The following is a 56243-nucleotide window of genomic DNA, read 5'->3' as shown; positions in this document are numbered from 1 at the left end:
TCACCTTCAACGGCATGTCCAAGGCGTACCGGGTGGCCGGCTACCGGGTCGGCTGGATGTCCGTCTCCGGGCCCCGGGCGCATGCCGAGTCCTACATCGAGGGCCTCACGATCCTCGCGAACATGCGGCTGTGCGCGAACATGCCCGGTCAGCACGGGGTCGTCGCCGCGCTCAGCGGACGCCAGACGATCAACGACCTCGTGCTGCCGGGCGGGCGGCTGAAGGAGCAGGTGGACCTCGCGTACGACCTGCTCACCCAGATCCCGGGCGTGAGCTGCGTCCGCCCCAAGGGCGCGCTGTACCTCTTCCCGCGCCTCGACCCCCAGGTCTTCAAGATCAAGGACGACCGGCAGATGGTCCTCGACCTGCTGCGGCAGGAGAAGATCATGGTCGTCCAGGGCACCGGCTTCAACTGGCCGGAGCCGGACCACTTCCGGGTGGTGACCCTGCCGACGGTCGGCGACCTGCGGGACGCGATCACCCGGATCGGCCGGTTCCTGGACGGGTACGGCCAGCCGTAGGCAGCCGCCGGACCACCGTCCGTGACCCGGGTCAACTTTAGACGAAATCTAAGCTAGGATGGCTTCCTGTCAGAGCACAGGAGGCCATCTCCCATGTACGAGCCGATCCGCACCAAGTCGGTCCACAGCACGATGGCCGGCCCCTCTACCGACTTCCCCCACCGGACGCGCGAGGAGGAGCTGGACATCCAGCTCGCAGGACACCTCGCCGCGCTGCTCGCCGTCACCGACGAGCTGCGCGCACTCGCGCCGTCCACCGACCTCGACGCCGCCGCGACCCGGCTGGCCGAGCAGGTGGCCCGGCTGCGGGGCGGGCGTACGCCGGTCCGCGCGTCGCCGACGGCGGCCCAGGATCCGGCCGCGCTCCACGAGCGCGCGCATGCCGTCGCCGGCCGCGCCCTGCTGGTCGCGGCGTCCCGCGCGGACACCGCGGCGGCGATCCTCGCGGCGGAACGCATGGACGCCCACGCGGCGGCCACAGAACTCACCACGGCCGGCTGACCCACCCCCGAACGGCCCCGGTCCGCGCGCTCCCGCAGCGACGCGCGGACCGGGTTGCCATATCTCAGTACGCTGAGGTCATGGGCATGGATTACGTGAAGATGCGCGCAATCGCCGAGGAGCTCGGGGCCTACGCGGAGCAGCTCGAAGGGGCCTGGAGCGTCGAGATCGGACCGTCCGGCCCGATACTGGCCATGATGTGTCCGTCGAAATCATGAGGGCACGGTCAGCCGTATCCGCAATCAGCTGAACACCCAGCTCCAGGTCACCCACCCCGGCTACATGTGCGAGAACGGCCCGGAGATCGAGCACCCCGCCCTCGGTCGCATGCGCCGCCCGACGCCGTCGTCATCCCCGAGGACGTGCTCGACGAGGAGGGTCCGGCCGTCGACGCCTCACAGGTGCTCGCGGTCATCGAGATCGTGTCACCGTCCAGCCCGGACAACGACTACGTCGAAGAGATCAGCGAATACCCGGCCATGGGCATCGCCCACTACATGATCGTCGACCCCCGCAAGGGCACGATCGAGGTCCACTCCGAGCCGTGCGGGAACCGCCACCAGCGCATGGACCCGTACATCTACGGCGACCTGGTGCCCTTCGGCCCCTGGCACGTGGAGACCTCCACCTTCCGCCGTTACGGCAAGGCCGGGAACGACCCCCTCTGACGGCGCCCGGCGGACTTCGGCGCTCCGGTTTCGTTCCGGGGCACCCCCTTCACCCCTCGTTCACCCGTTCCACCCAGGACTGAGGGATTCCGGGAGCACTCTCCCCCTCGTGAGACGTATCGCGGGAATCGTCCTCGCGGTGCTGCTGATCGGTGGCGTGGTGGCTGCCGTCGTCGCAGGCCGGCATGGGGATGACAAGGGCACGGCAACGAAGACCGTGCGCGGTGTGATCGGTTCGGAGAAGTCGGACTTCTTCGCCGATCCCGATGTGGTGAAGGCCCTCGCCGCCAAGGGCTACACCGTGAAGACGGAGGCGTCCGGATCCTGGGCCATGGAGGATCTGGACCTGAAGGGCTACGACTTCGCCTTCCCGTCCAGCTCGGCGCCCGCCGACACGCTGGCCGCGAAGTACCACGCCCGCCAGCCCCTCCCCCGCCCCTTCTACTCGCCCCTCGTCGTGGTCGCCCACCGCAGCGCGGCCGAGGTGCTGGCCGCCAACGGGCTCGCCGTGCTCGACGGCAAGGGCAAGGGGACCCTGAAGATGGCCGCGTACCTGGACGCCGCCCGGCACGACCGGACCTGGCAGCAGCTCAAGGGGGCGAAGGCCCACGGGGAGCTGACCGGGACGCTGTACATCACCAGTACGGACCCGGAGACCTCCAACTCCGGCGCGCTGTACCTCGCCGCCGCCTCCTATGCAGCCAACGGGGGGAGGGTGGTGGCGAGCGACGCCGACGTCGCGAGGACCGCGCCGCTGCTGCACAAGCTGGTCAGCGTGCAGGGGGCGCAACAGCCCAGCAGTGACTCGGTGTTCAGGGACTTCATCAGCGGCGCCGGCAACCCGCTGGTGTGCCTGTACGAGTCGCAGGTGGTGTCGCTGCTCGCGGAGCGGCACGGCGCCGACGACCTCGTCGTCCTCTACCCGGACACCACGGTCAACAGCGACCACACCATCGTGCCGCTCGACGACGCCGGCCGGCAGCTCGGCGAACTCCTCAGCACCGACCCGACGCTGCGCAGGCTCGCCGTCAAGCACGGCTTCCGGCCCCAGGGCGACTCCGCCGAGTTCGTCAAGGACACCGCAGACCGCGCCGCCTACCTCAACCAGACACTGACCGGCGTCCGGCAGGCGCCCGTGCCCACCTCCGCGGTGCTGCACGAGATGGCCCGCCGGGCGCGCGGCTGACGGGGGGACCCTGTGAGCAACTTCGACAAGATGAGGCCGAGCGGCGGCGAGCACCCGCCCACGCTGAGCGGTGAGGACGTCTTCACGCTGACCCCGCCCGAGGCGGTCGCGCCCGTGCCGCGGGAGAAGGCCGGCGGGCTGGTGCCCGTCGACGACGGCGTCCGTACGGACATGGCGTGCAAGGCCTCCGACTACGTCCGGGACCTCGCCGCCCTGGACGCCCGCTCACCGGAGTTCGCGAGCAAGGTCGGCGAGATCACCGGCCTCGGCGCCGGCGAGATGCGCTCCGCCGCCTCGCAGTCCAACCGCATGCTGGAGCGTGCCGTCCGCAGCCTGCCCGACAAGGGCGGTGACGCCCAGGCCAAGGTGGCCGGCTCACTGGTCGAACTCCGCCGGGTCGTCGAGGACCTGGACCCGCGCGACCTGCCCGCGAGCAAGGGCCGCAAGTTCCTCTCCCGGCTGCCCGGCGGCAACAAGCTCCGCGATCACGTCGCCAAGTACGCCTCCGCGCAGGGGACGCTGAACAAGATCGTGGGGTCGCTGCGCGGCGGCCAGGACGAACTGCGGCGGGACAACGCGGCGTTGCAGACGGAGCGGGTGCGGCTCTGGGAGACCATGGGCAAGCTCCAGGAGTACGTGGTCCTCACCCAGGCCCTGGACACCGCCGTCGAGCAGCACGTCGCCCGGATCCCGGACCCCCAGGAGGCCGACGCGGTAAGGGCGGACGTGCTCTTCCCGGTCCGGCAGAAGCACCAGGACCTGCTCACCCAGCTCGCGGTGTCCGCGCAGGGCTACCTCGCGATGGACGTCGTACGGCGCAACAACGACGAGCTGATCAAGGGCGTCGAGCGCGCCGCCACCACCACCGTCTCCGCGCTGCGGATCTCGGTGATGCTGGCCTCCGCGCTCGACAACCAGAAGAAGGTGATCGAGCAGGTCAACGCGTTGCGCGGGACGACCGAGGAGCTGATCCGGGGCAACGCCGAGATGCTCGCGACCCAGAGCGGGGAGATCCAGCGCATCGCCGCCGACCCGGCCGTGGGCGCCGAGACGCTGCGCGCCGCGTTCCAGCAGATCTACCGGACCCTCGACGCCATCGACACCTACAAGGTGCAGGCGACCGAGGCGATGGCGACCACCGTGCAGTCCCTCACGGACGAACTCCACCAGGCGAGCGCCTACCTGGAGCGCAGCCGGTCGAAGAGCGCGCTGGAGGGCGGCCTCGCATGAGCAGACGCCCGCTCCTCGCCCTCCTCGCGACGGCGGCCGTCGTCCTGGCCGGCTGCACCTCCGAGGACCACGGCGACGACTCCACGGCCCCGAAGCCCGGCACTCTGCGGGTCCTCGCCTCCTCCGAACTCAGCGACATGACCGCCGTCTTCGACCGCGTCCGCAAGGACACCGGGGTCACCGTCCGTCCCACCTACATGGGCACCCTGGACGCCATCGACCTGCTGGCCAGGGGGAAGACGGACGGCAGGTACGACGCGCTCTGGCTGTCCTCCGACGACTACCTGCGGCTGCGCCCGGAGGCGGCGAAGAAGGTCGTCTCCGAGACGTCGATCATGTCCAGCCCGGTCGCGATCGGCGTGAAGACGGCCACCGTGCGGTCGCTGGGCTGGAAACCGGCCGACGTCACCTGGTCCCAGGTCGAGCAGGCCGTGGAAGCCGGCAGGCTGACGTACGGCATGACGGACCCCGCCCGCTCCAACTCCGGCTTCGCCACGCTGGTCTCGGTGGCCTCCGCGCTCTCGGGCGCCCAGTCGGCGCTCACGGACGACGACGTCACCAAGGCGACTCCCCGGCTGAAGAGGTTCTTCCAGGGCCAGACCCTGACCTCGGGCTCCTCCGGCTGGCTGGCCTCGGCCTACCGGCGGCGCGGCAACGTGGACGCCCTGCTCAACTACGAGTCCGTGCTCCAGGGCATCTCCGGTCTCACCGTGATCCGCCCGAAGGACGGCGTGGTCACCGCCGACTACCCGTTCTCCTCCCTGGCCTCGACCTCCTCCGCCACCCGCGAGGACGTCCGCAGGGTGACCGAGGACCTGCGCACCACGGCCGTACAGAAGCTCATCACGGACACCACCCACCGCCGCCCGGTCGTGGCCTCCGTCGCCCCGGCCGCCGGCCTGGGCACCGGCCGCCGCCGCGAACTCCCCTTCCCCGGCACCAAGTCGGTGGCCGACGGACTCATCTCGGCGTACGAGAACGACCTGCGCCGGCCCTCCCGCACGGTCTACGTCCTGGACACCTCGGGCTCGATGGAGGGCGACCGCCTCTCCCGCCTGAAGGCGGCCCTGACCGGCCTGACCGGCGACTTCCGCAACCGCGAGGAGGTCACCCTGATGCCGTTCGGCTCGGACGTGAAGAGCGTCAGCACCCACGTGGTCGACGACAAGGCCGACCTCGCCGCGATCCGCAAGGACACCGACGCCCTGCACGCCGACGGCAACACGGCGATCTACACCTCCCTGGAGAAGGCGTACGCGCAGCTGAACCCCTCCCAGGAGACCTTCACGTCGATCGTGCTGATGACCGACGGCGAGAACACCACGGGCGCCAAGGCCGGTGATTTCGACGACTTCTACAACAAGCTCTCCGCCGACCGGCAGCAGATCCCCGTCTTCCCCATCCTCTTCGGCGACTCCTCCCGTGCCGAACTCCAGCACATCGCCGCTCTGACCGGCGGCCGTCTCTTCGACGGCCGGCAGGGCTCCCTGGACGGCGCCTTCGAGGAGATCCGTGGCTACCAATAAGGCCCTCGCCTACCTGGAGTCCCGCAAGAACCTCACCGGTTCGGCGGGCGGTCTGCTCGGCCTGGTCCTGACGTTCACGGGCGTGGCCGGCCCGTACTGGCCGGTGGTGGTGGCGGGCCTGTACGGCGCGGGCGCGCTGATCGCCCCGCCGGAGCGCCCCGCGCTGCCGGACTTCCCGACGCCCTCCGCCCAGCTGGAGGAGGTACGGGCCGACTTCCGCAAACTGGAGACCTACCTGGCGGAGGTCGGCCTGCCGGCCACGACGGAGACCCGTCTCGCCGAACTGACCGGCCTGCTGACGGCGTTGCTGGACCCCGGCTGGGCCGCCGAACTCCTGGCCCAGGACCCGGAGGGCGTCCACGTCCTCTCGCGAACGGTCCGGCAGGACATCCCGGAGGCGGTCGACAGCTTCGTACGCACACGGTGGTGGACGCGTCTGACACCCGGGCAGGAGCCGCCGGAACGGCATCTGGAGCGCCAGCTCGGCCTTCTCAAGGAGGAGGCCGTGCAGTTGGCGGCCGGGCTGCGGGACACGGAGGCCAGGCGCCAGGAGACGCACACCCGGTACCTGGAGGACCGGAGCAACTGAGCGCCCCCTTCGGGGTGCTGGGGGAGGAACTGCGCGACCACCACGACGGCGCAGCAGATGAACGACGACCCATCCCGGCCCCCGCGGTGCGCGGGGGCCGGAGCGGGTGCTCAGGGACAGCTGATGCGGCCGTCGCCCGGGTCGGTGGTGCAGGTGTCGAAGCCGAGCCCGCCGTTGGCCGTGTCGTTGCCTGACACACCGTCGGTGGTGATCACCCGGTCGTTGCCGGCGGACCCGTTCACCGTGTCGTTGCCCGGGCCGCCGTACAGCGTGTCGTTGCCGGCGCCGCCGTCGATGGTGTCGTTGCCGTAGTCGCCGTAGACGGTGTCGGTGCCGCCGTTCCCGTTGAGGGTGTCGTTGCCGCCCAGGCCGCAGATCACGTCGTTGCCGATCGTGCCGTTGAGGGTGTCGGCCCCGCTGGTGCCGATGATCGTGCAGCCCCGGGAGTTGTTGACGGTGCCGGTCGCCGTGGCGGTGTTGTTGCCCGTGGCGGGGTCGGTCTGGGTGGCCGCGGCCCTGGCGGTGTTCGTGAGCGTGCCGGTTGCGCGGGGTTCGGCGACGACCGTGACCGTGGCGCTCGCGCCCGGGGCCAGGGTGCCGAGGGCGCAGGTGGCGCCGGTCGCGGTGGTGGTGCAGCTGCCCTGGGAGGGCGTGGCGGAGTTCAGCGTCGCGCCCGCTCCGGAGAGGGAGTCGGTCAGTGTGACGCCGGTGGCGGACGCGGTGGAGGCGGTCGCGTTGGCCGCGCGGACGGTGTAGGTGGCCCACCCGCACAGGCGAAGGCCTGCCGTCCCCGCGTCCGTCGGGGCGGACGGAGGCGGACGACGGCAGGCCCAGGAGCCGCACACGCCGTTGTGCGCGGCCTCGCCGGTTCACACCGCGGCCGGTCGTGACGATCGCTGGTCAGGGCACACCCGTACCGGCCGCGGAGTCTTCAACTCGGGGACTCAGCCGAGCCGCTCCACCAGCGCCCGGTACTCGGCCCACAGCTCCTTCGGCGTGTGCTCGCCGAAGGTGTTCAGGTGGTCGGGGACGAGCGCCGCCTCCTCCCGCCAGACCTCCTTGTCGACGGTCAGCAGGAAGTCGAGGTCACTGTCGTCGAGGTCGAGCCCGTTGGTGTCGAGGGCGTCCCGGGTCGGCAGCACGCCGATCGGCGTCTCCACGCCGTCCGCCTTGCCGTCCAGCCGCTCCACGATCCACTTCAGGACGCGGGAGTTCTCGCCGAAGCCGGGCCAGACGAACTTGCCCTCGTCGTTCTTGCGGAACCAGTTGACGTAGTAGATCTTCGGCAGCTTGGACTGGTCCTTGTCCTTGGCCACATCAATCCAGTGGGCCATGTAGTCGCCCATGTTGTAGCCGCAGAACGGCAGCATCGCGAACGGGTCGCGGCGCAGCTCGCCGACCTTGCCCTCGGCGGCGGCGGTCTTCTCGGAGGCCACGTTGGCACCGAGGAAGACGCCGTGGTTCCAGTCGAAGGACTCGGTCACCAGCGGTACGGCGGTGGCGCGGCGGCCGCCGAAGAGGATCGCCGAGATCGGCACGCCCTTGGGGTCCTCCCACTCCGGCGCGATGATCGGGCACTGGGCGGCGGGGACGGTGAAGCGGGCGTTGGGGTGGGCGGCCGGGGTCTCGGAGCCCGGCGTCCAGTCGTTGCCCTTCCAGTCAGTGAGGTGGGCCGGGAGTTCCTCCGTCATGCCCTCCCACCAGATGTCGTCGTCGTCCGTCAGCGCGACGTTGGTGAAGACCGCGTTGCCCCACAGCGTCTTCATCGCGTTGGCGTTGGTGTGCTCACCGGTGCCGGGCGCGACGCCGAAGAAGCCGGCCTCGGGGTTGATCGCGTAGAGGCGGCCGTCCTCGCCGAACCGCATCCAGGCGATGTCGTCGCCGATCGTCTCGACGGTCCAGCCGGAGACGGTGGGCTCCAGCATGGCGAGGTTCGTCTTGCCGCAGGCGCTCGGGAAGGCTGCGGCGACGTACTTCGACTCGCCCTGCGGGGGCGTGAGCTTGAGGATCAGCATGTGCTCGGCGAGCCAGCCCTCGTCGCGCGCCATGACGGAGGCGATGCGCAGGGCGTAGCACTTCTTGCCGAGCAGGGCGTTGCCGCCGTAGCCGGAACCGTAGGACCAGATCTCGCGCGACTCGGGGAAGTGCGAGATGTACTTGGTCTGGTTGCACGGCCAGGGGACGTCGGCCTCGCCCTCCGCGAGCGGGGCGCCGAGGGTGTGGACGGCCTTGACGAAGAAGCCGTCTTCGCCCAGCTCGTCGAGGACGGCCTGGCCCATGCGCGTCATCGTGCGCATGGAGACGGCGACGTACGCCGAGTCCGTGATCTCCACGCCGAGGGCGGACAGCGGCGAGCCGAGGGGACCCATGCAGAACGGGACGACGTACATCGTCCGGCCCTTCATCGAGCCGCGGAACAGGCCCTTCTCGCCCGAGAAGATCTCCCGCATCTCGGCGGGTGCCTTCCAGTGGTTGGTCGGGCCGGCGTCCTGCTCCCGCTCGGAGCAGATGAACGTGCGGTCCTCGACCCGGGCGACGTCGGTCGGGTCGGAGGCCGCGTAGTAGGAGTGGGGGCGCTTGATCGGGTCGAGCTTCTTGAAGGTGCCCTTCGCCACGAGCTCCTCGCACAGTCGCTCGTACTCGGCCTCGGATCCGTCACACCAGACCACGCTGTCCGGCTGCGTCAGTTCGGCGATCTCGTTGACCCACGAGACCAGTTCCTGATGTTTGGTGGGGATGACGGTGGGAGCCGCGATGTCGCGCGCCACGATTGCTCCTAAATGAGGGATTTTTGATCTTGTGGCCCTGTTTCAGGCCTTGTTGCCCCGTGGGGGCTGCGACCCGGATGCTTCGTAGCCGCTCATCCGGTGTCGACCGCACTCATTTGATCCTCCGACTCGATCACCCATCTGTCCAGAGGGAGTCACAGATGAGCGACGTGAGGAAGGCCACGGTTTCTGCGCCCACCTGCGTTTCTTTGCGTCCATATTGAGTTCGCCTCAAGGTCTTTTTGCCCACCCCTGTGGGCGCGATCGAGGCGCCGTGAGACGATGGCCACTCCGGCGCGACCATCGAGCGAGACTGATCCGTAACTTACGGTTCCGTAGGTACGATGCCCCTCATGACTGCGTCCGTCCCCGACGCGCCCACGGAACCGCCGGCCGCCGGCCGCGGTTCCGCCGCGCTCTCCTCCCTGTCGCAACAGGTCAAGCCCAAGCTGCGCGGCTGGCTGCACCTGGGCATGTTCCCGGCCGTACTCATCGCGGGCCTCGTCCTCACCGCTCTCGCCGACTCGCCGCGCGGCCGGATCGCCTGCGGGATCTACGTCCTGACGGCGTGCCTGCTGTTCGGCGTCAGCGCGCTCTACCACCGGGGCGACTGGAGCCCGCGCATGGACGGCATCCTGCGCAGACTCGATCACGCCAACATCTTCCTGATCATCGCGGGCACCTACACGCCCCTGACCATGCTGCTGCTGCCCGGAGCGAAGGGGCAGTGGCTGCTGTGGGGCATCTGGGGCGCGGCGGCCGCGGGCATCGTCTTCCGGGTCTTCTGGGTCGGCGCGCCGCGCTGGCTGTACACACCCTGCTACATAGCGATGGGCTGGGCGGCGGTCTTCTTCCTGCCCGACTTCATGCGCACCGGCGGTATCGCGGTCCTGGTCCTGGTGGTCGTCGGCGGCCTGCTGTACAGCGCGGGCGGCGTGATCTACGGCATCAAGCGCCCGAACCCGTCACCTCGGTACTTCGGCTTCCACGAGGTGTTCCACTCGCTCACGCTGGCCGCGTTCGTCGTGCACTACGTCGGCATCTCCCTGGTGGCCTACCAGCACGCGTAGCCCCCACCGCCGCTCCTCCGAGTGGCCACGGCTCCCCGGCCGTGGCCACTTTTTTCATGCCCTCTTCCACATTACGACACCGACTCGCCATTGACAGCTACCAGATTTTGAGAGCTACTCTCATTTCATGGCTACTGTCACTCATGTCGATGAGACACATCAGAACCCCCGCCGCTGGTGGGCCCTCGGTGCCCTGGTCGCGAGCATGCTGGTGCTCGGCTTCGACACGACGATCCTCAACGTTGCCCTCCCGACGATGGCCGGTGAGCTCGGCGCCACCACCAGCCAGCAGCAGTGGATGGCGGACGCGTACGTCATCGTCTTCGCGTCGCTGATGCTCCCCGCCGGACTCCTCGGCGACCGCTTCGGCCGCCGCCGGATGCTCGTCGTGGGCCTGCTGATCTTCCTGGCCGGCTCGGTGATGGGCTCGCTGGCCGGCGACGTGAACTGGGTGATCGCCGCCCGCGCCGCCATGGGCATCGGCGCGGCGCTGGTGATGCCGCTCGCGATGTCGGTGCTGCCCTCGCTGTTCGGGCCCGCCGAGCGCACCCGGGCCGTCGGCATCGTCTCGGCCGCCTCGGCGCTCGGCCTGCCGCTCGGCCCGATCATCGGCGGCTTCCTGCTCAACCACTTCTGGTGGGGCTCGGTCTTCCTGATCAACGTGCCGATGGCCGCCATCGGCGTCGCCGCCTGCGTCTTCCTGCTCCCCGAGACCAGCGACCCCGCCTCCCCCAAGGTCGACACCCTCTCCACCGCGCTCACCGCGATCGGCCTCGGCGCCCTGGTCTACGCGATCATCGAGGCCCCCGACCGCGGCTGGGGCGACCCGCTGGTGCTGGCCCTGTTCGCGGTCGCCGCCGTCCTCGTCACCGCCCTGGTGCTGCGCGAACGCCGGGCCCACCGCCCGATGCTCGACATGGGGCTCCTGACCCACCGCGGCTTCCTGCTCAACACCCTCGCCGCGACGCTCGTGATGTTCGTGCTGTCCGGCCTGCTGTTCGTACTCCCGCAGTACCTCCAGGCGGTCCTCGGCCACGACGCCTTCGGCACCGGCCTGCGGCTGCTGCCCATGATGGGCGGCCTGATCATCGCGGCCCGCGCCGCCCAGCCGGTCGTCGCCCGCTTCGGCGCCCGCGCCGTGGTCGCCGCGGGCCTGGTCGTGCTCGCCTTCGCGGCCCTGCTCGGCAGCCGTACCTCGGTGAGCGACGGCTACGGCTTCACCGCGCTGTGGCTGTCCATCGCCGGCCTCGGCTTCGGCTTCTCGGTGGTCCCCTCCATGGACGGCGCCCTCGGCGCCCTGCCCGCGGACCGGGCGGGCAGCGGCTCCGGGCTGCTGATGACGACGCGCCAGGTCGGCGGCGCGATCGGCATCGCCCTGCTCGGCAGCCTGCTGGCCGGTACCTTCCGCGACCGCCTCGACGTCAGCGGGCTGCCCGCCCCGCTCGGCCACACCGCCGGCGAGTCGGTGGTCGCCGCCCACCTGGTCGCCGGGAAGACGGGCTCCGCCCACCTCGCCGCCTCCGCGAACGCCTCGTACGTCCACGGCATGGGCCTGGTCCTGCTGGTGTGCGGCATCGCCGCGCTCGCCACCGCCCTGCTGGCCGCCGCGTTCCTGCCGAACACCCCCCTCGCCCGCCGAACCGAAGGGAACGAGTCCCCTGACGTGGCTCCGGCCACCGCAGATGCCGGACAATGACCGGCATGACGGCACCGCACACCTCCCCCCAGCCCGGCCTGCGGGAACGCAAGAAGATCAAGACCCGCGAGGCGATCCGCACCGCCACGTACGCGCTGGTCGAGGTGCAGGGCTGGGACGCCACGACGATCGAGCAGATCGCGGAGCGGGCCGAGGTGTCGCCGTCGACGGTCTTCCGGTACTTCCCGACCAAGGAGGACATCGTCCTCACGGACGAGTACGACCTGGTCATCCTGGAGGAGCTCCGGGCGCGGCCCGCGGACGAGCCGTGGCCGGTGTCCCTCCGCCACGTGATGCACCGGGCGATCCGGCTGGGCGTCAAGGACGATCCGGTGGTCTCCCGGCTGCGTACCCGGCTGATGGTCGAGGTCCCCTCGGTGCGCTCCCGGATGATGGAGAGCATGTCGTCCACCGGGCGCCTGCTCTGCCAGGCCATCGGGGAGCGCACCGGCCGTGACCCCGACAGCCTGGAGGTCCGGGTCTACGCGATGTCCTTCGTCGGCGGGCTGATGGAGGTCTCGATGTACTGGGCGGAGAACCAGCACGAGGGCGACTTCGAGGCCCTCGTCGACCGCGCCCTGGACGTCATCGAGCACGGCCTGTCCCCGGAAAACCACTGAGGTCACAGCCGTCCCCCGTGCCATCCTGACCAGGTGAACGCTTCCCAGATCCAGGTCGAAGTCGCCCCCGAGCTGGCCCTGTTCGTCCCGCACGCCCGCCGCGTCGGCGTCCACCCCCTGACCGTCGACGGCGTCTCGACCCTCGGTCACGTCATCGAGTCCCTGGGCGTCCCCCTGACCGAGGTGGGCGCCCTGGTGGTGGACGGCCGCGAGGTCCCCGTGGCCCACGTCCCCGCGCACGGCGAGCGGGTCACCGTACGCCCGGTCACCCGCCCCCAGCACGTCCCCGGCGCCCCGCTCCGCTTCCTCCTCGACGTCCACCTCGGCACCCTCGCCCGCCGCCTGCGCCTCCTCGGCGTGGACACCGCGTACGAGTCGACGGACATCGGCGACCCGGCCCTCGCCGCCCGCTCGGCGGCCGAGAAGCGCGTGCTGCTGAGCCGCGACCGGGGCCTGCTGCGCCGCCGCGAACTCTGGGCGGGCGGCTACGTCTACAGCACCGGCCCCGACGACCAGCTCCACGACGTCCTCGACCGGTTCGCCCCCGACCTGCGCCCCTGGACCCGCTGCACCGCCTGCAACGGCCTGCTCAGGGAGGCGACGAAGGACGAGGTGGCGGACCAGCTGAAGGGCGGGACGCAGAAGTCGTACGACGTCTTCGCGCAGTGCGCGGAGTGCGGCCGCGCGTACTGGAAGGGCGCGCACCACCAGCAGCTGGAGGCCATCGTGGCACGCGCCCTCGCCGAGTTCGCCTGAGCCCGTACCTGAACCGGCCGGGCCCCGCGGTCAGTTGCGGCCCAGCGCCCGGTACTCCCAGCCGGCCGCGCGCCACTGGGCGGGGTCGAGGGCGTGCCGGCCGTCCACGACCCGGCGGCGGTTGACCACCGCGCCCATGGCATCCGGGTCGATCTCCCGGAACTGCGTCCACTCGGTGAGCAGGACCACGACGTCGGCGCCGGTGGCGGCCTGCAGCGCGTCGGTCCCGTACGCCAGCTCGGGGTGGACGCGGCGGGCGTTGTCCATCGCCACCGGGTCGTAGACCGTCACCCGGGCGCCGGCCCGGTGCAGGGAGGCGGCGACGTCCAGCGCCGGGGCGTCCCGGATGTCGTCGGAGTTGGGCTTGAAGGCCGCCCCGAGCGCGGCCACCTTCGTCCCGGCGAGATCGCCGCCGACCAGCTCGCGGACCAGGTCGACGGTGCGGGCCCGGCGGCGCTGGTTGATCGCGTCCACCTCGCGCAGGAAGGCGACCGCCTGCGCGACGTCCAGTTCCTCGGCACGGTGGATGAACGCCCGGATGTCCTTGGGCAGGCAGCCGCCGCCGAACCCGAGACCCGGCTTCAGGAACCGGCCGCCGATCCGGTCGTCGTAGGCCAGCGCCTCCGCCAGCCGGTGCACGTCGGCACCGGTGGCCTCGCAGACCTCCGCCATGGCGTTGATGTACGAGATCTTCGTGGCCAGGAAGGAGTTGGCGGCGACCTTGACCAGTTCGGCGGTCGGCAGGTCGGCGACCACCACCGGGGTGCCCTGGGCGATGACGGGCGCGAACGCGGCGCGCAGCTGCTGCTCCGCCCACGCGGACTCGGTGCCGAACACCAGCCGGTCGGGGTGCAGGGTGTCCTCCACGGCGAAGCCCTCCCGCAGGAACTCCGGGTTCCAGGCCAGCTCCACGGCGTCCCCGGCCGGGGCGGTGGTGCGGACCAGCTCCGCGAGGCGGGCCGCGGTGCCCACCGGTACCGTCGACTTCCCGACCACCAGGGCGCGGCGGTTCAGGTGCCGGGCCAGCTCGGTCACCGCACCCTCCACATAGGTCAGGTCCGCGGCGTAGGAGCCGGGCTGCTGCGGGGTGCCCACGCAGACGAAGTGGATCTCGCCGAACTCCGCGGCCTCGGCGAGGCTGGTCGTGAAGTGCAGCCGGCCGGATTCCTGGGCCTTGACCAGGAGTTCGGGCAGTCCTGGCTCGAAGAACGGCACCTCCCCGGCTCTCAGCAGCTCGATCTTGCCGGGGTCCACGTCGACGCCGAGCACCTCGTAGCCGAGCGCCGCCATGCACACGGCGTGCGTGGCGCCCAGGTAGCCGGTGCCGATGACCGTGAGACGGGGGGCGTCGGAGCCGACGGTGCCGTGGATGGCGGCGGGAAGAGTTTCCATGATGCCTCCGAGGGGGTTTCCGGGCCGAAAGCGCGCATGCCGAGGACGCGCGTGGGTGAAGTGGGTGAAGGAGAGGGAACCGCGGCCGTACGGGGCCCGGGTGCGGGCCGGGCCCCGTCACGTCACGTCAGGAGGAGCAGGCGACGTTGGCGAGGCCCTTCGCCGCGTCGGTGACCTTGTTGTCGCAGGTGACCTTGTTGTTCTCGACGGGCGCGAAGTGGAAGCCGTAGCCGGGGCCGTCCACCTGCGCGGTGTTGTCCTGGAACACGTTTCCGGTGCCCCAGCCGTCGAGGATCCGGTGGGTCTGGAAGCCGTCCTCACGCGAGTGGCTGCCGGCGTTGTCCTTGATCAGCCAGTCGTTGCCCTTGACGTCGACCCAGGAGTCGTTGTGGCCCCCGCTGAGGGCGGCGCCGTCGAAGGTGTTGCCGATGAGGGAGCCCCCGGTGGTGCCCTCCTTGATGTCGACGGACTCCGCGGTGGTGTCGCTGACGTGGTTGCCGCGGATCACGTTGTCGTCGCTCTTGTCGGGCTTGCAGTCGGTGATGCTGCACCAGTTGGACTCGGCGGACCCGACGTAGATGCCCTCGCCGAACTGCTCCTTGCGCTTGCCCGTGGCGCGGACGGTGTTGTCCTCGACCACGTTGCCGGAGCTGAAGTCGCGCAGGTGGATGCCCTCGTCGCCGATGTTCTCGACGGTCAGGCCCTGGATGACGCTGCCCTGGACCTTGTCGGCCATGACCCCCTTCTGGCCGTTGCGCACGGTGAAGCCGATCAGCCGCCAGTGGCTGGCGCCGTCGAGGTGGAAGGCGTAGCCGCCGTCGACGTCGCCGGCGTCGATCACCGCGCCGGGGCCGCCGCACAGGAAGATCGGCCGCTCCGCCGTACCGGGGGTGGTGGCGGTGAAGCGGTCCGAGTAGACCCCGTCCGCCATCTTGATGACGTCACCGGGCTGCGCCTGGTCCAGCGCGTCCTTCAGGGACTTGGCGTCGCTGACGGTGACGGTGGCGGCCGGGCACTTCACCGGTCCTGAGGCCACGGCCGCGGCCGAGCCGGTCGCGGTGGGGGTGGCCGGTCCGTCGGTGGCCGCCGTGTCGCCCGGCGCCGGACCGGAGGCCGTGGCACCGGGGTCGCCGGTGTCGTCCCCGTCGTCCGTGGGTTCGGCGACCGGGATGGTGGGACCGGCGCTGGGGCCGGCCCCGTACACGACGGGCCGGTCACCGCCTGCCGAGACGCCCGCCACGATCAGCGCCACCACCGCGATCACCAGGGCGGCCGAGGCCACCCACAGCGGCGGCCCGCCGGCCAGCCAGATCCGGCGCGCCCGCTCCACGGCGGACTCGCCCGCCGCGGAGCCGCCGCCGACGGCCGTGGAACCGCCGCCGTCGCCCGCCCCGCGGCCGCCCGGACCGCTGTCGCCCGGACCGCCGTCACCGGGCGCGGGTGTTCCTGGGATGTCGTCGCTCATTCGCTCATCACCGGCTCCCGCGGGCGGCCTGCCACGGCGATCTCGTCCGGCGGCGGGGAGGGCAGCGGTGCCTTGTCGGAGTACGGGTGCACGATGCCCGCGCCGCGCCCGCTCGCGCGCCGCCTGCGCCGGCCCATGGCGGCCGAGAACAGGATGAGGAGCAGGATGCCCGTCCACAGCAGCGTCATCGGGCTCGCGTAGTGCTTGACCTTGACCCAGAAGGAACTGGTGTCGTACCAGGCGAAGGTCTGGTTCTCCTTGATGTCGGCACCGCCGTGGGAGCGGCTGGAGTCCACCGCGCTGGGGCCGACCCCGCCGATCACGTTGTAGGAGACCGTGGTGCCGTCCACCCCGCCGACCAGGCTGACCCCGTGGTTGGTGGCGTCCTGGACGGTGTTGCCGCGTATCTCGGCGGCCGAGTCGCGGACGTACACGCCGGTCTGCGGCCCGTCGATGATGTTGCCGGTGACCGTGGCGCCGGTGACCCCGTCGCGTACCGAGATGCCCTGCCGGTTCTGGCCGGTCAGGCGGTTGCCGGTGATGGACACCTTGTCCGCCGCCAGGCGGGCCACGATGCCCATGTCCCCGCCCTCGATGCGGTTGTTCTGCACGCCGACGTCGAAACCGCCCAGCACCTCGACGCCGTAGCGGCCGTTGTCCTTGGCCACGCTGTTGGCGACCGAGTTGGAGCCGTAGCTGTCGACGGCCTGCCCGGAGGCGGAGGGGCCGTCGGCGAGGGGCTTGCCGCTGAGCGTGTAGCCGTTGCCGCCGTTGCCCTCGGCGGTGCAGCCGCTGACCCGCACCTGCTGGGTGGCCCGGGAGAGGATGAAGCCGTCGCCGCCGTTGTCCTTGGCGACCGTGCGCTGCACGAGCGAGCTGGAGACGAACCGGTGCATGACCACCCCGTCCTCCAGGCTGTTCTCCACGGTCGTGTCGCTGATCTCGATCCCCGTCGCGCTGGAGATGAAGATGCCGAAGGCGTTGCCGGTGATGGTCGAGTGGGTGATCGACCCGGAGACGTAGGAGAGACCGCCGGTCGAGAACCGGGCGTCGGGAGTGGTCAGTTCGCCCGAGGGCATGGCCGTGACGTCACCGCTGGTGGAGTCCTGCTTGTCCTGGTCGCCCTGCTGGTCGGCCCGTTCGCGCGCGGTCTTTCCGTGCACCTGGCCGGTGTCCTCCAGCGAGCCGGTGTTCGGCCGGTCGGTGCCGGTGAGGCTGAGCCCTCCGGTGCGGCCGCTCCAGAACCCGAGGTTCGCGAGTTTGGCGTGCGTCATCTCGAACTGGCCGCCGATGGTGCGGATGTAGGCACGGCCGTCCCGGACGTCGCTGTCGGCCTTGTTGGCCTGCGGGTCCCAGCTGGTGACGGTCAGCGGCGCCTGGGCGGTGCCCTGGAGGGTCAGTTCGCCGCCGAAGGAGACGATGGAGACGAAGCCGGTGCGGTTGCTGGCCATCCGCAGGGTGAGGCCGCCGGGGTTGGACAGCTTCAGCTTGGCGCCGACGTTCAGGTAGATGTTCTCGGTCAGCAGATACGAGCCGTCCTTGCGCCGCACGAAGGTCTGCGGAGCGAGTTTCAGCAGGTCGGCGATGGTGTAGGCATTGCTGCGCTCGGTGAGGACCAGGGTGTACCCGTTGTCGGTGTCCAGCCGGTACGGCACGGTCCACTTGGTGCTCTGCAGGGGGGCCACCGAGGTGAACGCCCGTACCTGGTTGAGGCGGTGGTCCTCGTCGGCGACCAGCGCGGCCTGGGTCTCGGCGTCCTCGGCGGCCAGTTGCTGCTTCTTGTCGGCGTCCCCGTCGGCGTGGGCCGTGGCCGAGGCGCCCAGCAGCAGCGTCGTCGCCACCGCGAAGGCGCCCAGCAGGGCCGCCGTCCTGGCGCCGGTCCGGCGCAGCCGGCTGCCGGGGCCGGGTCTTCTCTTCGTCATGGGAAGCGTCATGAGGGGGGTGGCCATGGCGTCAGATCACCTCGGGCTGGAGGGCGGAGTGGCTCTGGCCGCCGCCGGCGGATCCGGAGAGCGTGGCCGCGCTCTGGCCCTCGCCCCCGATGCTGGTGCTGGTGCGCGTGAGCCAGCCCTGCTTGTTCATGGTGACGAACGCGTAGAGCTTGATCGGCAGCGAGATCATGATGACCACGAGGGCCGTCACCGGCAGCAGGAATATCTCCTGCGGGTGCCTGCGCAGGTGCGAGTAGCCGCGGACGGCCCGGCCCAGCAGCAGCCAGATCAGGGTGAGGACGACACCGCGCGGGCTGAAGTCCAGCCGGCTCAGCAGCAGATAGCCGAGGGCCATGCCCATGGTCACCGGGGTCAGCAGGATCTGCAGCACCGTGATCTTGGTGACCAGCGGGACCCGCCACAGCCAGCCCTTGTACAGCGCGGTCAGGTAGCACCGGTAGGAGTTGCGGCTCCACCGGACGCGCTGCTTCACGAAGGCCCGGAAGGACGACGGGAACATGGAGACCGCCCGCGCGGAGGACTGGTGCACGGTCTTGTAGCCGGAGGCGAGCACCAGCCAGGTGAGCCGGCCGTCGTCGCCCGCCACACAGCGGCGGCCGAGGAAGAACTCGTTCTCCAGGTTCTCCAGCACCGGCAGGACCGCCTCGCGGCGGTAGGCGGCGGTACGGCCGGACAGACAGGCCACGGCACCGGCCCGGCCCATGGCCGGAACGTAGTCGTAGTAGCGGAGGTTGACCAGCCAGTCGGCGATACGGCGCCAGACGCTGGTGGTGCGCTGGTAGACGTTCTGCTGGGTGCCCACCCCGCCGACCGTGGGGTCCTCGAACGGCATCTGCACGGCGTCCAGCAGCCCCGGCTCCCAGCGGGTGTCGGAGTCCACCAGGACGAGGACCTCACTCGTGGCGGCCCGTATGCCGACCCCCAGGGCGGAACGTTTCCCTCTGTGCTCGAAGGCGAGCACCCGGACCCGGGGGTCCTCGACCAGCGACAGCCGGTGCAGTACCTCGTGGTCCTCGACGTCAGGGACGATGATGATCTCGGCCGGATCCTGGGCGAGCCAGGTCTCCAGGCACTCCAGCAGGATCTCCGGGTCCTCCCGGTAGGCCGGGACCACCACGGAGACGCTGGTACGGAAGTTGTTGACGACTGGCTTGGCGAACCGGGAGAGCACCGCTCGGTACAACCACAGGGCCCAGACGAACAGTCCGGCCAGCCCCAGCGGCATCAGCTCTCGCCATGAAGTTTCCCCCACAGCCTCGACGATCCACGACCAGACCTGGTCGAAGAACTCGGACAAAGTTGCGCTCTCCCCCCACATGACATGACTGCCACGGTCCGAAATGCGACAGAACCGGGCACTGTTCCGGCGATGCTAGGGGCTCATGGGTGAACAGCGATCACACAAAGCACAAACTTCACTTACAAAATCCTCACACCCATCCCGCCCCAACCGTGACGGCAGGTCACACCTGTCACGGTCCGGGGTGGATCCTATGGGGCTGATGTGAAGAGCGTGAACTCGGCTGATAAATGGCAGGTTTCGGGCCAACGAGGGGAAGGCGCGCCCCATTCGAAGATGCGCCCAGGCTGGAGCGCCCCGTAGGGGCGCTGGGGGTACCCCCAGCCGAAGGCTGGGGGAGGAACTACGCGACCAGCCCCCACCGACCCGCACCCGACCTTCAGCCCCCGAGCGCCGCCTTCAGCCGTTCAGAGTCGGTGGTCGGCGCGTCACACGTGAAGTTGCGGCACACGTACGCGGCCGCCTCCCCACCGACGAGCGGCCGCCCCGCGAGCAGCGGGAACTCGTCGCTCTCCGGAGTCCCCACGGCCACGACGGCACCGGGTGCGGTGCCCAGAAGTGCCGTACGGTGCAAGGCGGTTGTCCGGTCGTCCGTCGCCTCCGGTCCGACGACCGCGACCTCGCGCGGCCCGTCCAGCAGGGCCTCGGCGACGGCGAGCCCCCACCCGACGAAGCGCGGCACGCGCGGTCCGAGCGTCCCGACGATCCCCAACGCCCTTTCCGCCGCGGTCCGATGAGGTTCGGCACCGGTGTGGGCCGCGTACCCGAGCAGGGCACCGGCCGCTGCCGTCCAGCCGGAGGGCGTGGCGTTGTCGGTCGGGTCCTGCGGCCGGCGGATCAGCTGTTCGGCGTCGGCGGCGGTGTCGTAGAGGGCGCCGGTCTCCGGGCTCTCCTGGTCGGTGAAGCGGGCCAGGACATGGTCGAGGAGGAGTCCCGCGAACTCCAGCCAGACGCCCTCTCCGGTCACGGACGCGAGCGCGAGGAAGCCCTCGGCGACATCGCCGTAGTCCTCCAGCACGCCCGCGTTGGCGCCGACCCTGCCGTCTCGGCTGGTGCGGGCGAGCCGCGCGCGGTCGTCGAGGTGGAGCCGTACGAGGAGATCGGCGGCGCCGACGGCGGCCTCGACCAGGTCGGGGCGGTCGAAGTAGGCGCCGGTCTCGGCGAGTGCGGCGACCGCGAGGCCGTTCCACGCGGCGACGACCTTGTCGTCCCGGCCCGGGGCCGGGCGTCCGGCCCGTGCGGCCAGCAGGCGCCGCTTGACGGACTCGATCCGCTCGGCGTCGAACACGCCCTCCTGCTGCGGGAGTTGCAGCACGGACTGCCCCTCCTCGAAGGTGCCCTCCGCGGTGACCCCGAAGTACCGGGCGGCCAGGTCCGCGTCGTCCTCGCCCAGGACCTCGCGGAGCTGGGCGGGCGTCCACACGTAGTACGCTCCCTCGACGTGCCGCCCGCTCCCGTCGTCGCTGTCGGCATCGAGCGCGGAGGCGAACCCGCCCTCGGCGGTGCGCAGTTCACGGACCATGAAGTCGGCGGTCTCCAGGGCGACCCGGCGGGCCTGCTCGGACCCGGTGGCCCGCCACAGGTGGGCGTACACCCGGCAGAGCAGGGCGTTGTCGTACAGCATCTTCTCGAAGTGCGGCACGACCCAGTCGCGGTCGACGGAGTAACGGGCGAAGCCGCCGCCGAGCTGGTCGTAGAGGCCGCCCCGGGCCATCCGCTCACAGGTGTCCACGGCCATCTGCAGCGCGCCCTCGGAACCGGTGCGGGCGTGGTGCCGGAGCAGGAACTCGATCACCATGGACGGCGGGAACTTGGGGGCGCCGCCGAATCCGCCGCGCTGCGGGTCGTACTCACGGGTGAGCCCGAGCAGCGCCTGGGCGAGTTCCTGCTCACCGGGCGGCCGGCCGCCCTGGTGCCCGAGCTCCCGCTGGGCGAGGTCCCGGACGATCTTCCCGGCCACCTCGGCGACCTCGTCCCGCCGGTCGGCCCAGGCGGCCCGGACCCCCTCCAGCACCTGCCGGAAGGAGGGCATGCCGTGCCGGGGGGCGGGCGGGAAGTAGGTGCCGAAGTAGAAGGGCTCGGCGTCGGGGGTGAGAAAGACGGTCATGGGCCAGCCGCCCTGCCCGGTGGCGGCCTGCACGGCCTCCATGTAGACGGCGTCGACGTCCGGCCGCTCCTCGCGGTCGACCTTGATGCTGACGAAGTGCTCGTTGAGGTAGTCGGCGGTGGCCTGGTCCTCGAAGGACTCGTGGGCCATGACGTGGCACCAGTGGCAGGAGCTGTACCCGACGCTCAGCAGGACGGGTCTGTTCGCGGCCCGCGCGGCCTCGAAGGCTTCGGCCGACCAGGGCCACCAGTCGACGGGGTTGTCGGCGTGCTGCAGGAGGTAGGGGGACGTCTCATGGGCCAGTCGGTTCACTTTCCCACTCTCCCACGGGGTCGGGAGCCGCGTAGAAGCGCAGGTTCACCCGGCGCGCCCCCTCGGGAGCGGTCTCGCCCGGGTGGCCGTACCGGTCGAGGAGTTCCTGATAGCCGCGGACGAAGGCGTGGAGTTCGTCCTTGGTCATCCAGGTGCCGGCGCGCCGGACCTGAGCCCAGCCGTCCGGTCCCCGGTACTCCCGGTGGGCGCGGCGGAAGAGGCGGGTGTCCAGCTCGATCTTCAGCAGGGCGAGTTGCTCGGCCGCCGCGTACTCCTCCGGGGCCATCGTCTCCGGGTCGGGTGTGGTGTGGTTGAAGGGCAGACTCCGCCACCAGCGTTCCCTGCCGCCCGACTTCTCCGGGATCTCCTCGATGAGCTTCTGCTCGGCGAGTTTGCGCAGGTGGTAGCTGGTGGTGCCGGAACTCTCGCCGAGTTCGCGGGCGAGCACAGTGGAGTTCGCCTCGCCGTGCCGGCCGAGGTAGTCGAGGATCCGGCGGCGCAGGGGGTTGCCGAGGGACTTGTAGAGGGCGGTGCGCTCCAGGCTGGTCAGCTCGGCGGGCGTCCCGCTGGGGGCGGCGGGCTTCTCGGCGGGGGCGGCGGGCTCGGATGCTCCGGCCCTGTGGGGCGTGCCGTCGGTCATGCGGTCACCGTAACCCTGAGAACCCTGAGACATCCCTGAGCCTCCCCGACTCTTCCCCCATGTCTGCCGAATTTCCTTTGCAGAATTTTCTCTGCAGTCTAGCGTGAAGCCATGGCCCGGCAATGCCGGAGGACCCGAGCGATTCACAGGTTCCACAGCCACGCATCCGGAACAAGGCGAGGGGGATCAGGTGTTGGAAGGGTTGACGGTGGTGCAGACCCGAGAGGCGAAGCGGATGAGGCGGCTGAAGCGGTGGGCACTGATCCTGCTCGGATCGTCCTCCGTGCTGCTCGTGCCGTGGATGGTGGTGCTGGCGCTGACGCTGCCCACCAAGACCGAGGTGCACAACTGGGCGGTGGCCTGGATCGGGCTGGACGTCCTGATGGCGGCGGGGTGCGCGGCGACGGCGGTTCTGGGTCTGCGGGGCGACGCCCGGGCCCGGCTCACGGCATCGGCGACGGCATCGGTCGCGGTGCTGGACGCCTGGTTCGACATAACGACGTCGGCGGTGGGCACCGAGTTGCTCGTGGCGCTGGCGAGCGCGGTGGCGGAGGCAGGCCTGGCGGCGGCCTGCGTGTACCTGGCCCTCTCCAAGGGATGGGGCCGGCTGGCCGCCCAGCCCGGGCCGGCCGCCCGGTAGTTCGGCGATCCGGACGCCGCTATGTCCGCTCGACGGCCACGGCGGTGCCGTAGACGACGCAGGCGTCCGAGAAGCCCGTGGCAGGGCTCACCATGATACGGACCCCGATGACCGCGTCCGCGCCTTCGATCATGGCGTTGTGCGCAAGCGCGTTCAGGGCGTCCTCCACCCCGCTCTTCCTCATCCAGATGAACCAGGCACGGACGATGCGATACCCGGCCAGCGGAAAGGTGTCTGTCGTGTAGAGCTGGATCCGCCGCCCGGGTCTGGGCGCCTTCTGTGCCATACGTCACCGTCCTCGATCCAGTTGCCGGATTCGGTCGTGAGGCAGTTGGGGAGCTCGTCGAAGCTTCGGCCGGGCCGCGTTCTCCGCGGTCGGCGCCCGCCGACTTCCGCGACGGGTATTCCCTCGCTCCATGAGGGTTATGTCGCCGGCCGGCAGAGCTGTGGCCCTGCTGCTGTCCGCGTGCCGACGCGAAGACCTCCGTATCAGGGGGCCACCACGGAACCCTCACCGGCCGTCTGATCGTCGCCCCCTCGCCATCGCGCCTCTTCGCAAGGACACTTGTGGACAAAGGAGTTGCCGCTGGAGGGGGACGGGACATGCGGGACGCCCATCGGGCGGAAGCCGATCGGCTGCTGGTGCGGGCCGTGGAGGAGGAGGTCCGCCGTTCGGGCGGGCGCGTCGACGGGCAGGTGCTGCTGTCCCGGGCGCGCGGCGGGCTGGCGGAGATGGAGCGGACGGCCGCCGAGGAGTACGCGGCGTACACCCACGCCCTCGACGAGACGGAGGCCATCCGGCCGAGCTTCGGCCGGCGCTACGCCAAGGAGGGCTCGGGAACCCCCCTGCTGGTCGCGGCCGTCGCGGCGGTCGCGGCCACCGTCGCCGACCTCTCCCTGGGCACCGGGGCGGCCACGGCGCTCGGCGCGGGCGTGGCCGTCGGGGTGGTCGGGGCGGCCGCCACGGTCGTCAAGGTCGCCGGCTCCCATCTGCCCGCCGCTCATCACCACGCCGGCGCGGCCGGTCAGCCCGGCGGCCCCGAGCAGCTGCGGCTGCAGTGGCTGACCGCGCTGGAGGTGCGGGGCATCCGGCCGTTCCTCGACCAGCAGCGGGTGCTCAGCGCCTCCACGGGACCGAAGAAGCAGGGCCCGGGGCTGCGCGGCGCGGACAAGAGCGCGGCGGCCCGCAGGCGTACGGTGCTGCAGCAGTCGTTCGGCCAGCTCCCCGACGCCGACGGCCCGTTCGCCGGCCGGCAGCAGGAGCTGGCGCGGATCCGGCAGTGGGCGCAGGCGGCCCGGGCGGCCACGGAGACCCGGCCGACCGTCGTGGTCCTGCACGGGGAGCCCGGCTCCGGCCGTACCGCCCTCGCGGTCCGGGCCACCCACGAGCTGAAGGACCTCTTCCGGGGCGCGGTCGTCGTGGACCTGCGCGGCGCCAGCCGGGAGGAGCCGCCGCTGCCCACCCGGGACGCCCTGCTGCATCTGCTCAACCGGCTGGGCGCACCGCGCGAGCAGCTGCTGTTCCGTGAGCGTTCCTCCGCCGACCAGCAGGTCAAGCGGCTGAGCGAGCTGTACCACCAGCACCTCACGGGGCTCCCGGTGACGATCGTGCTGGACGACGCCTCGGATCCGGAGCAGGTGCGCACGCTGGTGCCGGAGCGTTCCGACAGCCTGGTCCTGGTCACCGCCCGGGACCAGCTCGACCTGCCCGCCGACCTGCCGGCCTGGGTGCATCAGCTGCCGGTGACGGCGCTGGACGCGGCCGGCGCGGAGGAGCTGCTGGACGCGGCGGCCGAGGACGCCTCGGGGCCGTACGACGCGCAGTCCGCGGACCGGATCCGGGAGTTGTGCGGCGGGCTGCCGCTGGCGCTGCGGGTGGCGGGTTCGTCGCTGGGCTCGCGTTCACCGCTCCAACTGGCCACGGACCTGGGCGCGTACGGTCCGGTCGGCCCGGTGGAGCGGGTGCTGTGGCTGCGGTACACCGACCAGTCGGAGACCGGGCGGCGGCTGCTGAGGAGGCTGGCGCTGGCGGGCCGGGCCTCGATGGGCGCGGCGGCCGCGGCCGCCCTCCTGGGCGCCGACGAGGCCGAGGCCACCCGCCACCTGGTCGCGCTCACCCGGGCCGGCCTGATCGACCACGTCCGCGGCAGCCGCTACCGCCTGCACGACCTGGTCCGTTCCTTCGCCCAGGCCCGTCTCCTCGACGAGGAGACCCCGGCCGACCGCACGGCGGCACAGGAGCGGCTGATCGTGAACTACGCCGAGCTGGCCGACTCGGTGCTGCGGCTGGTCGACGGCAACATGTCGACCCGCTCGGACCGGTTCAGCCCGCACGGCTTCACCTCGCTCGACGAGGCGCTGCGCTGGCTGGACGACGAGTCGAGCTTCATCACGGCGGCGCTGCGGCACGCCGAGGGCGTCGACCAGGCGGCCGTGCAGAACCTGCTGGGCGCGCTGTGCGACTACTGCCTGCTGCGCGGCGACCTCTACCGGCTCGGTGAGATCAGCGAGCTGGCGCAGTCCGTGGACCAGGGTCTGCTGGTCCGGTCGGTGCAGTGGCGTACCGGTATCGCGGCCCGTCAGCTGGGCGAACTGGACAAGGCCCGCACCACCCTGACCTCCGTCGTCGACCTCTATCTGGAGGCGCATCACGACGCCGGTGCGGCCCGCGCGCTGTGCTCGCTCGGGATCACCCTGCACCACCAGGGCAACCTCGCCGAGGCGGCAGCCAAACTCCAGGAGGCCCTCGACCTGCAGGCGGCGCCCGAGCTGGCGACCGACCGGGCGTGGACGATGCACGCGCTGGCGGCCGTGCAACGCGACCGGGCGAGACTGCCGGAGTCCCTCGACCTGCTCACCCGCTCGCTGGTCCTGCACCGGGAGGGCGGCTCGGTGCACGGCGAGGCCTGGGCGCACTTCCAGCTCGGCCAGCTGGCGCTGCGCATGGGCGACGTACCGCGGGCGGAGCGGGAGCTCCGGGCCGCGCTGGACCGTTACGGCCGTACCCGGGACGCCCGTGGCGAGGCCTGGGCGCTGACCCAGCTGGCGCGGGCCCGGCTGGTGGCCGGCGACGCGTCCCCGGCGGCCGACGGACTGCGGGCGGCGGCGGCCCGGCACCGGGAGAACGAGGACGCGCGCGGCGAGGCCTGGACGGCGTACTACCTGGGCCTGGCCCTGGAGGAGACCGGCGCCCTGGACCGGGCGGTCCGCGAGCTGGAGCGCTCACGGACGATGTTCTCCCGGATGCGGGACGTCTACGGCCTGGCCTGCGCCCGCCACCACTCGGCCCGGGTCACCCGCGACCAGCGTGCGGCCCAGACCGGCTCGCTGCGCAACTCGGGCTTCGCCCGCCAGCTCCTGGTCGACGCCCGCGCCGACTTCCAGCGCATCGGCGTGGTCCACGGCGAGGCCTGGAGCTGCCTGGAGCTGGCCGTCGTCGACGCCGGCAACACCCGCACCCAGCAGGCGCTCGCCCTGTGCGACGAGGCGGTCGCCCTGTTCACGTCGTACGGCGACCGGCGCGGTGAGGACTGGGCCCGCTTCCTGCGCTGCACCCTGCTTCCGTACGCCGCGCCCGGCGGGGTGGAGGTGGGCACCGCCGTCGCCCAGGAGGAGCTGGCCCAGCTCGCCCGCGGCGGGCACCCGCTGCGCGACGAGAAGCTGGCCGAGTACGTGACGGCGTACGGCCTGCTCCTGGAGCGCGGGGTACAGCTGGAGTCGGGCTGGCAGGCCTGGCGTCTGGGCATGGTGCCCAGCCGGCACGCCCGCGAGGTGATGGGCGTGCCGGTGCCGGCCGGGACGTGACGCCGGTCAGCCCTTGGGGTCGGCCGCAGGCGCCTTGGAGTCCGCCCCGCTCTGGGCGGGCTCCTTGAAGTCGACCTTCTGCATGTGCTTGTTCATGGACTTCATCAGGCCCCAGACCGCCAGGGCCATCACCGCGAAGACGATGAAGCCGAGAACTCCGGGGGTGACCTTGTTCTCGTCGACCTCCTTGGCGAGGGGGACGAGGTGCGTCAGTGCCAGGCTTGCGCTCATGTCAGGCATTGTCGCGGATGCCCGCAAAGAGGTCGTCCTCGGGGAGGGAGGTATCGACGAGCGACTTCGCCAGCTCGTACTCCTCGGTCGGCCAGACCTCCTTCTGGAGGTCCATCGGCACCTTGAACCAGCCGCCGTCCGGGTCGATCTGCGTGGCGTGCGCGATCAGCGCCTTGTCGCGGATCTCGAAGAAGTCCGCGCACGGGATGTGCGTGGTCAGGGTGCGCTCGGTGCGCTCGAACTCGTTCCACCGCTTCAGCCAGTCCCCGTACGGCGACTCCAGGCCGCGCTCCAGCATGGCGTTGTGCAGCGCCTCGGTGCGCGGGCGGTTGAAGCCCTGGTTGTAGTAGAGCTTCTGCGGCTGGAAGACCGGTCCGAACTCGGCCTCGGGGTACTTCTCGGCGTCGGCCGCGCCCTCGAAGGCCACCATCGTGATCTTGTGGGTCATGATGTGGTCGGGGTGCGGGTAGCCGCCGTTCTCGTCGTAGGTGGTGATCGCCTGCGGGCGGAACGCGCGGATGCTGCGCACCAGCTCGCCGGCCGCCTTGTCGACGTCCTCCAGGGCGAAGCAGCCCTCGGGCAGCGGGGGCAGCGGGTCGCCCTCGGGCAGACCCGAGTCGACGAAGCCGAGCCACTCCTGCTTGACGCCGAGGATCTCGCGGGCCTCGTCCATCTCCTTCTTGCGTACCTCGTGGATGTGCTCCTCGATGTACTTGTCGCCCTGCAGCTTGGGATTGAGGATGGAGCCGCGCTCCCCGCCCGTGCAGGTCACGACCAGCACGTCCACCCCCTCGGACACGTACTTCGCCATGGTGGCCGCGCCCTTGCTCGACTCGTCGTCGGGGTGGGCGTGGACGGCCATCAGTCGCAGCTGGTCAGTCAAGACTCAATCCTTGGTAAGTCGGCGCCCCGGTAGCTCGGGGGCAATCGGCGGCTTCTATAGTGACCGAATCGGAGGGCGAATAATTCCGGGGTCCGGAGGACGATCATGAGTACCGCGAGCACGCGGCTGCCCGAGGGCCGGTACGGCACTTCCTCGGACGAGCGCGCCGACCGCAAGCTCAGGGTCGCCGGTGCGCTGCTGGGCGCCCTGCTGCTGGTCCTGGTCGGTTACTGGGCCTACCACTATGTCGTACAGAACAAGATCAGCGCCCAGGTCGTCACCTTCGACGCCTCGGACCACGCGGTCCAGGTGCATCTGGAGGTCCACAAGGACTCCGGCTCCTCCGGTTACTGCACGCTGCGCTCCCAGGCGGCGGACGGCTCCGAGGTGGGCCGGGCGGACTTCCACTTCACCGGGTCCGCGACCGAGATCGACCGGGTGGTCACGCTCCGTACGACGGCCCGGGGCACCACGGCGGAGCTGCTCGGCTGCCACGCCGACTGACATCAGCCGGAATACATAGGCGCTGACCTGCGCTGACGTAATTCTGATGGCTTATGTCCTCCCCCTTCCGCCGTTGAATTGTTAGGCTCGTGGTTTCGCCCTTCCATGAAGGAACATGCTTCCGGGTAGGGCGATGCTTTGTATTCCCAGTACCGACGAGGAGCACCTGTGACCCAGACCAGCGAGAACGTCACCTGGCTGACCCAGGAGGCGTACAACCAGCTCAGGGCCGAGCTGGAGTACCTGTCTGGTCCTGCGCGCACGGAGATCGCCGCCAAGATCGCGGCCGCGCGCGAGGAGGGCGACCTGCGCGAGAACGGCGGGTACCACGCGGCCAAGGAGGAGCAGGGCAAGCAGGAGCTCCGTGTGCGCCAGCTGACCCAGCTTCTCGAGAACGCCAAGGTCGGCGAGGCCCCGGCGTCCACGGACGGCGCCGTCGCTCCCGGCATGGTGGTGACCATCGCCTTCGACGGCGACGAGGACGACACCATGACCTTCCTCCTCGCCTCCCGCGAGTACGCCAGCGCCGACGTCGAGACCTACTCCCCCCAGTCCCCCCTGGGCACCGGTGTGATCGGCCACAAGGTGGGCGAGGACGCGGAGTACGAGCTGCCGAACGGCAAGAAGGCCTCGGTGAAGATCCTGAAGGCCGAGCCCTACTCGGGCTGACCGGCCGGACACCTGCCCCCGGCGTCCGCGGGACGCCGGGGGTCTTACGCGCCGTGCGCCGTGGCGATCCTCCTCGGCTGCGTGTTCCTCAGCACGTGCTGGTACTTGGACCTCCGGTGGATGCTGCGTGCGGTGTGCCTCTTCGGGGTGCTGATCCTGCAGATCCTGGAGCTGGACCAGCAGGCACTGCACCAGCACGGGCGTACCGAACACGTCAGGGTCCGGCAGATTCAGTGGTCCGCCGGCGACGGCATGGATCCGGGCGTCCACCGCTACACGGTCACCGTCATCGACGGCCCGCCGCTGGCTCCGTTCGAGGAGAACGGGCTCATGGGCTGGAAGTGGGTGGTGGGCGGCACTTACACGGTGACCGTCGATCCGCAGGGCGATGCCCCGCTCAGGCGGGGGGACGAGCCCGGGCCTCCGGTGATCCAGCGGTTCCTGCAGATTCCGCTCGGCCTCGGCCTGGCCTTCGCCCTGTGGCGGCCCGCAGGCCTGCTCGTGCGCCGACGAGGCGCCCCGTCAGCCGGCCCCGCCCAGCCACAGGGGCTGTGATCGAGCGGCGCCCTGGCGCCGACGACCGCCGACTCGGCGCGGACGCGACGAAGCCCCCACCTCTCCGTGGGGGCTTCGTCGTGCCTGTCCGCAAGAGGCGAGATCAACCGGCCGCCCGGCGGTACTTGCGGACCGCCAGCGCGCGGAAGACGGCGATGATCACGACCGACCAGATCAGCGAGGCCCAGACCGGGTGTTGCATGGGCCAGGCGTCGGACGCGTTGAAGCCCGGCGGAAGGTTGCCGAACAGCTCGCGGCACGCCTGCACGGTGGCGCTGAACGGGTTCCACTCGGCGATGTGACGCAGGAACGTCGGCAGGTGGTTCGCATCCACGAACGCGTTCGAGATGAAGGTCAGCGGAAACAACCAGATCAGGCCGCCCGAGGTTGCCGCTTCGGGCGTGCGCACGGACAGTCCGATGAGCGCGCCGATCCACGAGAACGCGTACCCGAGCAGCAGAAGCAGGCCGAAGCCGGCGAGCACCTTGCCGATGTTCTCGTGCGTGCGCCAGCCGACTATCAGGGCGACGACCGCCAGGACGACGAGGGTGAGCGCCGTCTGCACCAGGTCGGCGAGGGTGCGTCCGGTCAGGACCGCGCCGCGGGCCATCGGCAGGGAGCGGAAGCGGTCGATGAGGCCCTTGTGCATGTCGTCGGCGATACCCGCGCCGGCGCCCGCTGTGGCGAAGGTGACGGTCTGGGCGAAGATGCCGGCCATCAGGAACTCACGGTAGGCCTGGGTCGAGGTGGACGAGCCGACCGTGATCGAGCCGCCGAACACGTAGGTGAACAGCACCACGAACATGATCGGCTGGATCAGCCCGAAGATGAGCATCTCGGGAATCCGCCCCATGCGAATCAAGTTCCTGCGGGCTACGACCATGGAGTCGTTCACGGCGCTCACTTCACGGCCTCCTTGCGGGTGTTCTTCTTGCCCTGCTCGCCGTTGCCCTCGGGCTTCTCCTCGGCCACGTGTCCGGTCAGGGACAGGAAGACGTCGTCGAGGGTGGGGCGGCGCAGGGCGATGTCGTCGATCTCGATGCCGCGGGAGTCCAGCTCGCGGATGACCTCGGCGAGCAGTTTGGCGCCGCCGGTGACGGGGACGGTGAGCTTGCGGGTGTGCTCCTCGACGGTGGTGTCGCCCTTGCCGAACCCCGCCAGCACCTCCGCGGCGGTCCGGATGTGCTCGCGCTCGTGCACCACGACCTCGACGCGCTCGCCGCCGGTGCGGGCCTTGAGCTCGTCGGAGGTGCCCTGGGCGATGACCTTGCCGTGGTCGACGACCGCGATGTCATGGGCGAGGTGGTCGGCCTCTTCCAGGTACTGGGTGGTGAGCAGCAGGGTCGTGCCGCCGGAGACCAGTTGCTTGATGACCTCCCACAACTGCTGGCGGTTGCGCGGGTCGAGGCCGGTGGTCGGCTCGTCCATGAACATCACCGGCGGGGAGACGACGAGGGCGGCGGCGAGGTCGAGGCGGCGGCGCATGCCGCCGGAGTAGGTCTTGGTGGGGCGGTCGGCGGCCTCGGTGAGGTGGAACTGCTCCAGCAGCTCGACGGCGCGGGCCTTGGCCTGCCTGGCCCGCATCTGGTAGAGCTGGCCGACCATCTGGAGGTTCTCCCGGCCGGTGAGGTACTCGTCGACCGCCGCGAACTGTCCGGACAGGCCGATGGAGCGGCGTACGGCGTCCGGCTGCTTGAGTACGTCCATGCCCGCGACGACGGCCTTGCCGCTGTCGGGGCGGAGCAGGGTCGTCAGGCAGCGGACGGCCGTCGTCTTGCCCGCGCCGTTCGGCCCGAGCAGTCCGAGGACCGTGCCTTCGGGGACATCGAGGTCGACGCCGTCCAAAGCCCTTACGTCGCCGAAGGTCTTGACCAGACCTTCGGCATAGATGGCGCCTGGCATGTGGGTCTCCACGTCGTCGGGGATGGTGCGCAAAAGGCTAGGTATGCGGCCCTCGGTCCGCCTATGGTTTTCCACCGGCGCGACGGCGGGCGGGGGCAGCGGTGGCCACGCGACACACCATAACGCGATGTATCGCGTTCGTCGACGGATTTTCCCGAACGAGTGAATGAACAGGCACTGACCTGGACTTTTCCCGCTGGGAACGGCCGACGCCCTCAGTCGATGACCGTGTAACCGGCCTCGCGCAGGGACTGGCCGACCTCGGTGCAGTGGGCCGGCCCCTTGGTCTCCAGGTGGAGTTCGACCTCCGCCTCCGCGAGCCCGAGGCGGGGGTCGGTGCGGACGTGACTCACGTCGAGGACGTTCGCGTCGACCGCCGACAGCACCCCGAGCAGGGTGGCGAGCGCGCCCGGCCGGTCGGTCAGCCGCAGCCGTACGGCCAGGTAGCGGCCCTGCGCGGCCATGCCGTGCCGCAGCACCCGCTGCAGCAGCACCGGGTCGACGTTGCCGCCGGACAGCACGGCGACGACCGGTCCGGCGAAGGCTTCCGGCTCGCCCAGCAGCGCCGCGACCGGGCTGGCCCCGGCCGGTTCCACGACCATCTTGGCCCGCTCCAGGCAGAGCAGCAGCGCGGCGGACAGCTGGTCCTCGGTGACCGTGCGGACCTCGTCGACCAGCTCCTCGACGAGCGCGAACGGCACGTCACCGGGCCGTCCGACCCTGATGCCGTCGGCCATCGTCGCCGGGTTCGCCACCGTGACCGGGTGCCCGGCCGCCAGCGAGGGCGGATACGCGGCCGCGCCCGCCGCCTGGACGCCGACGATCCGCACGTCCGGCCTGACCGCCTTCACCGCGACCGCGATCCCGGCCGCGAGCCCGCCGCCGCCGATCCCGACGACGATCGTGCCGACCTCGGGGCACTGGTCCAGGATCTCCAGCCCCACCGTGCCCTGGCCGGCGATGATGTCCGGGTGGTCGAAGGGGTGGATGAACACCGCGCCGGTCTCGGCCGCGTACTCCTGGGCGGCGGCCAGCGTCTCGTCGACCACCTGGCCGTGCAGCCGCACCTCCGCACCGTACTCCCGGGTGGCGCTGATCTTGGGCAGCGGGGCGCCGTCGGGCATGAACACCGTCGAGTGCACGCCGAGCAGCGACGAGGCCAGCGCCACGCCCTGCGCGTGGTTCCCGGCGCTCGCGGCGACCACCCCGGCGGCGCGCTCCTCGGGCAGCAGCCCTGCGATCCGGACGTAGGCGCCGCGCAGCTTGAACGAACCGGTCCGCTGGAGGTTCTCGCACTTGAGGTGCACCGGCGAGCCGACCAGCTGGGACAGGTGCCTGCTGCCCTCCATCGCGGTCACCCGCGCCACGCCCGTGAGCATCTTCTGGGCGCCGCGCACGTCGTCGAGGGTGACGGGGCGCAAGGAGTCAGCCGTGCTGTAGCTCATGACTCAAGTCTCGCAGTTCACAGGCCGAAGGCGCGGGTGTGACCAACCTCCGAGACCGGTTTGCGCAGCGCCGGTACGGCTCGCCCCCTGTCCGCGTACTCTGTCCCCCACCACAGCACTCTTCATGAAGTGAGCCCCCCGCCATGCCCACAACACCTGAAATGTCGATGGACATGACGACCGTCGGTGACAGCGGTCTTCTCGACACGCTGCAGCACGAGGTGGCGGTGTTCGCCCGACGTGCCGAACAGACCCGGCTCGGCGGCGTCGGTCAGGTGCGCAACTCCATGGACCGCGCCGCGTACCTGCTGCTCAACCGCCTCGACAAGGAAGGCCCCATGGGGGTCAAGGCGCTCGCCGCGAGCATGGGCATCGACTCGTCCACGGTCACCCGGCAGGTGGCTCCGCTGGTCGACACCGGGCTCGTCAAGCGCACCTCGCACCCCGAGGACGGCCGGGCCGTGGTGCTCCAGCTGTCCCCGCGTGGGCTGTCGCGGCTGGAGGAAGTGCGTTCGTCGCGGCGCCAGTTGATGGCGGAGCTGACGCAGGACTGGGAGCCAGCGGAGCGCGAGACGTTCTGCGCCCTGCTCACCCGCTTCAACAGCGCGCTGTCCGCGCGGATGGCTGTGCCGCCGGGCTCGGACACCCCGCCGGCCTCCTGACCGCCGGCCGGCCTTCCGACCGCCGGCCTTCCGACCGCCGGCCTTCCGAGCGGTCGGCATCCCGGCCACCGGCCGGGCACGGACACCGCCTGGGCTTCCCGCAGGCATCCGCCGTATCCGTCACGCGCGCGTGACGCGCGGCTCTTGACCGTGGGCCCGACCCTGGCCTCATATGAGACCGGGCCCCGGCGTACCCGTGTCCGGGCCCCCACAGTCGGGGAGGGACGGTGCGTGATCGGCAGGCGCTGCAGGACGCCCGCCGGGCCCGGGAGTTCGAGGCGTTCGTCGCGGGCGCGGCAGGACGGCTGCTGCATGCCGCCACCCTGCTGACCGCCGAGGCGCCGGACGCCAACCCCCGCGCGCGGCGCCTGCTGACCTTCGCGCTCGCGCACACGTACGCGTGCTGGGACCGGCTGCGCGGCGAGGACCCGTACGACCGGGCCCGCCAGTACCTCGCCCTGCGCTTCGCGAATTCCGCCTGGCACCAGTACGGCGGCCCGCTCAGCCGCACCCGCCCGCACCCCGGCAGCGCCCTGGCCGGGCTCACGCCCCGGGAGCGCCTGATCCTGGTGCTGCGGCTGTACGAGGGGGTCGCCGAGGAGCAGACGGCGGCGCTGCTCGGCCTGCCCACGGAGCGCGTGCACGCCCTCTGCGAGCGGGCGACGGCCACCCTGCTGCATCCGCCGCGCAAGGCGGCGCCCGCGGTGCTGGGGGCAAAGGTGGCACCGTCGTGAACCGTGTCGAACGCGAGGCCGCGGCCCGGCGGGCCATGGAACGGACACCGCCCCCGGTGCCGCCCGACCTCTACGGCGAGGTGCTGCGCCGGGGCGGCCGGATACTGCGGCGCCGGCGCAGGGCCCGCCGCCTGCTGTGGCTGCTGCTGTGCGCGGCGGCCGTGGCGTTCACGGTCTGGGCGGCGACGGTGCATCCGTGGGTGGAGCCGCCGTCCACGACGACTCCACCCATCGTCGGCTGGTGAAACGATCAGCCGAGGGCCTGCTGGAGGTCTTCCAGCAGGTCGTCGACGTTCTCGATGCCCACGGACAGCCGCACCAGGTCGGCGGGCACCTCAAGGGCGGAGCCGGCCGCCGAGGCGTGGGTCATGCGTCCCGGGTGCTCGATCAGGGACTCGACGCCGCCCAGGGACTCGCCGAGCGTGAACACCTTCGCGCGGTTGCAGACCTCGACGGCCGCCTCCTCCCCGCCCGTGACCTGGAAGGACACCATGCCGCCGAACGCCTTCATCTGCTTGGCGGCGGTCTCGTGCCCCGGGTGCTCGGGCAGGCCCGGGTACAGGACCCGCGTCACGCGCGCGTGCCGGCTCAGCATGTCGGCGATCTTCGTGGCGTTCTCGCTGTGCCGGTCCATGCGCACCGCGAGCGTCTTGGTGCCGCGCAGCACCAGCCACGAGTCGAACGGCCCGGCGACCGCGCCCATCGCGTTCTGGTGGTAGGCCAGCTCCTCGCCGAGCGCCTGGTCCGACACGATCAGCGCGCCGCCGACCACGTCCGAGTGACCGCCCATGTACTTCGTCAGCGAGTGCACGACGACGTCCGCGCCGAGCGAGAGCGGCTGCTGGAGGTAGGGCGTGGCGAAGGTGTTGTCGACGACGAGCCGGGCGCCCGCGTCGTGGGCGACCTGGGCGACGGCGGCGATGTCGGTGATGCCGAGCAGCGGGTTGGAGGGGGTCTCCACCCAGACCGCCTTGGTCTTCGGGGTGATCGCGGCCCGCACGGCGGACGGGTCGCTGGTGTCGGCGACGGACCACTCCACGCCCCACCGGGAGACGACCTTCGCGAACAGCCGGAACGTGCCCCCGTAGGCGTCGTTCGGGATGACCACGTGGTCGCCGGGGCTGAGCAGCGTGCGCAGCAGGGCGTCCTCGGCCGCCAGCCCGGACGCGAACGCGAGCCCGCGCCGCCCGCCTTCCAGGGCTGCGAGGTTCTCCTCCAGGGCGGTCCTGGTCGGGTTGGCGCTACGGCTGTACTCGTAGCCGCCGCGCAGGCCGCCGACGCCGTCCTGCTTGTAGGTCGAGACCTGGTAGATCGGCGGTACGACCGCACCGGTGAGGGGGTCCGCCGTGTTGCCCGCGTGGATGGCGAGCGTCTCGAAGTGCTGACTGATGTGGTGCCTGTCGCTCATGGTTGACGAGCCTAGTGCTCCGACGGACCCCGCGCGTTGTCCACAAGCCGGACCGTCGGTTGTCCACAGGTCAGGGCACCGGTTGGCCAATTGTCGGCGCCGTCTGGTTCGCTTGACGCATGGCGATTCTCTGGGCCCTGATGGCGCTGCTCCTGCTGAGCTTCGCGCTGCTCCCCGTCCTGCAGCGGCGGCGCGGCATGATCGAGCAGGTCCACCCGAGCCACCCGGACGCCGCCGACCCGGCGGACTACGGCTTCGTGCGCGAGGAGGAGCTGGACATCCGCATGCCCGGCCCCGACCAGGACCTGCTGGACGTCCTGGACGTCGTGCAGCGCACCCAGGACTACCGGGCGGCCTCGCAGCTGCTCGCGGGCACGGAGATCGCGGGCGAGCCGCGCTGGCAGCGCGTGCAGGCCTTCGCCGGTGCGGCGGCGCTGGAGCTCAAGGAGCGGCCGGGCGGGGTCAGCGAGACGCCGGGCGGCCAGTGGCTCCGTGTCTGGCGGGCCGAGCAGCCCAAGGACGCCGGCGGCGCGGCCGTCCACGCGGAGTTCCTGGTGCAGCAGGCCTGGCGGACGTCGACGCCCGGCACCGACGACTTCCGGATCATCATGGAGGAGGCCAGGGACGCCTGTGGGCAGGCGGCACTGCTCTCCCCCGGCGACCCGGTGCCGTACATCATCGAGCTGTCGGTGGCACGCGGGCTGAACTACCCGCAGCCGGAGTTCGAGCAGCTGTGGCTGAAGATCCTGGACCGCGCTCCGACGCACATGGGGGCGCACCTGGCGGCGCTGCACTACTGGTGCGAGAAGTGGCACGGCTCGCGCGAGCTGGCGTACTCCTTCGCCGAGGCCGCCGCCGCCCGCGCCCCGCAGGGCTCGCTGCTGGCCGCGATGCCGCTGTTCGCGGTCTTCGAGCACCTGCCCGAGGTGAACCTGGTGGCGAGCTTCTACCAGAGCGAGGTCGTCACCAAGGCCATGCACGGCGCCCTGCACGCGGTGCACTCGGCCCGCCAGGACGACCCGATGCTCGCGCACGTCCGTCACCTGCTGGTCTTCTTCCTGGTCCGCTCGGAGCGGTGGGCGGAGGCCATGGGCGAGCTGATACGCGTCGACGGGCATGTCGGGGCCCTGCCCTGGACGCTGTCGGCGAACCCGGCCGGCGAGTTCGCGCTCTTCCGCGCACTGGCGGTGGCGGGCTACGAGGCGAACGGCGGCAGCCCGGCGACGCTGCACAGCTGAGGGCGCCGACAAGAGAAACGGTCGTCTGCCGGGCGCGGGCCGGTGGGGGTCGCTCGCGCCCACGCGGCGGCAGCCGCACGTCGGACGCGGCCCCGCGCCCCCTTGGGGCGCGGAACCTCAGGGCGCCTGAATTGCCGTCCTGACCTGCGGTACGGCATACTCCGGCGTCCCCCCACTCCGCACCACCCGTGCGAAGCACCGTCGCATCGCCTGCATACTCCCGTTCGTTTTCCGTTGGTCGTAGTCGGCCCCGTTCCCCGGGGTCCTGTGGGGGGATCTGCCCGATGGGCGCAACTCTGCGGGCGCTGCGCGCCCTTGTTCTGCTCTGCGGTTTCTACCTGCTGAGCCTCGTCCTCCTGGCGGTGGCGGCCGTGGTCGACGTGGCAGCGGTGAAGTGGGCGCCCGACGCCTTCGCCGGGAAGATCGTGATCGTCTCCCTGCTGCTGGCGGTCCCGGTCGTCCGAGGCATGTTCATGCTCCGCACCCCCAAGGGCGAGGGCCCGCCCGGCCTCCCGGTCACGGAGGCCGACGAGCCCCGGCTGTGGGCCCTGGTGCGGGAGCTCGCGGCGGCCACGGGCACCCGCGCTCCGGACGCCGTCGTACTCACCGGCGACGTCAACGCGGCGGTCAGCGAGGAGCCTCGGCTGCTCGGCCTGCGCCCCGGACCCCGCCGCCTCTACCTGGGCGTGCCGCTGCTCACCGGGCTGACCGAGGCCCGGCTGAGAGCCGTACTCGCCCACGAGTACGGCCACTTCACCGGCGGAGACACCCGGCTGTCGGCGCTCGCCGTGCGCGGCCGGGTACAGATCGCGCGGACCGTCGAGCACTTCCACGCGCGCGCCGACGGCAAGGAGGCCGCCGAACGCGCCCGGCAGGAGAAGGCCGCCGCGAGGCGCACCGCGAAGGGCAGACAGGCCAAGAAGATCGACACCGCCGGCTCCGGTTTCACGTACCGGCTGATGGCGGCGGTCTACACGGCGTACGCGAAGCTCTACATGCGGGCCACACTGTCGACGGCCCGCGCGCAGGAGTACGCCGCCGACCTGGCCGCCGCCCGGATCGCCGGCCGGGACGCGACGGCGTCGGCGCTCCGTGAGATCCCGGTCCTGTCCGCCGCCCACGGCTTCTACCTCGACGCGTACGCGACGCTCGGCCTGCCGGCCCGGCAACTGCCGCCGCGCGGGCAGTTCTTCGGCGGCTTCGGCCGGATGCTGACGGCCCGCGGGACGGAACTGGCGGGGCTGCGGGCGAAGCTGCCGACGGAGCCCGTATCGCCGTACGACTCGCATCCGCCCATCGCCGACCGGGTGCGGCGGATCGACGAACTGCCCGCGGACGGCCGCGGCGCGGACGACGGCGGCCCGGCCCTCGCCCTGCTCGCGGACCCGGCCCGCACCCTGGCCGCGCTGGAGGACGCGGTGCTGACCGACGAGGTACGGCAGTTCGAGCGGGCCGGGGAGTGGGAGCAGTTGCTGAGCTCGTCGATGGCCGCGGGACTGGCCTCGCTCGACACCCCGCTGCACCGCGCGCTCGCCTCCCACACCGAGGACCGGCCGACACTGCCCGCGCTGCTCCGGCTGATCGACGACGGCCAACTGTGGCAGCTGGCACAGCGGCTGCCGCTGTCCGAGCAGGTGGCGACAGCGCAGGACACGGCGTTCCGGGAGACCGTGCGGCCGGTGCTGCGCGACGCGCTCCAGAGCATGGTGCTGGCCGAGTTCAGCGCGCGGTCGCTGCTGCACTGGGAGTTCTCCTGGTCGCGCCCGGCCGTGGTACGGCTGCCCGGTTCCGCGTCCGACCTCGACGGCGAGGCGGGCACGGAAGCCACGCTGCACGCCGCGGTCGCCGCCGCGCTGGCCGACCACCCCGACACCGGCCCGCTGCGGGCGCTGCTGCCACCGACCCCACAGCCGGCCTGACCCGGCCGCGGGCGGCCCGGAATCCAGACGGCACCCACCACGTTGTCCCTGTCACCGACACAAGCCCCCGCCCCGCCCCGCCCCGCTCCGCCCGCCAGGGAGACCCCATGTTCTTCGGCCGCACACCCCAGCTGCCCACCCCCGAACAGGCGCTCAAGGGCCGGCCCGCGCCTGTGTTCGACGTCCCCGACCGCCACACCGTGCTGGGCAACCCCCTCCTCGGCCCCTACCCCGAGGGCCTGGAGGTCGCCGACTTCGGCCTCGGCTGCTTCTGGGGCGCCGAACGGAAGTTCTGGCAGCTCCCGGCGGGCGTGTGGACGACGCTCGTCGGCTACCAGGGCGGCCACACCGAGAACCCCGTCTACGAAGAGGTCTGCTCGGGCCTCACCGGCCACACCGAGGTCGTACGCGTGGTCCACGACCCGAAGCTGATCTCGTACGACCGCCTCCTGAAGACCTTCTGGGAGTCCCACAACCCCACGCAGGGCTTCCGCCAGGGCAACGACGTCGGCACCCAGTACCGCTCGGCGATCTACCCCCACACCCCCGAACAGACCGCGGCCGCCGAAGCAAGCCGCAAGACCTACCAGCAGGTCCTCACCAACTCCGGCTACGGCACCATCACCACGGAAATCCTCCCCGCCGCCGACCGCCCCTTCTACCCGGCCGAGACTTACCACCAGCAATATCTCGACAAGAACCCGGCGGGCTACTGCGGGCTGGGCGGGACGGGGGTCAAGCTAAGTGACCCACTCGGAACGAACTGGGGCGCCTCGTGCCCCACGGGCATTGCCCCTGTCCCGGAGGCCACTGCGGAGTAGTCCGCGCATGCTGCCCCTGATCGACCCCGGGCGGTGGACAGGCTGTTCGAAGGATCAAGTACGGAACAGCGCCACAAGCGACAGCCACGCCGTGGGTGAGGTGGGGGGCGGGGACACGGATCCCGTTCCAGTCCCGAGCTGGGTGCCGGGGACCTTCCATACCCACCCCCCATGGCCGCGAGTCCCTCACGATCTCCGTCCGGCCCCACGCACCGCACGGTACGCGGGGCCACTGACAACGTCTCCGTAAGCACTTGAGGGCCTGAGGACGCCGGTGGATTGCACGGGTTGCAGACCTCGATCGTCATGGCCTTGCGGCCGGCTCGTCGACGCCGCCAGGATCGGCTGCATGGTCAAGGGCGTGATGTTCGACTTCTCCGGGACCCTCTTCCGGATCGAGGTGCTCCAGCTCCTTTGACGTGAGCTGCCTGGTCATACCGGTGGAGCCAGATGAACCGGGTACGTCGGTGGAGCGCCATGTGGCTGGCGTCGGCGGCGTCAGCCATCCGTCCATGTGAGAACGAGAAGATCCGGGTTGAACGGGCGCCTTCCTCGGTCGGCTCGGATCCGGGGACCGCCTGAGGCGTCGCCGATCAGGACAGCGCGGAGGTCCCGGACCGGCGGCCCGGGGCAGGTACCACCGCTCGCGTCGGACGGTCGTCAGCTCGGGCTCTGCGCCCGGCGGCGGCGCACGATGACGAGCATGCCCGCACCCGTGACCACCGCCGCGGCGGCCACGCCCGTGATCGGCAGCGCCGGGGACCCGGTCTCCGCCAGGTGGCCGCCGTTCGCCGTGGCCCCGTCGTTGCCGGTCGACGACGACCCGCCGGCAGATCCGCCCGACCCACCGACCGATCCGCCCAAGCCACTGACCGACGCTCCCCTTCAAAGCGGCCCCCGTCACCTGGAAGTCGGCCGTGTTGACGGAGGTGACGGGCACATGGACGAATCGCGCGGGCCCCTCGCCCCCGGCCTGCCTTCCTCTCGCTATGTGTCCCGTTCGATACAGGCTGGGGAGGTGCCGTGCCCGACAAAATCAGTGGCCGCCCGAGCCGGCCGACCCCACGCTGTACGGCATGGAAGAACCGCAACGCGGGATCCGTGCGGCCTATACGGACTCCACGGTCACCGTCTACCAGGCGTACTCGCCGGTAATCGGGCTGCCCGCCGTTCGCGAGGGCCGTTTTCCCGCCCTGTGGAAGCGCGACAGGATGACGTGGATCAAGCCGTCGTTCCTGTGGATGATGTACCGCTGTGGCTGGGGCGCCAAGGAGGGGCAGGAGGTTGTGCTGGCCGTCGAGATCAGCCGTGACGGTTTCGACTGGGCGCTGCGCAACGCGTGTCTGTCGAGCTACGCCCGCGGCGTGCATGCCGACCGGGCCGCCTGGCAGCGTCAGTTGAAGCGGGCGCCCGCTCGCGTGCAGTGGGACCCCGAGCGGGATCTGCACCTTCAGCCCCTGCCGTACCGGTCTCTGCAGCTCGGCCTTTCCGGTGAGGCTGCACGACGCTACGCGGACGAGTGGACGGTCGCCGTCCGGGACGTCACACCGCTCGCCCACGAGATCCAGGCCCTCGTCCGCAGCGGTGCCCTGGACTCGGCCAACCGACTGCTGCCCCAGGAACACGCCTATCCCGTTGAGGACGCATTCCTTGCCCATCTACGGGGATGACGGCCTGATCCGGCTGTCCGCACTGTGGCAGCGCCAGTTCCCCGAGGGGCCTCCCGTCGCCCACGAACTGCGCGCTGCGTACAGCGACCGTTGGGTGCGCTTCCACAGTCTCCCAGGCTCGAAGCGCTACCCGGAGACCGAGGATGAGTACGCGATCGTCCTCCACCGGTACAACACGGTCCTGGACGAACTCTTCGCAGGCACCGACGTCTACGTCATCACGGTGGCCTGGTCCTGGGAACCGGACGGACCGGAACTCCCGCCGGAGCGGCACGAGGTGCACCCCGAAGGCATCCGTTGGACGACGCTCGCGTACGACGACGATCCCGACCCCGAACTCCACAGCTACACGCACCTCTACGCCGACCGCCGCCCCTGGCGGCCGGGCACGGTCGACGACATCCTCCGCGAAGTGGCAGACGACGTACTCAGCGGAGTGATCATCACCGACAGCGGACTCACCCGCATCCACCATCCGTACGACGGCGGCGCTGACGTCATCGCGGCGGGCCCCGAAGAACGAGACCGCCTACGCGACGCCCACCGTGCCTGGCTGCCCCGCAACCCGGCTGGTCTCTGAGGCACCGGCGGGACGCGCGACGTCGTGCCGTACGACCGGCGTCCGGCGTCCTGCCGGTGAGCGGGCGGAGGCGGCTGCCCCCGCCCGCCAGGTGATCAGGGAGCGTCGATGAGGCCGTACTTCGGCACGGTCACCGTGCGGGCGCCCGGCGTGCCGCCGAGGACGACCTTGCGGTACGTGACGTTGTTGGCCGTGCTCTGCTCCTTGAGCCGGTTGTCGGGGTTGGCGATGACCTGGATGTAGTAGGTGCCGTTCGGCAGGTCCGAGACGTCGAAGGACTGACCGGGCCGGTACTGGCTGTAGGTGTCGCCGTTGCCGACGTCGAGCACCTCGCGCACCGAGACGGCGGTTTCCTCACCGCAGGCGGTGGCGAGGTCGGTGTTGTACGGGTGCCAGTTGGCGTTCTTCACCGTGTAGTCGATGGCGTCGGTGTTGGCCAGGCAGAACGCCTCCTTGCCGCTGCGGACGATCTCCTTCTTGTCCGCGCCGAGCAGCCGGTAGCTGGCGAAGTCGCTGAAGTGCCAGTGCTGGTGGCCCTCCCTCGGGTCCCACTCCATGGTGCCGGTGGGCGTGTACCCGACCTGCTTGCCCTTGGCGTCGTAGAAGTACTGGTACGCGTCCATCTTCTCCGCGCCGGGCTTGCGGAACCCGTCCACGACCAGCGGCGAGGGGCCACCGTTCCAGACGGTGGCGCTGAAGGCCAGGTAGTCCTTGCCGGCGACTGCACCCTCTCCGCCCTCGCCCCCGTCGGTGATCGCGATGCCGTACGCGGGGAGGGCACGCAGGTCGGGCTTGGGCATGTCGGCGACGACGGCCGCCTTGCCGACCGGGCGGTTGGCGGCCGCCTTCAGGCTCTTCGACGCGCTCTTCTGCCCCCGCTTGGCGCCGGCCAGGCCCTGGCCCCCGCCGGAGTCCTGCTGGCGGACCGTCACCTTGATGGTCTGCGTCTTGTCCGGTATTCCGAACAGGTCGCGGTACTTCTTCGCCACCGACACCTTCGCGGTGTAGACGCCGGCCGGCAGGTCGATCGGGTTGTCCCCACGGAATCCCTGGGAGGTGGCGGCCGCCCAGCCCTTCTCGACACCCCACACTCCTCCGAGCGCGAACGCGTTGTCGGAGCAGCCGTCGGGGTACTTCGAGGTGGCCGGGGCATCCGGCCGGATCCGGCCCGCCCGGTTGTTCGGGCAGAACGACTGCGTGGTGTCGACCTTCTTCGCGCCCGACTCGTCGCTGATGCTGATCTTGAGGAAGCCCGGCAGGCCCGAGAAGTCCTTCACCAGGCCCTTCGGCAGGGTCTTGGTCACCGTCCGGCCGCCGGAGCGGATCACCTGCGAGGCGACGACAGGGTCGTTGTAGGACTTGCGCGTCACCCGAAGCTCGAACGGTCCCCCGTCGACCGTGATGTAGGTGCCGAGGTCCAGGTAGAGCCCCGGCTCGCCTTCCCATCGGTCGACGGTCACCGAGGGGGTAGCGGCGATCAGTGCGAGCTTCGGCGTGCCCGCCGGTGTCGCCGCTCCCGCGCCGGGCGCGGCGAGGGTTGCGGCGGCGCCGACGGTGAGGGCGGCGGCGGCGATGACCGCCGAACGCCGTAAGGCATTGGGGTGGTGTCTGGTCATGGGTGCTCTTTCTGCGTCTGGTCGGGACGAGTCGTGCACGTCTTGCAGGCACGGGAGAAGGTGCTTGTGTGCCATCTGTGAAAAGGGTGAGAAGTCGACGCTGGTTGCCTGGCAGTCGAAAGTCGCCCTGAATATCGGCTCGTTGCCGCCGTCGGCTCGGTGATCGACGGCCGCCTGCCACCCGGCCGGGCCGGGGAGTACACGCAGGCCGGTGCGCGGCTTCCACGCCGACGGATCGCTCCCCCGGCTCATGACGGACTCTGTCATCCGTCGGACGCCCTGATGGGTCACGAGCGGATCCCGCTCGCCGCGCCCGTCCCGCACTCCCGGTGCCGGCCCTTCGCCCGAAGGGGGCGGCGTCGACGGCGCTACGCTGCTGTGTCATGCAGGAGACTCGCCTCGACACCGCTCGGATCCGGGCGGCTCGCCGGGTGATCGACCCGCTGTTTCTCGACACTCCGCTGTACCGCTGCGAGGCGCTGGAGCCCGGCCTCGGGTGCATGGTGAGCATCAAGCTCGAAACGGCGAACCCGGTCCGCAGCTTCAAGGCCCGGGGCACCGAGGTCGTCGCGACCCTGCTCGCCGAGCAAGGATCGCAAGCCGTGGTGTGCGCCAGCGCGGGCAACCTCGGTCAGGCTCTGGCCTGGTCCGGTCGCGGCCGACGGCTCGACGTCACCGTGGTGGCGTCCCGCTCCGCGACGGTGGCCAAGCTCGATCGCATCCGCGCGCTGGGCGCCGGGCTGGAGCTGGTGGACGGCGACCACGAGATGGCTCGCGAGCGAGCGGCAGCCATCGCGCGCCGCGACGGCATCCGGCTGGTCGAGGACAGCCTGGACATCGAGACCTGCGAGGGCGCGGCCACCATAGGCCTGGAACTGGTGGACGCCGCGCCGTCGTTCGACGCCGTCCTGATCGCTCTCGGCGGCGGGGCGCTGGCAACCGGCGTAGGACACGTGCTGAAGGCCCTGGCCCCCGAAGTGGAGGTGATCTGTGTCCAGCCGCTCGGCGCGCCGGCGCTGACACACTCGTGGCGCCGGCGGCGCATCGTCACGACCGACTCGACCGACACCATCGCCGACGGAGTCGCCGGCCGACATCCGATCCCGGCCGTCCTGGACGACCTCCTCCTGGTCGCTGACGACGCCCTCCTGGTCCAGGAGGCATCGATCATCGCCGGTATGCGCATGCTGCTCGACCACGCCGGTCTCGTCGTCGAACCGTCAGCCGCTCTCGGCATCGCGGCGATCCTGGAAAACCGCGACCGCTTCGTCGGCCGGCACGTAGTCACCATCGTGTGCGGCAGCAACGTCGACATGGATGCCTATCACCGCTGGGTCGGTGCGGCTCCCCTCCGCAGGCCTTGATGCGTGGCCCAAGCTCCGTGCTGCCGGCCCGGCTGATGACTCGCCAGGAGCGGCCCACGTCGACACGGCTTCTCGGTGCCCTCGCGGGGCGTCAGTCGCGAGGGGCGACCGGCTCAGGGGCGGCGTCGAGCGCGTCGAGCACCGCATCGCCGTTTGTCCTCGCCCACTCGGTCAGCATGTGGATCGGATCGATCAGCGTCGCCCCGAGCGGGGTGAGCTCGTACTCGACGCGGGGCGGCGCCTCGGCGTAGGCGTGGCGGCGGATGAGCCCGTGTGCCTGGAGCCGTCGGAGCGTCTGGGTGAGCATCTTGCGGGAGATGCCGCCGATCAGGTCGATCAGCTCGCCGTGGCGCACCGGGCCCTTGCTGAGGCCGTAGAGCACGACCACCGTCCACTTGTCGGCGATGAGCTCGACCGCCAGCCGCGCCGGGCAGTCGGCGAGGAACGGATCGCCGGGACCGAAACCGCTCATGGCGCCAAAGGTACCCGCGCCGGAGGTACCTGCCGGTTCCTGTCGGAAGCCTAGCTTGGGTGCTCTCCCCCTTCCAGAGCCAGGAGAGTCATGCGAGTCATCACCCAGAAGTCGCTCGGCGGTCCCGAGGTGCTCACCGTCGTGGACGCACCCGAGCCGCGGCCCCTTCCGACCGAGGTTCTCGTCCGCGTCAAGGCGATCGGGCTGAACCCGCTGGAGGCGCGCCTGCGCGCCGGCGAGTTCCCGCTGCTCGGCCCGCCGCCGTTCGTCCTCGGCTGGGACATCAGCGGTGTGGTCGAGGAGGCGTCGCAGTCGTGGCGGTTCAGGCCCGGCGACGAGGTGTTCGGGATGCCGCGGTTCCCGCGCGCGGCGAACGCGTACGCCGAGGTCGTGTCGGCACCGGCGGTGCACCTGGTGCGCAAGCCGGCGTCGCTCTCGCACGTCGAGGCGTCGGCGCTGCCGGTCGTCGGGCTGACGGCGTGGCAGGGCCTCGTCGACCTCGGCGGCGTGACCGAGGGCGACCGCGTCCTGGTCCACGGCGGTGGTGGCGGGGTCGGCCACGTCGCGATCCAGATCGCGAAGGCGCTCGGCGCGCACGTGATCACGACCGCCGCCGGGAACAAGCGGGAGTTCGTCGAGGGGTTCGGCGCCGACGAGATCATCGACTACACGACGGTCGACTTCACCGAGGCGGTCCGCGACATCGACGTCGTGCTCGACACGATCGGCGGCGACACCGTCGAGCGGTCGCTCGACGTCCTTCGCCCGGGCGGTCACCTGGTGACGGCGGTCGCCGAGGAGGATGCGGAGCTCATCGCGAGGTACGAGGCGGCCGGCATGCGCTTCAGCGGCATCGCGGTCGACCCCGATCCGGTCGCCCTGCGAGGTCTCGTCGAACTCGTCGAACAGGGCAGGCTCCGGGTCCACGTGCAGGAGACGTTCCCTTTCGAGCGCGTCGCCGACGCACACCGGCTGCTCGACGGCGGTCACCTCCAGGGCAAGCTCGTCCTCACCGTCTGATCCAGTCGTGGGCCTCGCGGAATCGAGGCCCCGCCCAAGTCCCCACCGCCCCTGTGCAACCGCCGGAGATCGGACGGCCCGCTGTCCGCGAGGGCCGCTTCACCGACGGGTGGAAGCGGGACAGGATGACGTGGATCAAGCCGTCGTTCCTGTGGATGACGTACCCCTGTGGCTGGGCCACGAAGGAGGGGCAGGAGACCGTTCCGGCCGTCGAGATCCGCCGTGCCGGATTCGAGTGGGCGCTGCGCAGCGCGTGTCTGTCCAGCTGCGTCCACGGGGTGCATCCCGACCGAGCCGCCTGGCGGCGTCAGCTGAAGCGGGCGCCTGCTCGCGTGCAGTGGGACCCCGAACGGGACCTGCGGCTCCAGCCCCTGCCGTACCGGCCGTTGCAACGGGGGCTCTCCGGTGAGGCCGTGCGGCGCTGCGCGGACGAGTGGACGGTGGCCGTCCGCGACGTGACCCCGCTCGCCCACGAGATCCACGCCCTCGTCAGCAGTGGCGACCTGACCTCCGCGGCCCGGCTGCTGCCACAGGAACGCCCGTATCCCGCTGGAGACGGGTCACTTGCCCACCTCCTGGGTGACGGACCGGGCCGGCAGGCAGCAGGCGGGAAACGGCAGCCGATGGGGCCCACGGCGGCACGGGTTCGCCGGCCCGCCCGGCCGTAATTCGCTTGCCCCGGCCACGGGTCGGCGCTGCACTGTGGCCGGACACCACGAGTCGTGGTGCCGGTATCCCGAGGAGGCAGGGGCAACGATGGAGATCCGTCCCACGACCGACGAGGATCTCGACGTCTTCGTCGACACGGTCCATGCCGCGTTCGGGCTCTTCCCGGAACCCCCGGTCGAGGGCGGCGGGCTCTGGTGGTCGGCGCTGGAGACGGACCGCTGTCTGCTCGCCCGGACGGCGGACGGGCGGCCGGTCGGTACCGCCGCCACGCACTCCTTCGAGCTCACCCTGCCCGGTGGGACCCTCGTCCCGGCCGCCGGGGTGACCGCGGTCGGCGTCCTGCCCTCGCACCGGCGCCGGGGCGTGCTCAGCGCGATGATGCGGCGACAGCTCGCCGGCCTGCGGGCCGACGGGGAGTTCCTCTCCGTGCTGCTGGCCTCCGAGGCCCCGATCTACGGCAGGTTCGGCTACGGACCGGCGACGTACACGGCGCGGCTGACGGTGCCGCGTCACCGGGCCGCCCTCGCCGTTCCCCGGGCGCACACAGTGGCCGCCGCACCGGCGACCGGCACGGGCACGGGCACGGGCACGGGCACGGGCACGGGCAACGGCTCGGTCGAGGTGCTGCGTCGTGCCGAATGCGGCGAGATTCTGGAAGAGGTCTACGACCGGTACCGCCGCGCCCAGCCCGGGGCGCTGTCCCGGCCGCACCGCTGGTGGGCCCTGCGCGCGGGGCAGCCCCCGATCTCACCGGCGCCGCGCTACCTCGCCGTCCACCGGGACGCCGACGGTGTCCCCGACGGGTACGCCAGCTACTCGCTCGAGTCCGGCACCCTGACGGTCGACGAGACCATCGCCACCGACGACGCCGTCTTCACGGCCCTGGCCCGGTTCGTACTCGGACACGACCTGGTGTCTCAGGTCGTGTTCAAGCACGTCCCGCCCGGGCACCCGCTGCGCTGGCAGTTCGCGGACTTCCGCGCCGGCGAGGTGAGCGGCGACACCGACTGGCTCTGGATACGGCTGCTGGACGTCCCGCGGGCTCTGACCGCGCGCGGCTGGTTCACCGACGGCGAGCTCGTCCTCGACGTCGACGACCCGTTCCTCGGCGAACACGGCCGTCACCTGCTGACCGTCCGGGACGGCAAGGCCGACTGCGTCCCCACGGACCGGAAGCCCGACCTGTCCCTGGACGTGCGCGACCTGGGCTCCCTCTACCTCGGCGGCACCGCCCCGAGCACGCTCGTACGCGCCGGACACATCCGAGCCCACCACCCGGGCGCGGCCGCCCTCGCCGACTCCCTCTTCCGCGCCGACCGCCCGCCGCACTGCCTGCACTGGTTCTGACCGCGCGCTCGCCGGCCCCGCGCGAGGCTCGCCATAAATCACACCATGGGGGAAAATGGGAGCTCCGCGCCGGGTGAGGTGGTGACCATGCCCGCTTGGCATCTGCGTGACTATCACGACGACGATCTCGACCAGGCCATTCAGATCTGGGACCAGAGCCGCCAGGCCGACGAACACCGGGTGTTTCCGGTCTCCGAGGTGATGGCCGCGGCCAAGGCCGGTCAGACGGCGGTGGTCGCGGTGGTCGGTGGCCAACTGGTGGGCATGGCCGTGGCACAGGCCCACGACAAGCGGGGATGGATCCTGCTGGTGGCGCTCGCCGCCCGATGGCGGGAGCGCGGGATCGGCAGCGCGCTCCTCACCGAGCTGGAACGGCGCCTGCGGGCACTGGGCGTGCGCCACGTCAGTGCCCTGCTGCCGGCCGGCGCCGCCGGTACGAAGGCTCTGGAGAACTCCGGCTACCGGTCCCGCGCCGACCTGACCTACTACGAGAAGCTCGAGCCGCCCGGCACCGCCAACGCCGACGTCATGGCCGCGCTGGGCGGCCGCATGCTGCCCGAGGGCCTCTGGGACGCCATGGCCGGCATGGAGCGGGAGAAGCAGATCGTCGAACGTCGTGTCGTACTGCCGCTGACCGAGCCGGCGCTGGCGGACCGCTACGGCGTCGTACCGCCCAAGTCGATCATCCTGTTCGGCCCGCCCGGCACCGGAAAGACCAGTTTCGCCAAGGCGGTGGCCTCGCGGCTCGGCTGGCCGTTCGTGGAGCTCTTCCCCTCCCGGCTCGCGGCCGACACGAGCGAGGGGCTGGCCGTGGCGCTGCGGGAGGCCTTTGCGGACCTGGCGGAACTGGACTCCGTGCTGCTCTTCATCGACGAGGTCGAGGAGATCGCCGGCGTGCGCTCCGGGAAGGCCGTCGACCCCGGGCACGGAGTGACCAACGAACTGCTCAAGCTCATCCCCCTCTTCCGCGAGCACGACGCGCGGCTGCTGGCCTGCGCCACCAACTCGGTGCGCTCCCTCGACGCGGCGTTCCTGCGGCCGGGCCGGTTCGACTACGTCATCCCCATCGGCCCGCCGGACCCCACCGCCCGCGCGGCGATCTGGGCCCGCTATCTCAGGTCCTCGGGCGACTCGGTGGATCTCGGCCAACTGGTCGCGGCCAGTGAGCTGTTCACCCCGGCCGACATCGAATTCGCCGCCCGCAAGGGTGCACAGGCGGCGTTCGAACACGAGGTCACGCACCGCCAGGGGCGAGCGGCCACCACCGAGGACTACATGACCGCCATCGGTGACACCCGGCCGACCCTCACCCCGCACGCGATCGAGGAGTTCACCGAGGACATCGACACGTACAGCCGGCTCTGACGCCGCGGACGGACCGTTGTCCGCGAAGGCCGCCGAAGCGGTGCCGCACAGCACCGTCCAGCACCGTCCAGCACCGGTCTCCGGTCGGCGCGACGGTGCGACGGCGCGCGACCACAGCCGCATCGTTGCACGCGACAAACCCGGCGACGTACGTGAACGTCCCCGGGATACTGGTCGCCCATGGATGAGGTCGAGGTCGTCGTCGCCCATTCCGAGCGCGCGACTCTGCGCGTCGGCGACGTGTTCCTGAAGGTGGACGCCGATCAGGCCCGCGTCGACGTCGAGGTCGAGGCGATGTCCCTCGCGCCGGTCCCGACCCCGGAGGTCCTGTGGCGCAAGCCGCCCGTGCTTGCGATGGCCGCACTCCCGGGGACGACGCTCGGGCGCCTGGGCGGGCCGTCGACCGGGTCGCCGGCGGCGTGGGCCGCGGCGGGCGCCGCCATCCGGAAGCTGCACGACGCGCCGCTGCCGTCCCGGCAGGGCCGGGCCGGCCGGAGCACCGTCGCGCTGGCGGCGGAACTCGACGACGAGTGCGAGCTGCTCGTGCGGAACGGCGTCCTGCCCGCCGACCTGGTCACCCGCAACCGCCAGGTCGCCGAGGCCGCGCTCCGGCCGTGGACTCCGGCGTTCACGCACGGCGACCTGCAGATCGCGCACGTCTTCGTCGACGGCGACGAGGTCACGGGCATCATCGACTGGTCCGAGGCGGGCCAGGGCGATGCCCTGTACGACCTCGCCACCTTCACGCTCGGACACGAGGAGCACCTCGACGACGTCGTCGCCGGTTACGGCACCGACATCGACCTCGACGTGATCCGCGCATGGTGGTCGTTGCGGAGCCTGCTGGTGGTCCGCTGGCTGGCCGGGCACGGCTTCGACCCCTTCGCGCCGGGCTGTGAGGTCGACGTGCTGAGGTCCCGGATGTGAGGCCGTGCGGGCCCGGCCGCCACGTACGGGGTCCGGCGCGTCGGGCAGGGAGTCGCGGACGGAGACCTCGGGGAGGACCATCGAAGGCACGGAGGCAAGGTGGTGGTCATGGGGACGCCCTCGACGCATTTCAGCGAGAGCCCCGAGGACCCGTTCGCCCTCGGGCGCGGGGCCTCGGCCGTGCTCGACGATCGGGGCACCGTGGTCGGCTGGAGCGCACGTGCGCAGGAGTTGCTGGGCTATCCGGCCGGGAAGGTGCTCGGCCGGGCGTGGCAGGACGTCCTGGTGGACGCCGTCGACCTGCGTGTCGTGCGGTCCGTCGTCCTGGACGCCGTGAAGGCGGGGGGCTGGTTCGGCGTCCTGCCCGTCCGGCACCGCGACGGACACCGTGTGCAGATGGGTTTCCGGGCCCGTGAGATCACCCGCGAAGGGGGCGGTACGGAGTGGCTCCTGGTCGGTGCGCCGGCCGCGGAGGTCATCGCCTGGCAGCGGGACCGTGCGCTGCTGGACGGCCTGTACCGCCGCTCCCCCATCGGTCTCGTCACCTACGGCCCGGACAGGGCGGTGATCCGGGTCAACCGTGCGATCGAGAAGGCGAGCGGCGTCCCGGCCTCGGCGCCGGTGGGCCGTCATCCCCGTGAGTTCATGGTCGACGAGGACGCGGGTCCGGCCGACGAGCGGGTACGGCACGTCCTGGAGACCGGCGAGCCGTTGATCTTCACGGAGCAGTCCGCCCGGGCACGCCACGATCCCGGCCGGGAACGGATCGTGTCCGTCTCGGCATTCCGGATGGAGGACTCCTCGGGCCGGGTTCTCGGGGTGGCGGAGACGATCCAGGACGTCACCGACCGCCACCGGGCGCAACGCAGGCTCGCCCTGCTGAACGAGGCGAGCAACCTGATCGGAACCTCGCTGGACGTGATACAGACCGCGCGGGAACTGGCCGGGGTGGCTGTCCGCGGCCTGGCCGACCACTGCTCGGTGGACCTCCTCGAACCGGTGACACTCGGTGACGAACCCGTTGCGGGTGTGGCAGGTCCGCTGCTCCGCGCCGCCCTCGCCCCACCGGAACACCGGGTCCCGTACCAGGAGGGCGAAGTGGTCCCGCTGCTCCCGGAGTCCCCGCAGGCGCGGTGCCTGGCCGAGCGTCGCCCGATCCTCGAAGGGCTGCTCTCCCTCCGCCCCGAGTGGTACGCCATGGACCGGCGGCGGATCGAGATCGCCTCCGGGCTCGGCGTCCATTCGCTGATCGCGGTGCCCCTGGTCGCGCGCGGCCTCGTTCTGGGTGTGGTGAGCCTGTGGCGGTCGCGCCATTCGGAGCCCTTCGAGGACGACGATGCCGCGGTGGCCCAGGAGCTGACCTCGCGTGCGGCCGTGTGCATCGACAACGCGCGCCGCTTCACCCAGCAGCAGAGCGCCGCTCTGACTCTTCAGCGCAGTCTGCTGCCCAGCGTGGCGTCCGACCTGCCGGCCGTGGAAGTGGCCTGCCGGTACCTCCCCGCCAGCGGTGAACCGGGGATCGGGGGCGACTGGTTCGACGTGATCCCGTTGTCGGGGGCCCGGGTGGCGCTCGTCGTGGGAGACGTGGTCGGCCACGGGATCCACGCCGCGGCCTCGATGGGCCGTCTGCGGGCCTCGGCCCGCACCCTGGCCAGCCTGGACCTGGAACCGGACGAGGTGGTGGCGCGCCTGGACGACCTGGTCAGCCTGCTCGCCACCGAGCTGGAGGCGAACGCCGAAGGCAACCACGCGGCGATCGAGCAGGTGCTCGGGGCCACCTGCCTCTACGCGGTCTACGACCCCGTCTCCCAGCACTGCTCCCTGGCGCGCGCCGGCCACCCGGCGCCGTTGGTGTCCACCCCGGACGGCGAGGTGACGGTGCTCGAACTGCCTGCGGGGCCGCCGCTGGGCCTGGGCGGCCTGCCGTTCGAGACGTACGATCTCGACCTCCCGGAGGGCAGCCTGCTCACGCTGTACACGAACGGTCTGCTGGAGGCGCGCAACGGCGACGTCGACGCCGCGCTGAAGAACCTGCACGCGTGTCTCACCTACGTCACCGAACCGCTGGAACAGACCTGCCACACCGTGGTCGAGGCGCTGCTGCCCAAGGACCACCGGCCCAACGACGACATCGCGCTGCTCATCGCCCGCACCCGGGTGCTGCGGCCGGAGAACGTCGCCTCATGGCAGCTGCCCCTGGAAGCGACCGCCGCTGCCCGGGCCAGGGAGCTGACCGCGGCGAAACTGACCGAATGGGGGCTGCCCGGACTGGCCTTCACCACCGAGCTGGTCGCCAGCGAGCTCGTCACCAACGCCTACCGGTACGCGACCGGCCCCGCCACCCTGCGCCTCATCCGCACGCACAGCCTGATCTGCGAGGTGTCCGACACCAGCCACACGTCGCCCCACCTCCGGCGGGCCCTCAGCACGGACGAGGGCGGACGCGGGCTCTTCCTGGTCGCACAGCTCACCGAACGGTGGGGCACGCGCTACACCCACGACGGCAAGACCGTCTGGACGGAGCAGCCCCTGCCACCCGCATGACCCGCGGCCTCCAGCACCGCGGCCGGCCCGGGGAAGGGGACGCGCAGCCGCACATCCGGCTTCTGACGGGCCGTGGGCGAAGGACAGTATGGAGAAATGACGTGGACGAGAAGGTGCACCGTTTCGTCGCCCTGGCCCGGGAGGTCCGCCGTGCCGCCGAAGCCGTCGTACTGGAAGGCCCGCACTCCACGGCCGAAGCAGCCGGCCGCGTGGCACGCGCGTCCGGCGACCTCTCCGCCGTGACGCGCCGGATGGTGAAGAACGCCCATGCAGGGGGCTCCTCCCGGAAGGAGGCGGACACCGCTCTCGCCACCGCACGAGAACGCGCCCTCCACGAGGCCGTGAAGGACTTCCGCACAGCAGCCGGCGACATCCTCGGCAACACCGGCTGACCACTCCGCCGCCCGGCCGCTACGCCGGATGCCGTCTTCGAAGTGCGTGCCGCGGCAGCGCGGCACAGGATCCTGCTCATGCGGACATCTGTTGAGATACGGCCCTGTTCTCCCCCGGCGCGGCGTGGCGGTGCGCGTCATGCCATACCTGCGGCCCTTGCCTGCGGTGTGCTGCTGGCCGGCACTGCGGCGTGCTCGGGAGCCGACGGGCGCAGGAGCCACGTCGGTGCCCCGGGTGTCAACAACCCGGCCGCGCCCGGCTCCGCCGGCCCGGAAGCGGGCCCGCGTCTTCCGGGCGTCGGGAGCCGCATGGGCAAGCGCGTACCGGCAGACGCCCGCCAGGCCGTGGTCGTCTACGGCGACGACACGGACTCCGCCGAGAGCACCGTCGTGCTCTACGAGAAACAGGGCACCGCCTGGAAACGCACCGGCAGTTGGCCCGCGCACAACGGCAGACTGGGCTGGACGACCGACCATCGCATGGACGACGAGCGCAGTCCCGTCGGCGTGTTCTCCCTGACGGATGCGGGAGGGTCGCTCAAGGATCCGGGCAGCCGCCTGCGTTACTGGTACGACGACAATGCCTTCGCCACCATGATCGAGGACGGCGACGAGCACGTCCACGACTTCGACTACGTCATCGCCATCGACTACAACCGGCTCACGGGTGTCCCCCCGTTCGACTGGAGTCGTCCCGACGGAGTGGAGAAGGGCGGCGGCATATGGCTGCACCTGGACCACGGCGACGGCACGTCCGCCTGTGTCACCGTTCCCGAGTCCGGAATGAAGGCCCTGCTGCACACCCTCGATCCCCGCCTTCACCCGGTCGTGGTGATGGGCGACCGGGAGCGGCTGAGCGCCTGACGACGGTCCCTGCTCCGGTCCGTGTGCGGCGTCCGAGGCAACACGCGGCTGACGGCGCTTCGCCTCGGGCCGTTCCGACGCGGCAGCAGGGACAAGGTGCTGACCGAGTTGGGGCAGAGCCTGGCCGACGGCCCGATGACGGCACTTGCGCGCCGGCGGTCGAGCACGGTGAGGGACTTCTCGAAGCGCAGGAGAGCGGTGCCGCGAGCGGCGGTCCGTGAGCGAGGCCCGACGTGGGTCGTCAAGCCTCGCGGCCCCGCGGTTCAGTGGGTGTCGTCGCCGCACTCCGGATCGGCGGGCCTGTCCTGCCCGGACGCGTGGGTGCCGTTCCTCGCGAGCCGCTGGAAGCAGTGGTCCAGCGCCCAGGCGGCCACGCGGGTGCCTGCCCGGCAGCCGGCCACGTCCGCGGTGCGGGTGTGGACGCCGCCCCACACCCGGGCGTCGACGACGTCCCGGTCGAGGTCGCCTGCGGACCCGTGGAACCGCGTGGCGCCGGTGACGTCGGAGGGAACGCGGAGGTCGATGCGCGAGGTGCCGAGGACGCAGGTCAGGGCGCGTGCCACGGCAGCGGCGACGGTCGTGTGACCGGCGATGCAGTCCGGGTGCGGCGGGGTGGGGAGCAGCGGCTCCCAGGCCGGGTCCGCCGTCGTCGCGGGGTTGCCGTCGGTGGCGGCGAGGCGGATGGCGGTGATCGGCTGCCAGGAGCCGTAGTGGAACTTGGCGTCCCATGCCGTGACGACGGCGTCGGTCGCCGACGCGTTGACCGCGGCGAACAGCCGGGCCGTCTCGGCGATGCCGAGCCGGTGCCGGGCGGCGTGGTCCCGTACGGCTGCCTGAACCTGGGTGTGCCCAAGGCTTGGCAACGGCCCCACTGCGCGACCAAGACAACTCGCCGCGAACCGGACAGGTCCGTCGGCTACTCGCCGGTGGCGCCGTCGACGGCCTCGCGGAGGAGATCCGCATGGCCGACGTGGCGGGCGTACTCCTCGATCACGTGCGCCAGGACGAACCGCACGTCGGTGTCACCGAATTCCGGGTTCGGCACGATGCGCGCGAGATCGGCGGTCACCGTCGCGAACACCTGCCGCGACTCCTCGCACGCCGTGAGGTAGTCGGCGTAGACGTCCCTGGCCGGCGTGGCGTCCGACTCGTCGTACCACTCGCCGCCGTCAGCGGTGACGTAGGTCCGGTAGGGAAAGAAGCGGGGCGTCGTGCCGGCCAGCGTCCGCTGGAACCAGGCACGCTCGACCCCCTGCAGATGGCGCATGAGCCCCAGCAGGGTCAACGCCGACGACCGCACGGGACGCAGCCGCAGTCGTTCCTCCGAGAGGCCCTCGCACTTCCACAGGAAGGCCGCCCGGTGGTAGTCGAGATTCGAGGCGATCACCTCCGGCCACGGGCCCGACACCAGGCGCTCGGGCCGGACGATCTTCTGGACCACGATGTCGCCCACGCTGGAGTCTCCTCATCGGTCGCCGTGCTCGGCCGAGCACGTCCGCGCAGGAAGACCTCTCCTCGGAGCGGAACTCATCGCTCGATGCCGCCGGTCGACGTGCCGGGTCATCCAGAAGTGGCGGGGGGGGCCGCCCCGGGGCGGGCGGGGCCCCCCCCCCCCGGGGGCGCCGGGGGGCCCCCCCCCCCCCACCGGGCGGGCCCCGCGCCCGCGCCCCCCCCCGGCCGCCCCCCCCCCAACCCGGGC

At 71.3% G+C, this 56243-nt stretch carries 54 protein-coding genes (1 of these 54 running past the window's edge); 34 read left to right on the top strand and 20 right to left on the bottom strand.

The window, feature by feature from the left end; all coding sequences use genetic code 11:
* The 8 genes from ACFY6U_RS40330 to ACFY6U_RS40295 form a co-directional block, all read left to right on the top strand.
* Positions 1-521, top strand: the 3' portion of a protein-coding gene (locus tag ACFY6U_RS40330; RefSeq protein ID WP_351486070.1) for a pyridoxal phosphate-dependent aminotransferase. It extends 691 nt beyond the left edge of the window; 521 of the gene's 1212 nt are visible here — the last part of the coding sequence; its start codon lies off the left edge, out of view; the stop codon is at positions 519-521.
* Between the two features lie 93 nt (positions 522-614).
* Positions 615-1022, top strand: coding sequence for a hypothetical protein (locus ACFY6U_RS40325; RefSeq protein WP_390046458.1), 408 nt, complete (start codon positions 615-617; stop codon positions 1020-1022).
* 80 nt (positions 1023-1102) lie between these two features.
* A complete protein-coding gene (locus ACFY6U_RS40320) occupies positions 1103-1240 on the top strand; it encodes a hypothetical protein (protein WP_390046456.1) in 138 nt (45 codons plus the stop codon).
* A 66-nt stretch (positions 1241-1306) separates the two neighbouring features.
* Positions 1307-1690, top strand: a complete 384-nt coding sequence (locus ACFY6U_RS40315) for a Uma2 family endonuclease (RefSeq protein ID WP_390046454.1) — start codon at positions 1307-1309, stop codon at positions 1688-1690.
* A 109-nt stretch (positions 1691-1799) separates the two neighbouring features.
* On the top strand, positions 1800-2876 hold the full coding sequence (locus tag ACFY6U_RS40310) for a hypothetical protein (protein ID WP_390046452.1): 1077 nt from the start codon (positions 1800-1802) through the stop codon (positions 2874-2876).
* Between the two features lie 30 nt (positions 2877-2906).
* Positions 2907-4106, top strand: a complete 1200-nt coding sequence (locus ACFY6U_RS40305; protein WP_390046778.1) for a toxic anion resistance protein — start codon at positions 2907-2909, stop codon at positions 4104-4106.
* Positions 4103-5632, top strand: a complete 1530-nt coding sequence (locus ACFY6U_RS40300; RefSeq protein WP_390046450.1) for a substrate-binding domain-containing protein — start codon at positions 4103-4105, stop codon at positions 5630-5632. Before ACFY6U_RS40305 ends, ACFY6U_RS40300 begins: the two co-directional genes overlap by 4 nt.
* Positions 5619-6221, top strand: a complete 603-nt coding sequence (locus tag ACFY6U_RS40295) for a hypothetical protein (RefSeq protein ID WP_390046448.1) — start codon at positions 5619-5621, stop codon at positions 6219-6221. Before ACFY6U_RS40300 ends, ACFY6U_RS40295 begins: the two co-directional genes overlap by 14 nt.
* A gap of 110 nt (positions 6222-6331) precedes the next feature.
* Here the strand turns inward: ACFY6U_RS40295 and ACFY6U_RS40290 are convergent, their stop codons facing one another.
* Both ACFY6U_RS40290 and ACFY6U_RS40285 read right to left on the bottom strand, forming a co-directional pair.
* Entirely contained in the window at positions 6332-7066 is a 735-nt protein-coding gene (locus ACFY6U_RS40290) for a calcium-binding protein (protein ID WP_390046446.1), read from the bottom strand.
* Between the two features lie 99 nt (positions 7067-7165).
* On the bottom strand, positions 7166-8989 hold the full coding sequence (locus ACFY6U_RS40285; protein ID WP_390046444.1) for a phosphoenolpyruvate carboxykinase (GTP): 1824 nt from the start codon (positions 8987-8989) through the stop codon (positions 7166-7168).
* Between the two features lie 353 nt (positions 8990-9342).
* Between ACFY6U_RS40285 and ACFY6U_RS40280 the strand changes: the two genes are divergently transcribed.
* From ACFY6U_RS40280 to ACFY6U_RS40265, 4 genes are all read left to right on the top strand, one after another.
* Entirely contained in the window at positions 9343-10059 is a 717-nt protein-coding gene (locus ACFY6U_RS40280; RefSeq protein ID WP_390046442.1) for a hemolysin III family protein, read from the top strand.
* A gap of 127 nt (positions 10060-10186) precedes the next feature.
* Entirely contained in the window at positions 10187-11755 is a 1569-nt protein-coding gene (locus ACFY6U_RS40275) for a DHA2 family efflux MFS transporter permease subunit (RefSeq protein ID WP_390046440.1), read from the top strand.
* Positions 11756-11760: 5 nt separating this feature from the next.
* Positions 11761-12375 (top strand): TetR/AcrR family transcriptional regulator, encoded by a 615-nt coding sequence (locus ACFY6U_RS40270; protein WP_390046438.1) that lies wholly within the window; start codon positions 11761-11763, stop codon positions 12373-12375.
* 33 nt (positions 12376-12408) lie between these two features.
* Positions 12409-13131, top strand: coding sequence for a Mut7-C RNAse domain-containing protein (locus ACFY6U_RS40265; protein WP_390046436.1), 723 nt, complete (start codon positions 12409-12411; stop codon positions 13129-13131).
* A 30-nt stretch (positions 13132-13161) separates the two neighbouring features.
* Here the strand turns inward: ACFY6U_RS40265 and ACFY6U_RS40260 are convergent, their stop codons facing one another.
* The 6 genes from ACFY6U_RS40260 to ACFY6U_RS40235 form a co-directional block, all read right to left on the bottom strand.
* On the bottom strand, positions 13162-14523 hold the full coding sequence (locus ACFY6U_RS40260; RefSeq protein ID WP_390046434.1) for a UDP-glucose dehydrogenase family protein: 1362 nt from the start codon (positions 14521-14523) through the stop codon (positions 13162-13164).
* A gap of 127 nt (positions 14524-14650) precedes the next feature.
* Positions 14651-15988 (bottom strand): right-handed parallel beta-helix repeat-containing protein, encoded by a 1338-nt coding sequence (locus ACFY6U_RS40255; protein ID WP_390046432.1) that lies wholly within the window; start codon positions 15986-15988, stop codon positions 14651-14653.
* Entirely contained in the window at positions 15985-17910 is a 1926-nt protein-coding gene (locus ACFY6U_RS40250) for a right-handed parallel beta-helix repeat-containing protein (RefSeq protein ID WP_390046430.1), read from the bottom strand. Before ACFY6U_RS40250 ends, ACFY6U_RS40255 begins: the two co-directional genes overlap by 4 nt.
* Positions 17911-17941: 31 nt before the next feature.
* A complete protein-coding gene (locus ACFY6U_RS40245; protein WP_390046428.1) occupies positions 17942-19237 on the bottom strand; it encodes a glycosyltransferase family 2 protein in 1296 nt (431 codons plus the stop codon).
* A gap of 382 nt (positions 19238-19619) precedes the next feature.
* Entirely contained in the window at positions 19620-21659 is a 2040-nt protein-coding gene (locus ACFY6U_RS40240; protein ID WP_390046426.1) for a thioredoxin domain-containing protein, read from the bottom strand.
* Positions 21640-22299 carry an ArsR/SmtB family transcription factor gene (locus ACFY6U_RS40235; RefSeq protein WP_390046424.1) on the bottom strand — a complete coding sequence of 220 codons (660 nt, stop codon included), beginning with the start codon at positions 22297-22299 and terminating at the stop codon, positions 21640-21642. The genes ACFY6U_RS40240 and ACFY6U_RS40235 overlap by 20 nt, the downstream gene beginning before the upstream one ends.
* Positions 22300-22507: 208 nt before the next feature.
* Here ACFY6U_RS40235 and ACFY6U_RS40230 point away from each other — a divergent pair, with 208 nt between their 5' ends.
* The gene (locus tag ACFY6U_RS40230) at positions 22508-22939 is read left to right on the top strand and encodes a hypothetical protein (protein ID WP_390046422.1); all 432 of its coding nucleotides are present in this window, start codon (positions 22508-22510) and stop codon (positions 22937-22939) included.
* A gap of 19 nt (positions 22940-22958) precedes the next feature.
* Here ACFY6U_RS40230 and ACFY6U_RS40225 read toward each other — a convergent pair whose 3' ends face one another.
* Positions 22959-23225: a heavy metal-binding domain-containing protein gene (locus ACFY6U_RS40225; protein ID WP_390046420.1), complete on the bottom strand. Its 267-nt coding sequence runs from the start codon at positions 23223-23225 to the stop codon at positions 22959-22961.
* Positions 23226-23542: 317 nt separating this feature from the next.
* Here ACFY6U_RS40225 and ACFY6U_RS40220 point away from each other — a divergent pair, with 317 nt between their 5' ends.
* Positions 23543-26743: a tetratricopeptide repeat protein gene (locus ACFY6U_RS40220; RefSeq protein ID WP_390046418.1), complete on the top strand. Its 3201-nt coding sequence runs from the start codon at positions 23543-23545 to the stop codon at positions 26741-26743.
* Positions 26744-26749: 6 nt separating this feature from the next.
* Here ACFY6U_RS40220 and ACFY6U_RS40215 read toward each other — a convergent pair whose 3' ends face one another.
* Together ACFY6U_RS40215 and mca are read right to left on the bottom strand one after the other, a co-directional pair.
* Positions 26750-26983, bottom strand: a complete 234-nt coding sequence (locus ACFY6U_RS40215) for a hypothetical protein (protein ID WP_351486097.1) — start codon at positions 26981-26983, stop codon at positions 26750-26752.
* Entirely contained in the window at positions 26976-27857 is an 882-nt protein-coding gene (mca, locus tag ACFY6U_RS40210) for a mycothiol conjugate amidase Mca (RefSeq protein ID WP_351486099.1), read from the bottom strand. Before mca ends, ACFY6U_RS40215 begins: the two co-directional genes overlap by 8 nt.
* A 105-nt stretch (positions 27858-27962) precedes the next feature.
* Here mca and ACFY6U_RS40205 point away from each other — a divergent pair, with 105 nt between their 5' ends.
* The 3 genes from ACFY6U_RS40205 to ACFY6U_RS40195 all read left to right on the top strand — a co-directional run bounded on the left by ACFY6U_RS40205 (position 27963) and on the right by ACFY6U_RS40195 (position 29585).
* Positions 27963-28361 (top strand): DUF4307 domain-containing protein, encoded by a 399-nt coding sequence (locus tag ACFY6U_RS40205; RefSeq protein WP_351486101.1) that lies wholly within the window; start codon positions 27963-27965, stop codon positions 28359-28361.
* Positions 28362-28529: 168 nt separating this feature from the next.
* Entirely contained in the window at positions 28530-29030 is a 501-nt protein-coding gene (greA, locus tag ACFY6U_RS40200; protein ID WP_351486103.1) for a transcription elongation factor GreA, read from the top strand.
* Positions 29031-29111: 81 nt separating this feature from the next.
* Positions 29112-29585: a hypothetical protein gene (locus ACFY6U_RS40195; RefSeq protein ID WP_390046415.1), complete on the top strand. Its 474-nt coding sequence runs from the start codon at positions 29112-29114 to the stop codon at positions 29583-29585.
* Positions 29586-29688: 103 nt separating this feature from the next.
* On the opposite strand, the gene ACFY6U_RS40190 is transcribed toward ACFY6U_RS40195, so the two are convergent.
* The 3 genes from ACFY6U_RS40190 to ilvA all read right to left on the bottom strand — a co-directional run bounded on the left by ACFY6U_RS40190 (position 29689) and on the right by ilvA (position 32932).
* The gene (locus ACFY6U_RS40190) at positions 29689-30468 is read right to left on the bottom strand and encodes an ABC transporter permease (RefSeq protein WP_390046776.1); all 780 of its coding nucleotides are present in this window, start codon (positions 30466-30468) and stop codon (positions 29689-29691) included.
* Between the two features lie 17 nt (positions 30469-30485).
* Positions 30486-31487, bottom strand: a complete 1002-nt coding sequence (locus tag ACFY6U_RS40185; protein ID WP_390046413.1) for an ATP-binding cassette domain-containing protein — start codon at positions 31485-31487, stop codon at positions 30486-30488.
* A 215-nt stretch (positions 31488-31702) separates the two neighbouring features.
* A complete protein-coding gene (gene ilvA / locus ACFY6U_RS40180; protein ID WP_390046411.1) occupies positions 31703-32932 on the bottom strand; it encodes a threonine ammonia-lyase in 1230 nt (409 codons plus the stop codon).
* A gap of 161 nt (positions 32933-33093) precedes the next feature.
* Between ilvA and ACFY6U_RS40175 the strand changes: the two genes are divergently transcribed.
* The 3 genes from ACFY6U_RS40175 (at position 33094) to ACFY6U_RS40165 (ending at position 34573) form a co-directional block, all read left to right on the top strand.
* Positions 33094-33594 carry a MarR family winged helix-turn-helix transcriptional regulator gene (locus tag ACFY6U_RS40175; RefSeq protein ID WP_293996693.1) on the top strand — a complete coding sequence of 167 codons (501 nt, stop codon included), beginning with the start codon at positions 33094-33096 and terminating at the stop codon, positions 33592-33594.
* Positions 33595-33821: 227 nt separating this feature from the next.
* Entirely contained in the window at positions 33822-34328 is a 507-nt protein-coding gene (locus tag ACFY6U_RS40170) for a sigma factor-like helix-turn-helix DNA-binding protein (RefSeq protein ID WP_390046409.1), read from the top strand.
* Complete coding sequence (locus ACFY6U_RS40165; protein ID WP_390046407.1) at positions 34325-34573, top strand: hypothetical protein; 249 nt, start codon at positions 34325-34327, stop codon at positions 34571-34573. Before ACFY6U_RS40170 ends, ACFY6U_RS40165 begins: the two co-directional genes overlap by 4 nt.
* 5 nt (positions 34574-34578) lie before the next feature.
* Here ACFY6U_RS40165 and ACFY6U_RS40160 read toward each other — a convergent pair whose 3' ends face one another.
* On the bottom strand, positions 34579-35736 hold the full coding sequence (locus ACFY6U_RS40160) for a cystathionine gamma-synthase (RefSeq protein ID WP_390046406.1): 1158 nt from the start codon (positions 35734-35736) through the stop codon (positions 34579-34581).
* A 119-nt stretch (positions 35737-35855) separates the two neighbouring features.
* Between ACFY6U_RS40160 and ACFY6U_RS40155 the strand changes: the two genes are divergently transcribed.
* The 3 genes from ACFY6U_RS40155 to msrA all read left to right on the top strand — a co-directional run bounded on the left by ACFY6U_RS40155 (position 35856) and on the right by msrA (position 39714).
* Positions 35856-36974 carry a hypothetical protein gene (locus ACFY6U_RS40155; protein ID WP_390046404.1) on the top strand — a complete coding sequence of 373 codons (1119 nt, stop codon included), beginning with the start codon at positions 35856-35858 and terminating at the stop codon, positions 36972-36974.
* A gap of 284 nt (positions 36975-37258) precedes the next feature.
* Positions 37259-38893 carry a M48 family metalloprotease gene (locus ACFY6U_RS40150; protein ID WP_390046402.1) on the top strand — a complete coding sequence of 545 codons (1635 nt, stop codon included), beginning with the start codon at positions 37259-37261 and terminating at the stop codon, positions 38891-38893.
* 107 nt (positions 38894-39000) lie between these two features.
* Positions 39001-39714 carry a peptide-methionine (S)-S-oxide reductase MsrA gene (gene msrA, locus ACFY6U_RS40145; RefSeq protein WP_390046400.1) on the top strand — a complete coding sequence of 238 codons (714 nt, stop codon included), beginning with the start codon at positions 39001-39003 and terminating at the stop codon, positions 39712-39714.
* Positions 39715-40374: 660 nt separating this feature from the next.
* Here msrA and ACFY6U_RS40140 read toward each other — a convergent pair.
* Positions 40375-40578, bottom strand: a complete 204-nt coding sequence (locus tag ACFY6U_RS40140) for a hypothetical protein (RefSeq protein ID WP_390046398.1) — start codon at positions 40576-40578, stop codon at positions 40375-40377.
* Positions 40579-40790: 212 nt separating this feature from the next.
* On the opposite strand from ACFY6U_RS40140, the gene ACFY6U_RS40135 reads away from it, so the two are divergent.
* Both ACFY6U_RS40135 and ACFY6U_RS40130 read left to right on the top strand, forming a co-directional pair.
* Positions 40791-41384, top strand: coding sequence for a DUF4291 domain-containing protein (locus ACFY6U_RS40135; RefSeq protein ID WP_390046396.1), 594 nt, complete (start codon positions 40791-40793; stop codon positions 41382-41384).
* A complete protein-coding gene (locus ACFY6U_RS40130) occupies positions 41365-41964 on the top strand; it encodes a hypothetical protein (protein ID WP_390046394.1) in 600 nt (199 codons plus the stop codon). Before ACFY6U_RS40135 ends, ACFY6U_RS40130 begins: the two co-directional genes overlap by 20 nt.
* Positions 41965-42059: 95 nt before the next feature.
* On the opposite strand, the gene ACFY6U_RS40125 is transcribed toward ACFY6U_RS40130, so the two are convergent.
* Entirely contained in the window at positions 42060-43580 is a 1521-nt protein-coding gene (locus ACFY6U_RS40125; protein ID WP_390046393.1) for a lysyl oxidase family protein, read from the bottom strand.
* Between the two features lie 383 nt (positions 43581-43963).
* On the opposite strand from ACFY6U_RS40125, the gene ACFY6U_RS40120 reads away from it, so the two are divergent.
* Positions 43964-44944: a threonine/serine dehydratase gene (locus tag ACFY6U_RS40120; protein WP_390046391.1), complete on the top strand. Its 981-nt coding sequence runs from the start codon at positions 43964-43966 to the stop codon at positions 44942-44944.
* 91 nt (positions 44945-45035) lie between these two features.
* On the opposite strand, the gene ACFY6U_RS40115 is transcribed toward ACFY6U_RS40120, so the two are convergent.
* Positions 45036-45416, bottom strand: a complete 381-nt coding sequence (locus tag ACFY6U_RS40115) for a winged helix-turn-helix transcriptional regulator (RefSeq protein WP_390046390.1) — start codon at positions 45414-45416, stop codon at positions 45036-45038.
* Positions 45417-45506: 90 nt separating this feature from the next.
* Here ACFY6U_RS40115 and ACFY6U_RS40110 point away from each other — a divergent pair, with 90 nt between their 5' ends.
* The 8 genes from ACFY6U_RS40110 (at position 45507) to ACFY6U_RS40075 (ending at position 54544) form a co-directional block, all read left to right on the top strand.
* Entirely contained in the window at positions 45507-46436 is a 930-nt protein-coding gene (locus ACFY6U_RS40110; protein ID WP_390046388.1) for an NADP-dependent oxidoreductase, read from the top strand.
* Positions 46436-47104, top strand: coding sequence for a DUF4291 domain-containing protein (locus ACFY6U_RS40105; RefSeq protein ID WP_390046774.1), 669 nt, complete (start codon positions 46436-46438; stop codon positions 47102-47104). Before ACFY6U_RS40110 ends, ACFY6U_RS40105 begins: the two co-directional genes overlap by 1 nt.
* Before the next feature lie 88 nt (positions 47105-47192).
* Positions 47193-48452: a GNAT family N-acetyltransferase gene (locus tag ACFY6U_RS40100; protein ID WP_390046386.1), complete on the top strand. Its 1260-nt coding sequence runs from the start codon at positions 47193-47195 to the stop codon at positions 48450-48452.
* An 87-nt stretch (positions 48453-48539) separates the two neighbouring features.
* Positions 48540-49817: an ATP-binding protein gene (locus tag ACFY6U_RS40095; protein WP_390046384.1), complete on the top strand. Its 1278-nt coding sequence runs from the start codon at positions 48540-48542 to the stop codon at positions 49815-49817.
* A 180-nt stretch (positions 49818-49997) separates the two neighbouring features.
* Positions 49998-50744, top strand: a complete 747-nt coding sequence (locus ACFY6U_RS40090) for a phosphotransferase family protein (protein ID WP_390046382.1) — start codon at positions 49998-50000, stop codon at positions 50742-50744.
* A 108-nt stretch (positions 50745-50852) separates the two neighbouring features.
* Positions 50853-53288: a SpoIIE family protein phosphatase gene (locus tag ACFY6U_RS40085; protein WP_390046380.1), complete on the top strand. Its 2436-nt coding sequence runs from the start codon at positions 50853-50855 to the stop codon at positions 53286-53288.
* A 101-nt stretch (positions 53289-53389) separates the two neighbouring features.
* The gene (locus ACFY6U_RS40080) at positions 53390-53680 is read left to right on the top strand and encodes a hypothetical protein (protein WP_390046378.1); all 291 of its coding nucleotides are present in this window, start codon (positions 53390-53392) and stop codon (positions 53678-53680) included.
* 309 nt (positions 53681-53989) lie between these two features.
* Positions 53990-54544 (top strand): hypothetical protein, encoded by a 555-nt coding sequence (locus tag ACFY6U_RS40075; RefSeq protein ID WP_390046376.1) that lies wholly within the window; start codon positions 53990-53992, stop codon positions 54542-54544.
* Between the two features lie 263 nt (positions 54545-54807).
* Here the strand turns inward: ACFY6U_RS40075 and ACFY6U_RS40070 are convergent, their stop codons facing one another.
* Both ACFY6U_RS40070 and ACFY6U_RS40065 read right to left on the bottom strand, forming a co-directional pair.
* Positions 54808-55407, bottom strand: a complete 600-nt coding sequence (locus ACFY6U_RS40070; protein ID WP_390046374.1) for a vanadium-dependent haloperoxidase — start codon at positions 55405-55407, stop codon at positions 54808-54810.
* A 53-nt stretch (positions 55408-55460) separates the two neighbouring features.
* Positions 55461-55997: a DinB family protein gene (locus ACFY6U_RS40065; RefSeq protein ID WP_390046372.1), complete on the bottom strand. Its 537-nt coding sequence runs from the start codon at positions 55995-55997 to the stop codon at positions 55461-55463.
* Between the last annotated feature and the right edge of the window lie 246 nt (positions 55998-56243).

This window comes from Streptomyces sp. NPDC013157, from assembly GCF_042899865.1.
GTDB lineage: Bacteria > Actinomycetota > Actinomycetes > Streptomycetales > Streptomycetaceae > Streptomyces.
This window is presented reverse-complemented; position numbering and strand designations above follow the sequence as displayed.

Excerpts from the sequence above, each read along its gene's own strand:
- ACFY6U_RS40325 (WP_390046458.1), top strand. The coding sequence starts at position 615 with ATGTACGAGCCGATCCGCACCAAGTCGGTCCACAGCACGATGGCCGGC.
- ACFY6U_RS40320 (WP_390046456.1), top strand. The coding sequence starts at position 1,103 with ATGGGCATGGATTACGTGAAGATGCGCGCAATCGCCGAGGAGCTCGGG.
- ACFY6U_RS40305 (WP_390046778.1), top strand. The coding sequence starts at position 2,907 with ATGAGGCCGAGCGGCGGCGAGCACCCGCCCACGCTGAGCGGTGAGGAC.
- ACFY6U_RS40300 (WP_390046450.1), top strand. The coding sequence starts at position 4,103 with ATGAGCAGACGCCCGCTCCTCGCCCTCCTCGCGACGGCGGCCGTCGTC.
- ACFY6U_RS40280 (WP_390046442.1), top strand. The coding sequence starts at position 9,343 with ATGACTGCGTCCGTCCCCGACGCGCCCACGGAACCGCCGGCCGCCGGC.
- ACFY6U_RS40275 (WP_390046440.1), top strand. The coding sequence starts at position 10,187 with ATGGCTACTGTCACTCATGTCGATGAGACACATCAGAACCCCCGCCGC.
- ACFY6U_RS40270 (WP_390046438.1), top strand. The coding sequence starts at position 11,761 with ATGACGGCACCGCACACCTCCCCCCAGCCCGGCCTGCGGGAACGCAAG.
- ACFY6U_RS40260 (WP_390046434.1), bottom strand. The coding sequence starts at position 14,523 with ATGGAAACTCTTCCCGCCGCCATCCACGGCACCGTCGGCTCCGACGCC.
- ACFY6U_RS40255 (WP_390046432.1), bottom strand. The coding sequence starts at position 15,988 with ATGAGCGACGACATCCCAGGAACACCCGCGCCCGGTGACGGCGGTCCG.
- ACFY6U_RS40250 (WP_390046430.1), bottom strand. The coding sequence starts at position 17,910 with ATGACGAAGAGAAGACCCGGCCCCGGCAGCCGGCTGCGCCGGACCGGC.
- ACFY6U_RS40235 (WP_390046424.1), bottom strand. The coding sequence starts at position 22,299 with ATGACCGACGGCACGCCCCACAGGGCCGGAGCATCCGAGCCCGCCGCC.
- ACFY6U_RS40225 (WP_390046420.1), bottom strand. The coding sequence starts at position 23,225 with ATGGCACAGAAGGCGCCCAGACCCGGGCGGCGGATCCAGCTCTACACG.
- ACFY6U_RS40220 (WP_390046418.1), top strand. The coding sequence starts at position 23,543 with ATGCGGGACGCCCATCGGGCGGAAGCCGATCGGCTGCTGGTGCGGGCC.
- ACFY6U_RS40215 (WP_351486097.1), bottom strand. The coding sequence starts at position 26,983 with ATGCCTGACATGAGCGCAAGCCTGGCACTGACGCACCTCGTCCCCCTC.
- ACFY6U_RS40205 (WP_351486101.1), top strand. The coding sequence starts at position 27,963 with ATGAGTACCGCGAGCACGCGGCTGCCCGAGGGCCGGTACGGCACTTCC.
- ACFY6U_RS40190 (WP_390046776.1), bottom strand. The coding sequence starts at position 30,468 with ATGGTCGTAGCCCGCAGGAACTTGATTCGCATGGGGCGGATTCCCGAG.
- ACFY6U_RS40185 (WP_390046413.1), bottom strand. The coding sequence starts at position 31,487 with ATGCCAGGCGCCATCTATGCCGAAGGTCTGGTCAAGACCTTCGGCGAC.
- ilvA (WP_390046411.1), bottom strand. The coding sequence starts at position 32,932 with ATGAGCTACAGCACGGCTGACTCCTTGCGCCCCGTCACCCTCGACGAC.
- ACFY6U_RS40175 (WP_293996693.1), top strand. The coding sequence starts at position 33,094 with ATGTCGATGGACATGACGACCGTCGGTGACAGCGGTCTTCTCGACACG.
- ACFY6U_RS40160 (WP_390046406.1), bottom strand. The coding sequence starts at position 35,736 with ATGAGCGACAGGCACCACATCAGTCAGCACTTCGAGACGCTCGCCATC.
- ACFY6U_RS40155 (WP_390046404.1), top strand. The coding sequence starts at position 35,856 with ATGGCGATTCTCTGGGCCCTGATGGCGCTGCTCCTGCTGAGCTTCGCG.
- ACFY6U_RS40150 (WP_390046402.1), top strand. The coding sequence starts at position 37,259 with ATGGGCGCAACTCTGCGGGCGCTGCGCGCCCTTGTTCTGCTCTGCGGT.
- msrA (WP_390046400.1), top strand. The coding sequence starts at position 39,001 with ATGTTCTTCGGCCGCACACCCCAGCTGCCCACCCCCGAACAGGCGCTC.
- ACFY6U_RS40135 (WP_390046396.1), top strand. The coding sequence starts at position 40,791 with ATGGAAGAACCGCAACGCGGGATCCGTGCGGCCTATACGGACTCCACG.
- ACFY6U_RS40125 (WP_390046393.1), bottom strand. The coding sequence starts at position 43,580 with ATGACCAGACACCACCCCAATGCCTTACGGCGTTCGGCGGTCATCGCC.
- ACFY6U_RS40120 (WP_390046391.1), top strand. The coding sequence starts at position 43,964 with ATGCAGGAGACTCGCCTCGACACCGCTCGGATCCGGGCGGCTCGCCGG.
- ACFY6U_RS40115 (WP_390046390.1), bottom strand. The coding sequence starts at position 45,416 with ATGAGCGGTTTCGGTCCCGGCGATCCGTTCCTCGCCGACTGCCCGGCG.
- ACFY6U_RS40110 (WP_390046388.1), top strand. The coding sequence starts at position 45,507 with ATGCGAGTCATCACCCAGAAGTCGCTCGGCGGTCCCGAGGTGCTCACC.
- ACFY6U_RS40100 (WP_390046386.1), top strand. The coding sequence starts at position 47,193 with ATGGAGATCCGTCCCACGACCGACGAGGATCTCGACGTCTTCGTCGAC.
- ACFY6U_RS40095 (WP_390046384.1), top strand. The coding sequence starts at position 48,540 with ATGCCCGCTTGGCATCTGCGTGACTATCACGACGACGATCTCGACCAG.
- ACFY6U_RS40090 (WP_390046382.1), top strand. The coding sequence starts at position 49,998 with ATGGATGAGGTCGAGGTCGTCGTCGCCCATTCCGAGCGCGCGACTCTG.
- ACFY6U_RS40085 (WP_390046380.1), top strand. The coding sequence starts at position 50,853 with ATGGGGACGCCCTCGACGCATTTCAGCGAGAGCCCCGAGGACCCGTTC.
- ACFY6U_RS40075 (WP_390046376.1), top strand. The coding sequence starts at position 53,990 with ATGGGCAAGCGCGTACCGGCAGACGCCCGCCAGGCCGTGGTCGTCTAC.